Origin of the sequence: Janthinobacterium sp. HH104, from assembly GCF_001758715.1 — a bacterium.
In the GTDB taxonomy this organism is placed as follows: domain Bacteria; phylum Pseudomonadota; class Gammaproteobacteria; order Burkholderiales; family Burkholderiaceae_D; genus Janthinobacterium; species Janthinobacterium aestuarii.
Window position 1 is genome coordinate 1 of record NZ_LRIB01000058.1, and the last position, 57,026, is coordinate 57,026.

Genomic DNA, 57,026 nt, shown 5'->3' on the forward strand with positions numbered 1-57,026 from the left:
ACAAAGCGTTGTGTTTGTCAGCTGCGAAGAAGGAAGAGTATGAAGCATTTCGCTAAATCCGTCAACTCCTTCTTTTTTCTCACCGCACTCGGCATTTGCATGCGTCGTTCAGCGAGGGGGAGAATTATAGCCCTGGCCCGGACTCCCCGCAAGCGCTAATTTGCATCTGGGCAAATATTGCTGTGTGATATCGTAGCACCGACAATTCCCTGCCTCATCCACCCTGATTCCCATGCCTATCCCACATATTTCACCAACCGCTAATGCAACACTGGCCAGCGCCCTCGAACACGCCATCAATAGCAAGACCAAACCGCTGGGCAGTCTCGGCATGCTGGAAACCCTGGCCCGCCAGATCGGCCTGATCCAGCAAAGCACGCAACTGGCATTGCGCCAGCCCGCCATCATCGTTTTCGCGGCGGACCATGGCGTCGTCGCCGAAGGCATTTCCGCCTACCCGCAAAGTGTGACCTGGCAAATGGTGGAGAACTTCCTCGGCAACGGTGCCGCCATCAACGTCTTCGCCCGCCAGGCAGATTGCGCTCTCTATATAGTAGACGCCGGCGTGAACCATGATTTCGGCCCACGCGACGGCTTGCTAGACCGCAAGCAAGGCCCCGGCACCCGCAACTTTGCCAAAGAGTCCGCCATGAGCCAGGAACAATGTCTGGCCGCCATGCAGGCGGGGATGGACCTGGTCGCCACCCTGGACGGCAATGTGCTGGGCTTTGGCGAAATGGGCATCGGCAACACCACGGCCGCCGCCGCACTGATGCACAAACTGACGCGAACACCGGTCGCCGACTGCGTGGGCGCCGGCACCGGCCTGTCGAAGGAAGGGATACTGCACAAACAGCAGGTGATCGAAGCGGCCGTCGCCCATCATGCGGCAGTCAACGAGCCACTCGACGTGCTTGCCACCTTTGGCGGCTTCGAAATCGCCATGATGGCGGGCGCTATGCTCAAAGCGGCCGAACGGCGCATGATCTTGCTGATCGACGGCTTTATCGTCAGCAGCGCCCTGCTGGTGGCGGCCCGTTTGCAGCCGGCCATTCTTGATTACTGCGTGTTTTCGCACTGCTCCGATGAAAACGGCCACCGCCAGCTGCTGGAAAGCCTGGGAGCGCGTCCGTTGCTGCAGCTCGATTTGCGCCTCGGCGAAGGCACGGGTTCGGCGCTGGCCTTGCCGCTGCTGCACGCGGCCGTCAACTTCATGCGCGAGATGGCGACGTTTGCCTCGGCCCAGGTCAGCGAAAAGTCCACGCCAGACTAAGACGATGACTAATCCCGTTTCCGCCGCCATCCACCAGTGCCGCCTGTTCTTTATCGCGCTACAGTTCTTCACGCGCCTGCCGATACCGCGCTGGGTGGGTTTCGAGCCGGCCTGGCTGCAGCACGCCTCGCGCTACTTTCCGCTGGTCGGTGTGGTGGTGGCGGCCATCAGTAGCGCCGTGTATCTGCTGGCCGGCTGGCTTCTGCCTTCGGCCGTGGCCGTGCTGCTGGCCGTCGCCGCTGGCATCTACCTGACGGGCGCCTTCCATGAAGACGGCTTTGTCGACATGTGCGACGGCTTTGGCGGCGGCATGACGCGCGAGCGGGTACTGGAAATCATGAAGGATTCGCGCATCGGCGCGTATGGCGCCATTGGCATCCTGTGCCTGCTGGCCATCAAATGCGCGGCGCTCGCATCGCTGCCGCCTGCCATTGTGGTGGCAACCTTACTCATCGCCCATCCGCTTTCGCGCCTGGCTGCCGTCTCGCTGATCTGGGCCATGGATTATGCGCGCGATGAAGGCAAGGCCAAGCCGATGGCGCAGGAGATGACTACGGGAGAATTCATCATCGCCGCCGTCTGCGGTCTGCTGCCCGGCATCGCCTGCGGCCTGCTGGGAATATTTGACTGGGCCACGCTGGTCTTTGCCATCGTGGCGGCGGCAGCGGCCGCATTCTGGCTGGGCCGCAAATGCCAGCGCCGCCTGCAAGGCTATACGGGCGACTGCTTGGGCGCCGTGCAGCAGGTGGCGGAAGTGGCGATTTATCTTGCCATCCTGTCGAGTTTTCAACCTCCATTGCGCTTCTACTGAACAAGCATGCGCCTGATCCTAGTCCGCCACCCCACGCCGCAGGTGACCAGCGGCACCTGCTATGGCCGCAGCGACGTGGCGGTGGCGCCACATGAAATGGCCACGGTGCGCGCCCATTTGCAAGCAACGCTGCCAGCCGGTGTGCCGCTCTACGCGAGTCCACTGCGCCGCTGCGCCGGCCTGGCATCAGCATTGGCGCAAGACTTGCCGTCCAGCGCTCTGCACCTTGACGCGCGGCTGGCCGAAATGGATTTTGGCGCCTGGGAAATGCAGCCCTGGCACGCGATTGCGCGCGCGGAAATCGATGCCTGGGCTGCCGACCTGGCCTGGTACCGCCCCGGCGGGGGTGAGAATGTGCTGGCGATGGCCGCCCGCGTCGATGCGTTTTTAGGCGATCTGTTGCGCGAACAACACGAAACGGCCATCATCATCTGCCATGCGGGCACCATCCGCCTGCTGTCGGCATTCCAAGCCCGGCTGCCATTGGAGGAAACGGCCCTGCTGGCCGCCCGTTCCGCCCATAAAATCGCCTACGGTGCGACGGTCGTCGTCGATTTCTGATATCGAAGCGTCCAGCCAGCCATTTCAGTCCACGCCCACTGCACGTATAATGGCGGGGTTTTGGTGCCCGCGTTCATGTCCATGAGCGCAGTTAAACGGGAAACACGATGCCGCGCTCGCGGCGAACGTGTGCTGCCCCCGCAACGGTAAGCAAGTGTCGCCCCTCCCAACAGGACGCGGGCGACAAGCTATCTCTGACAACCACTGTGCTTGCAATCATCGAGCATGGGAAGGTGGGATAGCCGCACTTGCCAGCCCGGATACCGGCCAGGACAGGTGGAAGTGTGCGAACGGGGATGTTCGCGATCCGAATGGCCCCTGTGGCCATCTTCGATCGTCATCTTCAGTTCCCACTTCTGTTCAATCTGGCCTACGGGGACGTCGGCTGGTTGCATATTACTTACTGAAAATTATCATGACCCATGCTGTTTCCCGCCACGCGGCGCTCACGTCGCTCGCGCTAGCCATTGCCGCGCCTGCCGCTTTCGCCCAAGCCACGCCAGACACCTTCGATCCTGTCGTCGTCACCGCCAACCGCTACCCGCAGCACCTGAGCGAAGTGTTGAGCGATACGCAGACCATCAGCTCGGAAGACATCGCGCGTTCGGGCGCCGGTACGCTGATCGACCTGCTGCAAAAACAGCGCGGCATTGAAGTCAATCGCAGTGGCGGCCCAGGCACCAATTCGAGCGTTTTCATTCGCGGCGCGAACGCCAACCAGAATATCGTACTGGTCGACGGCGTGCGCATCGGTTCCGCCACATCGGGCACTGCCAACTGGAGCGCCCTGCCTTTGTCGAGCATCGATCACGTTGAAATCGTCTACGGTCCACTGAGCACCATGTATGGTGCCGATGCTGTCGGCGGCGTGATCCAGATCTTTACCAAGAAAGGCGACGGCGCGGCGCGCTTTTCCGCCTTCGCTGGCTATGGCCGCTACAACACGCGTCAGGCGGAAGCCAGCGTTGCTGGCTCTACTGGTGGCAACAACAACAACTTCAGCTATGCGCTGACTGCGGGCAAGGAAAAATCGGATGGCTTTTCCGCCTCCAAGCTGGGCGCCTCGACGTACACCTACAATCCGGACAAAGACGGCTACGACAAGGAAAGCGTCAGTGGCCAGTTTGGCTACCAGATGGCCAAAGGCCATGATGTCGGCCTGACTTTCCTGAAAAGCAAACTGGATGCGCAGTACGATTCGGGCTTGGGCTTCGACGCACGCAACTACAATAAGCTGGAAAACATCTCGGTCTTCACGAAGAACCAGTTCTTGCCGAACTGGAGCAGTGAGCTGCGCTACGCACAGGCGAAGGACAAACAAACCTCGGTTTCCGCCACCGGCGCCTTCGGCAGAAGCCAGTTCGACACCAAGCAAAGCGACATCAGCTGGCAAAACGATATTCTCATCGGCCGTGACACCCTGCAACTGCTGGGTGAATACCGTGACGAAGACGTCGTGAGCTCCGCAAAAGGCCTGTCCGGCGGACGCAATACCAAATCGTTCGCAGCATCGTATAACCTGGTGCGCGGCGCTCACCTGGCCAGCATCAGCGGCCGTCGCGACGACAGCTCGGCGTACGGCACGCACAACACGGGCAGCGTTGCCTATGGCTATCGTTTCAGCAATGCCTTGCGCGCCAGCGCCAGTTATGGCACAAGCTTCCGCGCACCTACTTTCAACGATCTGTACTACCCTGATTCCGGCATCCCGACGAACAAGCCGGAAAAAGGCCGCAATGCTGAAATCGGCTTGCATTACAACGATGGCCAATCGCAACTGAGCGCGACCTATTACCATAACAAGATTACCGACATGCTCACCTATGTGTCGGCTTGCCCGGTAATCGGCTGGAAACCAGGCTATGGCTGCAGCATGAATGTCGACAAAGCCCTGCTCGAAGGCTTGACATTGGCTGGCGCGCGCAAATTCGGCGCCTTCAACGTCAGTGGCAATATCGATCTGCAAGATCCTCGCAATGAGACCACAGACAAACAACTGGCACGCCGCGCGAAAAAGCATGCCAATTTCGCCGTCGATTACACGACCGGTCCTTTGACCGCCGGTACGGAATGGCAGTTGTCAGGCAAGCGTTTTGAAGATCCCGCCAACAAAACCACCCTCGGTGGCTATGGCTTGCTGAACCTGTACACCACCTACCAGTTCGCGCGCGACTGGTCGGTGCTGGCACGCTGGAACAACATCACCAACAAGGACTATGAACTGGGCCGCTTTTACGCGACGCCAGGTTCGAACCTCTTCGTTGGCGTACGCTACGGCATGAAATAAACATGATGTAATGATGTAAGCTGCGGGCGGTGGCGCTATCCGTCATCGCCCGCAGTGCAGTTCTGCGGTCCCCGTTTTAAAGGTATGCATGCACCCATTTTTCCGCAATATGCGCCACCGCGCCACCGTGATCCTCACGGTGCTGATCGTGTGCGCGATTGCCAGCCTGATTTTCTCCGGCATGATCGGTTCGATCGCCATTCCGCTCGCCGACCTGCCTTCCGCCCTGTTCCATGTCGTGCAGGGCAAGACCGACACACTCGCCACCACCCTGCTCGACCTGCGCCTGGGCCGCGCGCTAACCGCCTTTGTCACCGGCGCGGCGCTGTCGCTGGCGGGCCTGATGATGCAGGCTCTCCTGCGCAATCCCCTGGCGGACCCGTATGTGCTGGGCATTTCCGCCGGCGCTTCCGTCGGCGCGCTGGCCGCGCTGCTGTTCATGTGCGCGCTGTGGGTGGTCGATGCTGCCGCCTTTGCCGGCGCCGTCGGCGTATCGATGCTGCTGTACTTCTTTGCCCGGCGCGACCTGCGCGGCGGCACGGCGGCCGAAGGCGGCGCTTCGCTCTTGCTGCTGACGGGCGTGATCCTCGCCTCGGCCTGCATGGCCATCGTCACCCTGATGCTGTCCATCGCCCCGGAAAGCCGCTTGCGCAGCATGGTATTCTGGATGATCGGCGACCTGTCCGGCGCACCGGCGCGGCTGATGCCGTGGCTGGTCCTGGCCGGCGCCCTAGTCTTCGCCTTGCGCTGCGCGCGCTCGCTGAACGTCATGGCGCTGCACGCGGAAGCGGCCAGCACCCTGGGCGTGCGCGTGGGCGCGCTGCGCAAGGGACTGTTCTTCTGTTCCGGCCTGCTTACGGCCAGCGCCGTCACCAGCGCCGGCAGCGTGGGCTTCGTCGGTCTGATCGTGCCGCATGCGCTGCGCTTTGCCTGCGGCCCCGATCACCGCCTGCTGATCCCCGCCGCCGCGCTGGCTGGCGGCACTTTCCTCGTACTGGCCGATACCTTGGCGCGCACCGTGCTGGCACCCTTGCAGCTGCCAGTCGGCGTCGTCACGGCCATGATCGGCGCGCCCGTCTTCCTGTACCAATTGCACCGTTTGCGCAGGGGATGAAACAAGCATGATACGCACCTACCAACTCGGCCTGAAAGCGGGCACACGCTCCCTCGTGGAAAACCTCATCTGGCAAATCAGGGATGGCGAATGCTGGAGCGTGATCGGCCGCAACGGCGCTGGCAAAAGCACCTTGCTGCGCACCCTGGCCGGCTTGCGCGAACCGGATGCCGGCCACGTGACGATACAGGGCCGCGCCCTGATCGACTGGCCATTGGAAGAGCTGGCGCGCGAACGGGCTTTCCTGGCGCAGGCGCGCCACGATGCGTTCTCGTACCGCGTCATTGAAACGGTGCTGTCGGCGCGCCACCCGTATCACGACAATCACTATTGGGAAGGCAGCGACGACCAGCGCATCGCCCTGGCGGCGCTGGCCTCGATGGAAGTCGAGCACCTGGCCGAGCGCGACGTACGCAGCCTGTCCGGCGGCGAACGCCAGCGCGTGGCGATCGCCGCCATGCTGGCGCAAGATACGCCCTTGCTGCTGCTCGATGAACCGGCCAATGCGCTGGACCTGGCACACCAGGTCAGCGTCATGGGCCTGCTGGCCAGACTGTGCCGCGAACAGAACAAAACCGTGATCATGGTGGGGCATGACCTGAACCTGGCGCACAGCGTCTCGACCCATGCGCTGCTGCTGATGGGCGATGGCGGCTGGCTGGCAGGTCCCGTGGCCGACGTGATGCAGGCGTCCATCCTGGGCGACTACCTGGGCCACCCGATCGAGATCATCGAGCACGGCAAACGCAAGATATTCATACCAAAAGAGGACTGACATGAGCGAAAACAAAACCATCGATGCGGACACCGCCGCCATCAACGAGCGCCACCGCATGCGCATGGAACGCAAGAAGGCCATCATCGACGCGGCCATCGCCAAGGCCGACAAGGAAATCGGCATCATCATCGTCAACACGGGCAATGGCAAGGGCAAGAGTTCGAGCGGCTTCGGCATGGCCATCCGCGCCATGGGCCACGGCATGAAAGTGGGCGTGGTGCAGTTCATCAAGGGCGCCATGTCGACGGGCGAAGAAAAATTCCTGCGCCGCTTCCCCGACGAAATCAGTTTTCATGCGATGGGCGAAGGCTATACATGGGAAACGCAGAACCGCGAGCGCGACATCGAAAAGGCTGAACTGGCATGGGAACAGGCGAAGACCTTCCTGGCCGACCCAAGCTATGGCCTGGTGCTGTTTGACGAACTCAATATCGCCCTCAAGTACAACTACCTCGACGTGCACAAGGTCATCACCGACCTGCTGGAACGCCCGGCCATGCAGCACGTGGTCATCACGGGCCGCGGCGCACCGGACGAACTGATCGCGATCGCCGACACCGTCACCGAAATGGCCGTCGTCAAGCATGCGTATGCGGCCGGCATCGGCGCACAAATCGGCACCGAGTGGTAACAGCGCCATGACGCGCACCCTGGTCTTCGGCGGCGCCCGTTCCGGCAAGAGCGCCCATGCAGAAAAGCTGGCCCGCGAGTCCGGCAGGGAAGTACTCTACATCGCCACCGCGCAGGCGGGCGATGGCGAAATGGCCACGCGCATCGCGCATCACCGTGCGCAGCGCCCGGCCGAGTGGGCCACCTTGGAAGAACCGCTGCGCCTGGGCGACGCCATCCTGCGGGAAGCACGGCCCGGCCGCCTGCTGCTGGTCGACTGCCTGACCCTGTGGCTGACGAACCTGATGTTTTCCACTGGCGAGACGTACCCGGACGTGGGCGACATCGCCCTGCCAGAACTATTCCACAGCGAGCGCGCCCACCTGCTGTACGCGCTGGCCGAAGTCGAAGACACCGGCTGTGATCTTGTACTGGTCTCGAACGAAGTAGGCATGGGCATCGTGCCCTACGGCGCCATCTCGCGCTGCTTCACCGATGAAGCGGGCCGCTTGAACCAGGCCGTGGCGGCCGTGTGCGACAAGGCTGTCTTTGTCGCCGCCGGCCTGCCGCTGTACCTGAAAGGCGGCCCATGCTGAGCGGCCTGTCGCTACCCATGCTGGCCGCCTTGATGACGGCCGGCGTGCTGCTCGACATGCTGCTGGGAGAAACGCGCCGCTGGCATCCGCTGGTCGGATTTGGGCGCATCGCCAACGTACTGGAACGCCTGCTGAACCGGGGCCGCGGGCGTTTGCTGCGCGGCGCGCTGGCGTGGTCGCTGGCCGTGCTGCCCATCAGCTATGCGGCCTACTGGCTGTGCGGCCTGGCGGGCGCAGCGCTCCACGTCTTCCTGCTCTATCTTTGCCTGGGCCTGCGCAGCCTGCGCGACCACAATCAACCGATCGCCGATGCCCTGGCCATCGATGACCTGGACAACGCGCGCCTGCTGACGGCGCGCATCGTCAGCCGCGACACGGCCAATGCCGACGCGGCCAGCCTGGCCAAGGCCAGCACAGAATCCTTGCTGGAAAACGGCAACGACGCCGTCTTCGGCACCCTGTTCTGGTTTGCCGTGGCGGGCGGCCCCGGCGCCGTGCTATTCAGGCTGGCCAATACGCTCGACGCCATGTGGGGCTATCGGAACGAGCGCTACGACTGGTTCGGCTGCTGCGCCGCGCGCATCGACGATGTTCTGAACTATCTTCCGGCGCGCCTGACGGCCCTGTCGTATGTCCTGCTGGGTAAAACCATGGCCGACAAACAGCGCGCCTGGCACTGCTGGCGTAGCCAGGCCCCCAACTGGGGCAGCCCGAATGCGGGTCCCGTGATGGCCAGCGGCGCCGGCGCTCTGGGCCTGGCCTTGGGCGGCGACGCCATTTACGACGGTGAACTGGAACGCCGTCCGCCGCTGGGTGCCGGCCGCCCGGCCGAAGCGCGCGACATCGACCGCGCCTGGCGCCTGGTGGCGGAAACGGCCGTCCTGTGGCTGATCTGGGTGGCGCTGCTGGCGGGCCTGTTCTACCTGAAGGGGAAATACCTTGCTTGAACATGGCGGCAACCTGCGCGACGCCGCGCGCGAATATGGCAGACCGCTGGCCGACTGGATCGACCTGTCGACCGGCATCAACCCGCACTGGTATGCGGCGCCAGCACCCGACGCCAACGCCTGGCACCGGCTGCCGGAGTCCGATCCTGCGCTGGCCGCAGCCGCCTGCAGCTACTATGACGCGCCAGCCATGCTGCCCGTGGCGGGCACGCAGGCCGCCATCCAGGCCCTGCCCCGGCTGCGCGCGCCGTCGCGCGTGGTGGTGGCCGCGCCCTCGTACGCGGAACACGCGCACCACTGGGGCCAGCAAGGCCACCAATTGCGCCAAGTGCCGTATGCGCAACTGGCCGATGCGGTGGACAGCTGCGACGTGCTGGTCGTCTGCAATCCGAACAATCCCACGGGCGAACGCATCTCCCCCGCACTGCTGCTGGCATGGGCCACCCGGCTGGCCGCGCGCGGCGGCTGGCTGGTGGTCGATGAAGCGTTTGGCGACACGGAAGCCCACGCCAGTCTCGGTCCGCACTCGGGCCAGCCTGGCCTGATCGTGCTGCGCTCCATCGGCAAATTCTTTGGCCTGGCGGGACTGCGCCTGGGCTTTGTCGCCGCTCATCCCGCGCTGCTGGGACAGCTGGCCGACATGCTGGGCCCGTGGGCCGTCAGCGGTCCGGCGCAGCAGGTGGCACTGGCGGCGCTTACCGATACGCACTGGCAAAACGCGATGCGCGAACGCCTGCGCGGCGAAGGCGACCGCTTGCATCAGCTGTTGGCCACGCACGGCATCGCCAGCAGCGGCACGGCGCTGTTTCAGTGGTGGCCCGAAGATCGCGCCGAAGCGTTCTGGCGCCACATGGCGGAATCGGGTATCTGGGTGCGCCTGTTCCTCCACGCCGCCCACGGCATCCGCCTGGGCCTGCCCCCCGACGAACACGCCTGGCTGCGCCTGCAGCAGGCCCTCACCGCATGGAAGCACACATGAAAACCCTGAACATATCACTACTGCTGGCCGGACTGGTCTCGTTGCAAACGCATGCCGCCATCACCGTGCGCGACGACGACGGCAATACCGTCACCGTGGCCAAGCCGGCGCAGCGCATCCTGGCGCTGGCGCCGCATGTGACGGAACTGCTGTTCGCCGCCGGTGGCGGCGAGAAGATCGCTGGTGTCGTCAGCTATAGCGACTACCCGGAAGCGGCCAAGAAGATTCCGCAGGTGGGCGACAACCGCCAGTACGACATGGAACGCATCATCGCCATGAAGCCGGACCTGATCGTCGTCTGGATGCATGGCAGCGCCGAGCGCCAGATCGCCATGCTGCGCCAGTTGAAGGTGCCGATCTATCACAGCGAACCGCGCAAGCTGGCCGATATCCCCGACAGCATGGAGCGCCTGGGGCAGCTGATGGGCACGGAAAAGACCGCCAAGCCGGCCGCCGCCCAGCTGCGCGCCAAACTGGCCAGCTTGACGGCGCAATATGCGCAGCGCCCGCCCGTGCGCGTGTTTTACCAGGTGTGGGATAAGCCCTTGTACACCTTGAGCGGCGCGAGCATCATCAGCGATTCGATGCGCGTATGCGGCGGCCAGAATGTGTTCGCCGCGATGAAGGTGGTGGCGCCCGTCGTCACGCCTGAAGGCGTGCTGCAGGAAGACCCGGAAGTCATTTTTGGCACCAGCGAAAAAAGCGATCCGCGCAGCGAAGGCGGTCTGGCCATGTGGCGCGCCTTCCCCTCGATGACGGCCGTGCGCAAAAATAATCTGTTCCGCCTGAATGGCGACCTGCTGAACCGCGCCGGCCCGCGCATGATCGAAGGCACGGCCGCCATGTGCGAACAGCTGGAAATGGCCCGCCAGCGCCGCACCAAGGCTGCTCAATGAGTCACTACCAGCGCATCGCCTGTTTGTCGACGGAAGCCGTGGAGACGCTGTACGCGCTGGGCGCCGAAGACGTCATCGCCGGGATCTCCGGCTTTACCGTGCGCCCTCCCCGCGCGCGTGAAGAAAAGACCAAAATCAGCGGCTTTTCGTCCACGAACCTGGAACGCATCCTGGCAGTGAAACCGGACCTCGTGATCGGCTTTTGCGACATGCAGGCCGATATTTGCCGCGACCTCGTCAAGGCAGGCATCGAAGTGCACCAGTTCAACCAGCGCACGGTGGACGGCATCCTGCGCATGATCGCCGTGCTGGCCGCGCTGGTGCGGCGCGAGGCAGCGGGCAACGCATTGATCGCCAGCCTGCGCGCGGACATCGCCACTGCCCGGGCCCGCGCCGCCGCCTGGACGCGCAAGCCCGTGATTTACTTTGAAGAGTGGAACGATCCCCTGATGAGCGGCATCGGCTGGGCGGCGGAATTGATCGGGATCGCCGGCGGCACGGACGCCTTCCCGGAACTGTCCGCGCATCCCGGCGCGAAAGAACGCATCATCGCCGATTCCCATGACGTGGTCGCACGCGCGCCCGACATCATCCTCGCCAGCTGGTGCGGCAAGAAATTCCAGCCGGCACAACTGGCGGCACGCCCGGGCTGGGATGCGATTCCCGCCGTACGCAATGACATGCTGTTCGAGATCAAGTCGCCCGACATCCTGTCGCCAGGCCCTGCGGCGATCACCGAAGGGCTGCGCCAGATCAGCGACATCATCGCGCAGTGGCAGGAGCGGCAGGCATGAAGAGCCCCTTCCCCGCCCTGATGGTGCAAGGCACGACATCCGACGCGGGCAAGAGCACCGTCGTCGCGGCCCTGTGCCGATTGTTAAAGCGCCAAGGCGTGACAGTAGTGCCGTTCAAGCCGCAGAACATGGCCTTGAATAGCGCCGTGACGAGCGACGGCGGCGAAATCGGCCGCGCGCAAGCCCTGCAGGCGCTGGCCTGCGGTATCGCGCCGCATACGGACATGAATCCGGTGCTCTTGAAACCGTCGTCGAACACGGGCGCGCAAGTGATCATCCACGGCAAGGTGCGCGCCGAGATGGATGCGCGCGACTACCAGCAATATAAAACCATCGCCATGGGCGCCGTGCTGGAATCGTACGTGCGCTTGCGCCAGCAATACGATGCCGTCGTCGTCGAAGGCGCGGGCAGCCCGGCCGAAGTCAACCTGCGCGCGCGCGACATCGCCAACATGGGCTTTGCCGAAGCCGTCGACTGCCCCGTGATCCTGGTGGCCGACATCGACCGGGGTGGCGTCTTCGCGCACATCATCGGCACCCTGGCATGCCTGTCCGACAGCGAGCGGATGCGCATCGTCGGTTTCGTCATCAACCGCTTCCGCGGCGACATCTCGCTGCTGCAACCGGGCATCGAGTGGCTCGAACAGCAAACGGGCAAACCCGTGCTGGCCGTGCTGCCCTATCTGCAAGGCCTGTTCCTCGACGCGGAGGACGCCGTCGAAGCAATGCAGGCCGAACGGGGCGCCTTCAAGGTGGTGGTGCCGCAACTGCCGCGCATCAGCAACCACACGGACTTCGATGCGCTGCGCGCCCACCCCGAGGTCGACCTGCAATTCATCCAGCAGGGGCAGCCGATTCCGGCGGCCGACCTGGTGATCCTGCCTGGCAGTAAAAACACGCGCGGCGACCTGGCCTGGCTGCAACAGCAAGGCTGGCCCGCCTACATGGCAAAACACCTGCGCTACGGCGGCAAGGTGCTGGGCATCTGCGGCGGCTTCCAGATGCTGGGGCAAAGCGTGCGCGATCCGCTGGGCGTGGAAGGCGCGGCGGGCGAGTCAAAGGCACTGGGACTGCTCGACATGGTGACGGAACTGACAAGCGAAAAACGGCTGGAACAGGTGAGCGGCCACTGTGCGTTTGCCGGCGCGGCCGGTGCACGCGTGGCAGGCTATGAAATCCACATGGGACTCTCGCATGGCGCGGCGCTGGCGCAGCCGGCCTTTCTCATCGATGGACGGCCGGAAGGCGCCGTGTCGGGCGACGGGCAAATCCTCGGCAGCTATTTGCACGGCATGTTCGATACGCCAGCCGCGTGTTCGGCGCTGCTGCGCTGGGCCGGGCTGGACTCCGGCCACACAGTGGATACCGCAGCCCTGCGCGAGGCGAGCCTGGATCGCATCGCCGACGCGGCGATGCCGTTGATGGATGCGCTGGAACGACTGCCACGCTGATGGTAATGTCGGGTTACGCCGTACCAGCCAACCCGACCTACTCAAACAGGCACGTGGCGGCACCTCTTAATTTTTCAGGCACGTGCCCATATACGAGCGGTCGGTCGAAAATTCGACCGCCATGCTCGACGACACCGGCATGAACATCGAGTAATCCGCCGGCACGTCGGCCGGGTCTTTGAACACGGCGATGCCATCGAAATCGACGGCTTGCGCACCCAGGCCCAGCTTGTTGACGGTGATGGTTTCCGCGTGCGTCTTGCCGGCGGTATTGTTGGTGATGGTGGCGGTGCTGCCGGCCACCACGATCTTCGCGCTGATGCCCGGCGCCGCGCAGGCGTAGCTGCCGGCGATTTCCGTGCCGATCTTTTGCTGTTTGGCGGCCACGATGGTGCCCACGCGCAGCACGTTCTGCTGGTTGCGGCTGTAGCGGTCGATGAACAGCGCCAGCCCCCGGTCCCCCGCGTGCACGTGCACGATGCCGAAGTCCTGGTCACCCTGGCGGGCAATGATCAGGCCACGCGCGGCGTCACGGACCAAAGTCAGGCTGGCGTTTTCCGCTTCCAGCTGTGGCGATACCGCGGAGCACGCGCCTTGCGCATTGAACACGCCGCCATTGCACAGTTGCGCGCTGCCATCGGCCACCACCTTGAGGCTGCCTTTCGGATTGAAACGGTCGCCGCCATTCGAAGCATTGCGCATGGCACCGAGGAAGATATAGTTGCCGGCCAGCTTGGCCACGTCCGTGACGGCATAGCCGCTGCCGCTGACGTTGGAATGCATGTTGCCCAGTTTCACGGTCCCCGTCAGCAGGCGCGTGCGCGCGTCGACGCTCAGGCTCAAATCGGTGCCGGTATATGTCGTGATATTGCCGGTGGTGACAACGCTGAACGTGCCGCTGCGGTCGCTCAAGCCGAACTGCGTCGACAGCACGCGGATGGCGTAGGTTTTCTTTGCGCTGTCGAACGTGATGCGCCACGTATCGCCGATATCGGCGGCCACGTCATACGCCGTCTCGTCCGCGTTGGCGCCGGCGATCACGGCCAGGCCAGCCTCCTTGGCCACGGCGGCTGACGCCACGGCCACGCTGTCGGCGGAAACGACGGGCGGCGTCACCACGACAGGCGGCGTGACCGGTGCTGCCGGCGTGCCGCCGTCGCTGCCGCCACCGCATGCGGACAGGGCTGCGCCCAGGACAAGGAAGGTAAGTGCATTTTTCATGTGGTGTGACTTTCGGGGAAAGAAGAGGCCGGAAAACACATGCTAGCCGTGCCCGCAATCTATTGCCATGGAACAAATGTTCCATGGACGATGTCCCCGGTTCGCTGCCAAAATGGATGGCGCGGGCGGCACGCCTGCCTCATTTATGTGACAATTCGTCGTACTGTCGGCTCCGTTTTTCCTCCTCAGGCTCGCATCCATGACCAGTTCCCCGATTAAAAGCTACCTTCCCTGGGTGGTCGCCACCGCCCTGTTCATGGAGCAACTCGACTCCACCATCGTCAACACCGCCATCCCCGCCATGGCCGCCAGCCTGAACGTGACGCCGCTGAGCCTGAAGGCCGTCGTCACCAGCTACATCCTGAGCCTGGCCGTGTGCATTCCCATCAGCGGCTGGATGGCCGACCGCTTCGGCACGCGGCGCGTGTTTTCCGCCGCCGTTGCCATCTTTACCATCGCCTCCATCCTGTGCGGCCTGTCCGTGAACGCCCCCATGCTGGTGGCCGCGCGCCTGCTGCAAGGGGTGGGCGCGGCCATGATGATGCCGGTGGGCAGGCTCACCATCATCCGCACCTTTCCCAAGTCGCAATTGCTGGCGGCCATGAATTTCGTCATCATCCCCGCCCTGATCGGCCCCTTGCTGGGCCCCACGGTGGGCGGGCTGATCGTGCACTGGCTGTCGTGGCGCGAGATTTTCTTCGTCAACGTGCCTGTCGGCCTGGTGGCCTTGTACCTGGCGCACCGCTACATGCCCGATTATTACGGCGACAAGCCTCGTCCGCTGGACCTGATCGGCCTGGTGCTGTTCGGCACGGGTATCGCGCTGCTGTCGTGGCTGCTGGAAATCTTCGGCGAACACCGCATCGATGGCACCTCGTTTGCCGTGCTGCTGTTTATTTCCATCAGCCTGCTGGCCGCGTATGCCTGGCATTCGAGCGAAGTGCTGCACCCGCTGCTGCGCCTGACCCTGTTCAAGATCCGCACCTTCCGCGTCTCCGTGGTGGGCGGCTTCGTCACGCGCCTGGGCGTGGGCGGCCTGCCCTTCCTGTTGCCGCTGCTGTACCAGCTGGGCCTGGGCTTGCCCGCGTGGCAATCGGGCTTGCTGATGATGCCGTCGGCGGCCGCCGCCATGGGCATGAAATTCATTTCCGCGCGCGTGCTGGCCCGCTTCGGCTACCGCCAGGTGCTGATCGTCAACACCGTACTGATCGGCGTCACCATCGCCATGTTTTCGCAGGTAAGCGTGGGCACGCCCCTGTACGTGATCGTCGCCATCAGCCTGTGCATGGGCTTTTTCAATTCGCTGCAGTTTTCCAGCATGAACACCATCGCGTATGCCGACGTCGACAAGGCTGATTCCAGCATGGCCAGCACCATCGCCAGCTCGATGCAGCAATTGTCGATGAGCTTTGGCCTCGCCTTCGGTTCGCTGATCACAGGCTGGTACCTGGGCGACATGCCGCAGTCGGACCGCGCCATGCTCAGCACGGCGCTGCACCACGCCTTCCTGACCCTGGCCGCCCTGACGGTGCTGTCCTCGCTGACGTTCTGGACCTTGCGCCGCGACGATGGCGAAAGCATCAGCAAGGGCGCGGACAGCGACGAGGAAGATGCGGCCGACGTGAAAGCCCAGGCCGTTGTGCAGACGGAAGTGCAAACCAAGAAAGGCTGAGCCACATCAAGCTTGCCGCCAGCGCCGCTGGTGCTTTTGCCCGGTGCTGCTACCGTGACGGCAGGAGGTGCACATGGCGGCCGAACGGCGCTTTGCGTGGAAGGGCACGGACCGCCATGGCAAGGCGGCCGAGGGCATCTTGCGGGCGGCCGACGCCACCACTGCCAAGGCCGCTCTCAGACGCCAGGGCATCCTTGCCAGCAAGGTAAAAGCCCCGCGCGCCGCACCCGGCAAAGCCATCACACACAAGGATATCGCCCTGTTCACACGCCAGCTGTCGACCATGATGGCGGCCGGCGTGCCGCTGCTGCACGCCTTCGACATCGCCGGCAAGGGCCATGCCAAACCGGCCGTCACGGAGCTGATGCGCGACTTGCGCCACGACATCGAAGCGGGCAGCAGCCTGCAGCAGGCCTTCCGCCAGTTCCCCCTGCTGTTTGACGAGCTGTATTGCAACCTGCTGGCGGCGGGCGAACAGGCGGGCATCGTGCAGGAATTGCTGGCGCGCCTGGCCACGCACCAGGAAAAGGCCATCGCCCTGCGGCGGCAGGTGCGCGGTGCGCTGATGTATCCGCTGGTCATCGTGCTCGTCGCCATCGTCGTCACGGCCATCATCATGAGCGTCGTCGTGCCCGCCTTCCGCCAGGTCTTCGACAGCTTCGGCGCGCCATTGCCGCTGCCCACCCTCGTTGTCATGGGCGTGTCCGCCTTCCTCGTCCATTACTGGCTGGCCTTGCTGGCGGCGCTCGTGTCCGCTTGCGTGCTGCTGCGCCTGGCCTGGCGCCGCTGGCCCGCCCTGCGGCGCAACACGCAACTGCGGGCGCTGCGCCTGCCCGTGTTCGGCCCGCTTTTGCGCAAGGCGGCGATCGCCCGCTGGACGCGCACCCTGGCCGCCATGTTCGCCGCCGGCGTGCCGCTGCTCGACTCGCTCGGCCTGGTGGGCGCCGCCTCCGGCCACGCGCTGTACCAGGAGGCAACGGTCCGCATCGAGCGCGAAATCCGCGCCGGCGGCAGCCTGGCCCTGGCCATGGAACACAGCGCCGTGTTTCCCCCGCTGCTCACGCAACTGGCCCTGATCGGCGAGGAGTCGGGCGCCCTCGACGCCATGCTGTCGCGCGCGGCCGACATCGTCGAGGCCGACATCGACGCCACGGTGGCCACCCTCTCGGCCCTGCTGGAACCGGCGCTCATGGTCGTGCTGGGCGTGCTGGTCGGCTCCCTCGTGATCGCCCTGTATTTGCCGATTTTCAAGCTGGGGGCCGTGATTTGACCGTTCGTCCTGCGCAAAACGTCCCCATGCACCGGCAGATGTTTTACACTGCGGCAGTGCCAGGCAATGTTTGCGCGGCAACATCATCACCTCAGACCACTCCACCATGCTGCAAGATACCCTGCTGTTCGCCGCGCCCGGCAACCTGCCCGTCGCCCTCGTCGCCGCCCTGTTCGGCCTGATCGTCGGCAGCTTTCTCAACGTGGTGATCCACCGCGTGCCGAAAATGATGCAGCGCGAATCCGACAATTACGTGGCGGAAGAAAGCGGCTTGCCCTTGCCACACACGGACCGCTACAACCTGATGCTGCCACACTCGAACTGCACCGCCTGCGGCCACCGCATCACGGCCATGGAAAACATTCCCGTCCTCAGCTACCTGCTGCTGCGTGGCAAGTGCAGCGCCTGCAAGGCGCCCATCTCCGTGCGCTACCCGCTCGTCGAGCTGCTGACGGGCGCGCTGTCGGCCCTGTTAATCTGGCACTTCGGCAGCGGCTGGACGGGCTTGGCCACGCTCCTGTTTGCGTATTTGCTGATCGCCATGACCTTCATCGATGCCGATACGCAAATGCTGCCAGACGACCTCACCTTCCCCCTGCTGTGGGCAGGACTGCTGGTCAATATCAACGGTACTTTCGTGCCCCTGCAAGAGGCCGTCATCGGCGCGGCCGCCGGCTACCTGGCCTTGTGGGCCGTGTACTGGGCCTTCAAGCTGGCGACAGGCAAGGAGGGAATGGGCTATGGTGACTTCAAATTGCTGGCTGCGCTCGGTGCGTGGCTGGGCTGGACCATGCTGCCGACGATCATCCTGTTGTCATCGCTGGTGGGTGCCGTGGTCGGCATCGGCCTGATCGTGTTTGCCAAGCGCGGGCGCGACAAGCCGATTCCGTTCGGCCCCTACCTGGCGGCGGCGGGCCTGATCGCGCTGCTGTACGGCACGCCCCTGTCGCGCCTCACGCTAGGCCTGACTGGCTGACCGGCGCTGCACTGCGCCCCTATGGATAAATACATGCAACGACACAACGCCCCTTATTTCAGCGTCGGCCTCACCGGCGGCATCGGTTGCGGCAAGAGCACGGTGGCCGACATGTTCGCCGCGCGCGGCGCCTCCATCGTCGACACCGACCAGATCGCCCACAGCCTGACGGCGCCCAATGGCGCGGCCATGCCGGCGCTGGTGGCGGAATTTGGCGCCGACTACGCCGATGCGCGCGGCGCCCTCGACCGCACAAAAATGCGCAACCTCGTGTTTTCCGACGCTGTGGCCAAGGCGAAACTGGAAGCCATCCTGCACCCGCGCATCCGCCAGGCCACCCTGGCGGCGGCCGGAGCAGCGACGGGCAGCTACGTGATCTTTGCCGTGCCCCTGCTCGTCGAGTCCGGCGGCTGGGTGGAGCGGGTCAACCGGGTACTGGTCATCGATTGCCTGGAAAGCCTGCAAGTGTCGCGCGTGATGGCGCGCAATGGCTTATCTGAAGAACAAGTCAAAGCCATCATGGCCACGCAGGCCACGCGCGCCATGCGCCTGGCGGCGGCGGACGATGTGATCGACAACAACGGCGATTTGGCGTCCTTGGCACCGCAGATTGCCCAGTTGCACGATTTATATCTGGCATTTTCAAAAAGAATGGCTGGAATGGCCCCGCAACGTTTGTAATTTGTCGACGCTTGGTTCAAAATCACGGGATTGTTTGCAGGTCCTTACTTAAGGGAATTATTTTGATTGTCTACGAATACCCTTTCAACGAACGCATACGTACCTTGTTGCGGCTGGAAGACCTGTACGACAAATTCAAGTTCTTCATCCAGCAAGAGCATGCAATGCAGCACCATGTTGCCTTGGCAACTATTTTCGATATGCTCGAAGTGGCCGGCCGCGCCGACCTGAAGTCCGACCTGCTGCAGGAACTCGAGCGCCAGCGCCAAAGCCTGCTCGGTTACCGCAGCAATCCGAATGTGGAGCCGGAAACCCTCGATGCCATCCTCGGTGAACTCGACAGTGTCAGCGGCGCCCTTGTGGCGGCGCAAGGCAAGACAGGCCAGAATATCCGCGACAATGAATGGCTGATGAGCATCCGCGGCCGCACCATCATCCCGGGCGGCGCCTGCGAATTCGACTTGCCGTCGTATTTTGCCTGGCAAAAACGCAGCTCCGAACAGCGCCTGACCGACATTCACGCGTGGTTCGCCCCGCTGGCGCCGCTGTTCGATGCGCTGGCCCTCGTCTTGCGCCTGCTGCGCGATTCCGGCGGACCCGTTAAACTGATCGCCAATGGCGGCAGCTACCAGCAAATGCTGCAAGGCAAGGTGTACCAGATGCTGCGCCTGAGCCTCGATGAAAACAGCGGCGCCATCCCGGAAATTTCCGCCAACAAATACATGCTGTGGGTACGCTTCACTACCCAAGGCGGCGACTTGAAACCCAAGCCGCTGGAAGAAGATGTCCCGTTCGAGCTCACGCTCTGTAATTTTTAACTGTTACTTATTTGCCCCATCATGACCGTCGTTAACTGCCCTACCTGTGCCGCCAAAGTCGAATGGACTGAAGCCAACAAATTCCGCCCCTTCTGCTCGGAACGCTGCAAGCAGATCGACCTGGGTGCCTGGGCCGAAGAGAAATACACGATCCCCGCCGCCGACCCGTTTGAAGATCCCCTTGCGGATGAAGACAACAAGCCACAGTAAGCCGCAATGAGCCTCAACTAAACGGATTTTCCAGGCGCAGCCCCTGCGCCACGAAACTGTCGAGCCTGCCACTGACCACCGTCAAGCCATAGGCGATGCCCATCGCCGCGATCTGCCCATCGACGCCATGTGCGTGGCCGCGGCCATGCAGACGCGCGCATACGAGCGCACAATCGAGGTCGAATTCCAGCAGCCGCGGCGCATATTCCGCCAGCACGGCTTCCAGCCAGCCTTCCAGCGCCAGTGCTTCCAGCGCCGCTTCGCGCCGCCAGCAGCACTGTATGCCTGCACGCAATTGGGCGATCACCTGCACCGGCACATAACGCGCCTCGGGCGCCACCCGCTCGAAAAAATCGGCCACTCCCGCCGGCGCGGCGCTGCCCTTGCGCGCCGCAACGATTACATCCGTATCGACCAGGTAAGCCGGCATGGCTCAGGGGCGGCGCTCGAAATCCGCATCGAAGCCCACGTCGGGCATGCCGCGCAAAATATCGTCGAGCGGACGCTTCGGCAGCGGCCGCAAGGCGCTGCGCAAGATGTCGCGGTGCTCGTCTTCGATGCTGCGCCCATGCGCGCGGGCACGCTTGTGCAAGGCGGCAATCAGCAATTCATCGGTATCGGTAAAGGTCAGTGTCAGCGGCATGCGAAACTCCCGGTGCTTGATGAAAGCACTGTAGCGCAAAGCGCCGACTATACAAGGAGAGTCACAGCAAAGCTTGCGCCAGCACGCAGCATGCTGCTGCCCGCTGGCACAAGTAAGGATTAAGCAGGTGCCAGCGATTCCCGGCGTACCTCATTTAACCATTCCAGCAGGGGAATGGTGGCCGGCAGCAAGGGTTCCACGCCGACCGTGCCCTGCCAGGCGAACGCCTGTCCTTCCAGGCTTTGCGGCTCGCCCCGCCATTCGCGGCTGATATAGAAATGCAGGCGCACATGGGCGTGCGGATACACATATTCGACGCCGCACCAGGCTTCGGCACTGTCGATATGCAAGCCCAGTTCCTCGACAAACTCACGTTTCAAGGCATCAAAAATGGCTTCGCCAGGCTCGACTTTACCGCCAGGAAATTCCCAATAGCCGTCATACGGCTTACCGGCCGGACGCTGGCCCAGCAGCACGTCGCCATTCGGCTTCATCAGGATGCCGACGGCGACGTCGACCGGTTTGATTTTCACTTCGCTCATTGCGGCAACTTTCCCGCAGGAAGTTTCCCCGCATAATCGCGCGCAAATTGCCACGCCACCCGGCCCGACCGGGAACCGCGCTGCAAGGCCCAGCGCAAGGCGTCGCCGCGCGCTGCCGCGATCTGCTCCGGCGTGCAACCGAACGAGGCGAGCCAGTGCGCCGCGATATCGAGGTAATCATCCTGCTTGAACGGATAGAACGACAGCCACAGGCCGAAGCGTTCGGACAGCGAGATTTTCTCTTCCACCGTCTCGCCCGGATGCAGATCGCCATCGTCGTCCGTCTTGTAGCTCGTGTTGTCCGACATCCGTTCCGGCATCAGGTGACGGCGGTTCGAGGTGGCGTAGATCAGCACATTGTCCGATTGCGCGGCGATGCTGCCGTCGAGCGCCACTTTCAGCGCCTTGTAGCCGCTCTCGCCCTCTTCGAACGACAGGTCGTCGCAAAAGATGATAAAGCGCTCGGGGCGTGCCGCCACCAAGTCGACGATGTCGGGCAAGTCGGCCAGGTCCGCCTTGTCGACTTCGATCAGGCGCAAGCCCTGGTCGGCGAACTGGTTCAAACAAGCCTTGATCAGCGACGACTTGCCCGTGCCCCGTGCGCCCGTCAGCAGCACGTTGTTGGCCGGACGCTTAGCGACGAACTGGCGCGTGTTCTGCTCGATCTGCGCTTTTTGCGTGCCGATATTGTGCAAGTCGTCCAACGCGATGTTCGACACGTGGGCCACGGCCTGCAAATAAGGCAGCGCGCCCTGGCGCCGGCGCCAGCGGAACGCAAAGCTGTTCCAGTCGGTTGCCGGCAAGGCCGGCGGCAAGATCGACTCGAGGCGCGCCAGCACCCGCTCGGCGCGGATCAGGAATTGATCGAGGCCGGTCATGAGCGGTAGTCGGCGTTGATCGACACGTAGTCATGCGACAGGTCGCACGTCCACAGGGTGGCCGTGGCATCGCCGCGCGCCAGCTTGACGCGAATGGTGATTTCGCTTTGCTGCATCACGCGCTGGCCATCCTGTTCCTGGTAGTCAGGGTTGCGGCCGCCATTCTTGGCCACCCATACATCGTCCAGGTACAGGTTCAGCTGGCCCACGTCCAGATCGTCCACGCCCGCATAGCCGATGGCGGCCAGGATGCGGCCCAGGTTCGGGTCGGACGCGAAGAAGGCCGTTTTCACCAGCGGCGAATGGGCGATGGAATAGGCGATCTTGCGGCACTCTTCCACGTTGCGGCCGTCTTCCACGGTCACGGTCATGAACTTGGTCGCGCCTTCGCCATCGCGCACGATGGCTTGTGCCAGAAAGGTCGACAGCTCGGTGACGGCGGCGGCCAGTTCCGCATAGTGCGGCGAGTCGATGGAATCGATGACCAGGCTGCCGGCGCCCGTGGCGACCAGCATGAACGAGTCATTGGTGGACGTGTCGCCGTCGATGGTGATGCAGTTGAACGATTTATCGGCCGCCTGTTTCACCAGCTGGTCCAGCACCGGTTGCGCCACGGTGGCGTCGAACGCGAGGAAACCGAGCATGGTGGCCATGTTCGGCTTGATCATGCCGGCGCCCTTGCTGATGCCCGTCAGGGTCACCGCGTGGCCACCGATGGTGACCGTGCGCGAACCGGCTTTCGGCTGCGTGTCGGTGGTCATGATGGCTTCGGCGGCCGAGAACCAGTTGTCCGAGGTCAGCGCGGCCACGGCTTGCGGCAAGCCGGCGACGAGGCGCTGCACGGGCAAGGGTTCCAGGATCACGCCGGTGGAAAACGGCAAAATCTGCTGCGGCGTGCAGCCCAGCAGCTCGGCCAGCGCGGCGCAGCTGGCCTGCGCGTCGGCCAGGCCCGATTCGCCCGTGCCCGCATTCGCGTTGCCCGTATTGACCAGCAGCGCGCGGATCGGCGCGGCGCCGGCCGTCACTGCGGCCAGGTTGGCTTTCGAAATTTGCACGGGCGCGGCGCAGAAGCGGTTCAATGTGAACACGCCGGCCACGGTGGCCGTCGGCGCCAGTTTCAATACCAGCAAATCCTTGCGGTTGGGTTTCTTGATGCCGGCTTCGGCAACACCGATTTCAATGCCGGCGACGGCTTTCAAGTCGGCGGCGACGGGCTTGGGAGAATTGACGGCCATGGTGAGTTCTTCTGCAAGGGAAAATGGAAGCGCTATTGTAGCGCCTTCGCGGCGCCGGTGAGCATGCGCGCCCACACATGCACGCCTGCAAATTGAAAAGGCATAAAAAAACGGAGACCGCGGTCTCCGTTTTTGTTCAGGCTGTGAAACCGCCTTATGCCAGCTTGCCGTGGCAAGCTTTGTATTTTTTACCGCTGCCGCAAGGGCATGGGTCGTTACGGCCCACTTTGACGCCCATGCTCACGCTCATGTCGTCAACGTTGTCCATGTTGCCGCCGGCCGCAGGCGCCAGCAGTTCTTCCGGCGCCGCATTCGGGTCGAATTCGGCGTGCTGGTAGTGCACGTTTTCCACGTGCGACTGCTGCATCGCCTGTTCGGCCGCATCGACTTCTTCGCGCGACTGGATGCGTACCGTCATCACGTGTTTCGTGACGTCGTTCTTGATCATGTCGAGCATCTGGCCAAACAGTTCAAACGCTTCGCGCTTGTATTCCTGTTTCGGGTTCTTCTGCGCATAGCCGCGCAGGTGAATACCCTGGCGCAGGTGATCGAGTGCCGCCAAGTGTTCGCGCCAGTGGCTGTCCACGCTTTGCAGCATGACATTGCGCTCGAAGCCGCCAAACGATTCCTTGCCGACGATATCGATCTTCGACTGGTACACGGCATCGGCCGCGGCCAGCACTTTTTCCAGGATCTCTTCGTCCGTCAGGGTCGAATCGGCTTCCAGCAATTGCTGCAGCGGCAAGTCGAGCTGCCATTCGCTGGCCAGGGTGTTTTCCAGGCCCTTGATATCCCACTGCTCTTCCACCGATTCGTGCGGCACGTACTCGTGCACCAGGTCGGTGAACACGCCGTGGCGCAGCGAGCCGATCATCTCGGAAATATCGGTCGTTTCCAGCAGCTCGTTACGCTGCTGGTAGATGACTTTACGCTGGTCGTTGGCGACGTCATCGTATTCCAGCAATTGCTTGCGGATGTCGAAGTTGCGCGCTTCGACCTTGCGCTGGGCAGATTCGATCGAACGCGAGACGATGCCTGCCTCGATCGGTTCGCCTTCCGGCATTTTCAGACGGTCCATCACGGCGCGCACGCGGTCGCCGGCGAAGATGCGCAGCAACGCGTCGTCGAGCGACAAATAGAAGCGCGACGAACCGGGATCGCCCTGGCGGCCGGCACGGCCACGCAGCTGATTGTCGACGCGGCGCGATTCGTGGCGTTCGGTGCCGATGATGTGCAAGCCGCCCGCATTGACCACGTGGTCGTGCAGGGATTGCCATTCATCGCGCAAGGTCTGCGACTGGGCTGCCTTGTCGGCGTCGCTCAGTTCAGCATTGGCTTCGATGAACTTGATCTGGTTCTCGACGTTGCCGCCCAACACGATGTCCGTACCGCGACCGGCCATGTTGGTGGCGATGGTGATGGCTTTCGGACGGCCTGCCTGGGCGATGATTTCCGCTTCGCGCGCATGCTGCTTCGCGTTCAGCACGTTGTGCGGCAAACCGGCCTTGGTCAGGATGCCCGACAGCAGTTCCGAGTTTTCGATCGAGGTCGTACCGACCAGCACGGGCTGGCCGCGCTCGTAGCAGTCGCGGATGTCGTTCAACATCGCGTTGTATTTTTCCGCCGACGATTTGTAGACCTGATCCTGGCGGTCCTTGCGCTGCAGCGGACGGTTTTGCGGGATCACGACCGTTTCCAGGCCGTAGATTTCCTGGAATTCGTACGCTTCGGTATCGGCCGTACCGGTCATGCCGGCCAGCTTGGCGTACATGCGGAAGTAGTTCTGGAAGGTGATCGAGGCCAGGGTCTGGTTCTCGTTCTGGATCTTGACGCCTTCTTTCGCTTCGACGGCCTGGTGCAAGCCATCGGACCAGCGGCGGCCCGTCATCAGACGGCCCGTGAATTCATCGACGATCACCACTTCATTGTTCTGCACCACATAGTGCTGATCCTTGAAGTACAGCGCATGCGCGCGCAGGGCCGCATACAGGTGGTGCACGAGGGTGATGTTGGCCGAATCGTACAGCGACGCGCCTTCCGGCAGCAGGCCCATTTCCATCAGGATGCCTTCGGCCTTTTCGTGGCCGGCTTCCGTCAGCAGCACCTGGTGCGCTTTTTCATCCTTGGTGTAGTCGCCCGGTACTTCAACCTTGCCCTTGCCGTCCGGCGTTTCTTCGCCGATCTGCAGGGTCAGGCGCGCAGGCACTTCATTGATCTTGTGATACAGGTCCGTATGGTTCTCGGCCTGGCCCGAAATGATCAGCGGCGTACGCGCCTCATCGATCAGGATCGAGTCGACTTCATCGACGATGCCGAAGTTCAGGCTGCGCTGCACGCGTTCGCGCGCTTCGTAGACCATATTGTCGCGCAAGAAGTCGAAACCGAATTCATTGTTGGTGCCATACGTGATGTCGGAGTTGTACGCCTGCTGCTTGGCGCTGTGCTCCATCTGCGACATGTTCACGCCAGTCGACAGGCCCAGCCATGCATACAGGCGGCCCATGGTCTCGGCATCGCGCTGCGCCAGGTAATCATTGACGGTGACGATATGCACGCCCTTGCCCGACAGGGCATTCAGGTAGGCTGGCAAGGTTGCCATCAGGGTCTTGCCCTCGCCCGTGCCCATCTCCGCGATCTTACCGAAATGCAAGACCATGCCGCCGATCATCTGCACGTCGAAATGGCGCATGCGCAGGACGCGCTTGCTGGCCTCGCGGCAGACGGCAAATGCTTCCGGCAACAAGGCATCGAGCGATTCGCCAGCGGCGATACGTTCCTTGAAGGCAGGCGTCTTCGCTTGCAGCTCGGCATCCGACAGCTTTTCGATGGCCGGCTCGAGCGCATTGATCTCGCGTACCGTTTTTTGGTATTGCTTGAGCAGCCGCTGGTTGCGGCTACCGAAAATCTGGGTCAGTAATGACATGCTTGAATTCTTGAAAAAACGCCGTTAAAAAAAGCTCGGTAGGGAACAACGAGGTAGGTATCGCGTCACCGCACGGAGTTCGACTATGGCAAAAGACGATGATTTTATCATGCGTTCCCGACATGGTTGGGGTAATGCGCCATATAACAATAGCTTAATGACAAACAAATGGCAGAAATTGCGGACATTTTCCATACTGTAAGGCAATACGGCCAGCCCGCCTGCGCCGCACCCGCGGCAGCACTCGTCATGCGCGGGCGAGTGTGCTATGTTTCGGCCATGCGAACTCCCACTTATTCTCCGGCGCCGCGCCGCGGCTACGGCTTTGCCCGTTCAGGCCCGGCCGTCACGGGCGCAACCGATTTTCTGCGCGGCAACGCGACGATGGCCTCATTGATGCCCACCGTCACGCGCCTGGCCGCCTTGCAAAAAGATTGCGCCAAGGCCTTGCCGGCCATGTTCGAACACTGCGACATCCTGCAATTCGAGGGCGGCCAACTGGTGCTGGCCACGCCAAACGCGGCGCTGGCGGCCAAGCTCAAGCAGCAATTGCCGAAGTTGCAAGGGGAACTGGAAAGAAAGGGCTGGCAGATTTCAGGCATCAAGCTGAAAGTGCAAGTCATCAAGAGCATCGCGCCCATCGTGCATACGCGGGCGCTGGTCTTGCCGGAAAAAGCCATGTCGGCCCTGGAAGAGCTGAGCACGGCCCTGCCCGCGTCGAAACAGAACGAGCAATTGATCGCGGCGCTGCGCAACATGGTGCGCCACCACCGGGAACCGAAGGACTGAGAATAACGGCGCTAAATTAACGCATATCGCGTAGGTCGGATTAGGCCCTTCGGGCCGTAATCCGACAACACCACGATCAGTGCCAACATGGTTGTCGGATTACGCGGGACGTCGCCCCGCTAATCCGACCTACGTCAGCGACCACTCGCGCTCCATCTGGCGCAGGTAGGATTGCGGCGCCGCCTCGTTCGTGTCGAACGACACGATTTCATACGCATCGGGCTGCTCCAGCAGCGCCAGCAGCAGCTGGTTGTTCAGCGCGTGGCCGGACTTGTGCGCCGTGTAGTAGGCGAGCAAGGGGTGGCCCACCAGGTACAGGTCGCCGATGGCGTCGAGGATCTTGTGGCGCACGAACTCGTCTTCATAGCGCAAGCCATCCGCGTTGAGGATGCGGTACTCGTCCATGACGATGGCGTTTTCCAGCGAACCGCCACGGGCCAGGCCCATGCCGCGCAAGCTTTCCACGTCCTGCATGAAACCGAAGGTGCGCGCGCGCGCCACGTCGTGCACGTAGGACACGTCGCCAAAGTCGACCGAGGCGCGCTGCATCGTGCCATCGACGGCCGGATGGTTGAATTCGATGAAGAAATCAAGCTTGAAGCCGTCATACGGCGACAAGCGCGCCCATTTCTCCGCGTCACCCTTGCCGTGACGCACTTCCACGGGCTTGACGACCTTGATGAATTTCTTCGCCGCCTGCTGCTCTTCCACGCCAGCCTGCTGCAGCAGGTAGACGAAGGACGAGGCGGAACCGTCCATGATGGGAATTTCTTCCGCATTCACGTCGATATACATATTGTCGATCCCCAGGCCCGCCGCCGCCGACATCAGATGTTCCACGGTGGACACCCTGGCGCCGTCCTTGATCAGCACGGAAGCCATGCGCGTGTCGCCCACGGCCATGGCGCTGGCGGGGAACTCGACGATGGGGTCGAGGTCGATGCGGCGAAACACGATGCCCGTGTCGATCGCGGCAGGACGCAGGATCAGCTCGACCTTGGTGCCGGAATGCAAACCGACACCGATGGTGCGGACCTGTTGTTTGATAGTGCGTTGTTTTAACATGGCACGATTATATCCAGTTGCGGCGTGGAATGCTGACCGGCAAAGAAATGCTAGGGATGCTCACTTTCCACATGCACGGCTTCGCGCCGCACCAGGTAGATGCCGCTGGCGATAATGATCGCCGCGCCAAACAAGGTATAGCGATCCGGCAGCGCCTGCCACAGCAGCCAGTCTATCGCCACGCCCCAGGCCAGCGCCGTGTACTCGAACGGCGCCACGATTGACGCCTTGCCGGTGCTGAAGGCCTTGGTGATCGCCAACTGCCCGAAGAAGCCTGACAGCGCCAGCACCATCAAGATCGAGCCGTGTTCGGCACGCACAGGCACCCAGATATTCCACGCCAGCGTTACTGCGCCAATCGACATCAGCGTCAGCAGCCAGAACATCATCGCCTCGGTGCTGTCGGTGCGCGCCAGCACGCGCGCGCTGATGGCCGACACGGCGTAGCAGGCAGCTGCCACCAGAATCGCCAGCCCGCCCAGCGACAGGAAGCCGGTGCCTTCGGGGCGCAGCACCACCAGCACGCCCAGCAGGCCGACGCCAATCGCCACCCACTGCCCGCGGCCCACGTGCTCCTTCAGCACCCACACCGACAGCGCCGTGATCAAAGCCGGCGCGATGAAGAAGATCGAATATGCCTCGGCCAGCGACAGCGACTTCAGCCCGAAGGCAAAGGTGGTCAGCATGGCGATGCCGAGTGCGGCGCGCAACAGGTGCATTGGCCAGCGTATGCGGAAGATGCCCTTGAACGCACCGCGGTACAGCATGTAGCCGCACAGCAGTGGCAACGAACTGAGCGAGCGCATCGCCGTGACCTGCGTGGCGGGATAATGGGCAGACAGCAGCTTCATGGCGGTATCCATGCACGAGAACATGGCGACCGCAATCAGCATCGCATAGATGCTGTGCAGATTTTCTTGACGAGAAGACAGGGAAAGCTCCTTGACGACCGGTCCGAGGCGGACCACTGGGAACGTCATTATGGCGACGTCCGGAGCCAGCACAGCGGAGGCGCTGCCGGGATTGATTATAGCAAGCCGGCCGGCTCATCAGGGGCGACGACGAAAACAGTGCCTGGATCAAGTACTGCCGCAATCGCGGCGGCGGTGCCTGAAATGCTTGATCCACGTCATCGTTTTTTTAAAAGATGCATGTAAAATGCTTGTTTATAATTTTGCAACGATGGAGAACGAGAGATGGACAGCAAGAAGATAGATACCACCAACGACACGCCGTCGAGCCGCCGCGGCTTTCTCGGCAAGAGCGCCGCACTGGGCCTGGCAGGCGTCACGCTGGGCCTGGCCGGCTGCAAGGAGGAAGCTGCCGCCGGCGGCAAGAGCGCTGCCGCACCGGCCGCACACCACGGCACCGAGATCGCGCCAGGCCAGCTGGACGACTACTATGCTTTCATCAGTTCCGGCCATTCGGGCGAAGCGCGGGTGCTCGGCCTGCCTTCTGGGCGCACGCTCAAGCGCATCCCGGTGTTCAACGTCGATTGCATGGTCGGCTGGGGTATTACCAATGAATCGAAAGCCATCATCGGCACCAAGCCCGACGGCACGCTGAAATACATCACTGGCGACACCCACCACGTCCACGGCAGCTACAAGAACGGCACGTATGACGGCCGCTGGCTGTTCATCAACGACAAGCTGCATTCACGCGTGGCGCGCATCCGCATGGACACCATGGAATGCGACAAGATCACCGAACTGCCGAATGTGGCCGGCTTCCACGGCCTGTTCCCTGACAAGCGCGATCCGGTCGACCAGAAGATTGACTACACCACCCGCGTGTTCTGCGGCGCCGAATTCCATATCCCGCTGCCGAACGACGGCCGCGACCTGGACAATCCGGACAAGTGGGGTGCGTTGTTCAGCTGCGTCAGCGCAGAGACCATGGAAGTGATGTGGCAGGTGCGCGTTGACGGCAATATGGATCTGTGCGCCACCTCGTACGACGGCAAGCTGGCCGCCTGCAACCAGTACAACGTGGAAAACGCCGCCGACCTGAACGGCATGATGGCGGCCGAGCGCGATGCCTGCGTGTTCCTGCATATCGAACGCGTCGAGGCCCTGGTCAAGGCAGGCAAGTTCACCACCATCGGCAGTTCCAAGGTCCCCGTGGTCGATGGCCGCAAGGCTGCCAACGCCGATCCGAAAAGCGCGATCTCGCTGTACGTCCCGGTCAGCAAGAACCCGCATGGCGTCAACGCCAGCCCGGACGGAAAATACTTCGTCTGCTCCGGCAAGCTGTCGCCGACCGCCACCGTGATTGAATTGAGCAAGGTGCTGCAGTGGTTCGACGGTAACGTCAAGGATCCGCGCGACACCGTGGTGGCCGAACCGGAAATCGGCCTCGGCCCGCTGCACACCGCCTTCGACGGCAGGGGCAACGCCTATACCTCGCTGTTCCTCGACAGCCAAGCCGTCAAATGGAATGTGGATGCAGCCATTGCCCAGTTCAAGGGCGACAAAAACGCCAAGGTCATCATCGAGAAGCTGGACGTGCACTACCAGCCGGGCCATAACTACTCATCGATGGGTGAGACCAGGGAAGCTGACGGCAAATACCTCAACTCCGGCAACAAGTTCTCCAAGGACCGCTTCCTGCCAGTCGGCCCGCTGCATCCTGAAACCGAACAGTTGGTGGACATCAGCGGCGCCAGCATGAAGCTGATAGCCGATCACACTGCCTACCCGGAACCGCACGATGGCATTATCGTGCGCCGCGACGTGGTCAAGACGCGCCAGATCCACACCATGACCGACTTCCCGAATGCCGTCACGCCGGAAAACGCCGGCATCGAGCGCAAGGGCAACAAGGTGCATGTGCGTCTGATGTCGCAAGCGCCGGCGTTCAGCATGCCGGTCATCAAGGTCAAAAAAGGCGATGAAGTCACGCTCACCCTGACCAACTACGACAAGGTCGAAGATTTGACCCACGGTTGCGCCATCCCGACCTACAACATCAACTTTATCGTCAATCCGCAGGAAACCAAGTCGGTCACTTTCAAGGCCGATCACGCCGGTGCGTTCTGGTTGTATTGCACGCACTTCTGCCACGCCCTGCATCTGGAAATGCGTAGCCGTTTCCTGGTTGAAGCCTGAGTTGTCCCGCAAGTCCATGCCGGCTGATGCGTCAGCCGGCATGGCATATTCTCATGACGACTACTTTAAAAACCTTGTTCAATTCGCTGGCGTCGTGCTTGATGTTACTGGCTATGCTGGCGCCGCCCATCGCCGCCGCCAACATCTACGACGCTGAACTTTCCTCCGAACTGTTGCACGGCGCCGACCTGTGCGCGCATGCCGCCTGCCGCGACGTGATGCCGCAAGCGCAGCGCTTCTCGCAGCGCATGGGTTCTCCACGCTATGTGCAAGCGCTGGACGCCGGCGGCAAGCTCGTTGGCTACGTTTTCCTGTCAACCGACGTGGTGGACATTCCCGCCTATTCCGGCAAGCCGGTCATTACACTGATCGGCATGGACACCGCAGGCATCATTACCGGCGTGCGCGTGATCAAGCATTCCGAACCGATCCTGCTGGCCGGCATACCGGAATCGGCGCTGCTCAAGTTCATCGGACAATATGTCGGCCTGCGCGGTGACGCCAGGCTGGAAATTGGCCGTGGCGGCGATGGCAGCGTGGGATTGGACGCGATCAGCGGCGCCACCGTGACGGCCATCGCCGAGAACCAGGTAATTTCCCGCAGCGCCTATGAGATCGGCCGCCAGGTCGGCATCTTCACTGCGGCGGCGCGGCCGCCAGCCCGCTTCACGCCGCTCGACGAGCGCCTCAACTGGGGCAAGCTGGCCGACGAGGGCTCGGTCGGCCGCCTGACGATCACCGCGCGCGAAGTCGGCGCCGACAGCGCACGCGGCGACTACATCGATCTCTACTTCGGCTACCTCAACACGCCGACGCTGGGCAACAGCCTGCTGGGCGAGGACAACTACCAGCGCCTGATGCGCGACCTCAAGCCGGACGAGCATGCGATCTTCGTCATCGCCAGCGGCCAGACCTCGTTCAAGGGCTCGGGCTTTGTGCGCGGCGGCATCTACGACCGCATCCAGGTGCGGCAAGATCCTGAAACCTACACCTTCCGCGATACCGACTATCTCAATCTGTATCACCTGCAGCCCGGCGATGTGCCCCAATACCGCGAATCGGGCATCTTCATCGTCCGCTCGAAACACTTCAATCCGGCGTGGCCTTGGACGCTGACGCTGCTGGTCAATCAGTTGGACGCCAAGGGCGCCAAGACCTTCACCCACTACGACCAGACATACTGGCTGCCGGCCCGCTATCTGGAAGGCGGCCATCCGAAAGTGGTGACGGCGCGCCCGGCGTGGCAAAACATCTGGCTGGACCGGATTGCGCAAATCGGCTTCTTCGTCGCCACCCTGTTGTTTACCGCCATCTGGTACGCACGACGCGACCGGCTGGTGCGTGCATCGACGCGCAAGCACAAGCCTTTGATCAGCTGGCCGCGGCTGGTGCTGTGGATCATCAGCGCCGGCTTCATCGGTTTCTACCTGAAGGCGCAGCCCAGCATCACGCAGATCATGACCTGGCTCCATTCGCTGATCCATCAATGGCGCTGGGAGCTGTTCCTGTCCGATCCCTTCATCTTCCTGTTCTGGTGGTTCATCATCATCACGGTGCTGATCTGGGGACGCGGCCTGTTCTGCGGCTGGTTATGTCCATTCGGCTCGCTGCAGCACCTGATGCTGAAACTCGGTTCCGCCATCGGCCTGAAACGCTGGCAGAAACTGCTGCCAAAACCACTGCACGACAAGCTGCGCTGGCTGAAGTACGTCATCTTCTTCGGCCTGATCGGCGTATCCCTGTTCTCAATGGAGACGGCCGAACATCTGGCCGAAATCGAACCCTTCAAGACCACTTTCCTGGTCGGCGTATGGAACCGCAGCTGGCCATTCTGGCTCTTTATCGGCGCCATTCTGGGCCTGTCGCTGTTCAGCGAGCGCCCCTACTGCAAATACCTGTGCCCGATGGGCGCGGGCCTGGCGCTGCCCAGCAAGTTCCGTCTGTTCGGTCTGAAGCGCAAGGCAGAATGCACCAGCTGCCACGCCTGCGCCGCCGGTTGCGGCTCGCACGCCATCGACAGCCAAGGCAAAATCGATCAGATGGAATGCATGCTGTGCCTGGACTGCATGGTGATGTACTACGACGATCACGCCTGTCCACCCCTGGTGAAAGAGCGCAAGCGGCGAGCTGCCAAGGGCGAAGCGCTGACGCGTATCGGCGCCGACGGCTACTTCCTTACGCTCGACAGCTTGCGCTCAACGCTGCCGTCGCAAGGCAAGGAAGACGCATGAGACTGGCGCCTTCCGCCCTGCTGGCGCTGATGCGCGCGCTGGTGCTGGCAGTCATACTGGCCGGCTATGGGCCGGGCCTGGCCGCCGCCGTGCTGGAAGTGGCGCCGGGCACGTCGATCAATGCGGCCATCGCCAGTGCGCAGAAAGGCGACACACTGCTGATCGCACCCGGCAGGTATAACGAACACGTGCTGGTCGACAAGGCGCTGACGCTGCAAGGGCGCAGCCATCCCACCATCAGCGGCCGGGGGCACGGCGACACCATCCGCATCACCGCCCCCGACGTCACCCTGATCGGCCTGATCGTGATCGACAGCGGCGCGGACCTCACTGCGCAGAACGCCGGCATTTATATCGTGCCTGGCGCGCATCGCGTACAGATCAACAACTGTCGACTGGTCGCCAACCTGTTCGGCATCTGGCTGCAAGGCGTTGACGATGCGCGCTTGCTGAACAACACCATCACCGGCCGGCGCGACCTGCAATCGGCGCAGCGCGGCAATGGCATCCAGGTGTACGACACGCGCGGAGCGCGCGTCACCGGCAACGAAATCAGCGGCACGCGCGACGGCATCTATGTCGACGTCTCGCGCGACGCGCAATTTCGCCACAACCGCATCCACCATGTCCGCTACGGCACGCACTACATGAACACCCACCACAGTACCTGGGAAGACAACGAGGTATATCTGAGCCGGGCCGGGCTGGCGCTGATGGAGGTGCGCAGCCTGACCGTGCGCCGCAATATCGCGTGGGGCAATACCGATCACGGCATCATGCTGCGCACCATCCAGGACTCGCTGATCGAAGACAACGTGGTGGCCGGCAACGACCGTGGTTTTTTCATCTATGACGCCGAGTACAACACGCTGCGCCACAACCTGATCATCAATAACCGCACCGGCGTGCACCTGTCGGCCGGCTCGTCGAACAACCAAGTCGATGGCAACGACTTCATCGGCAACCAGGAGCAGGTGCGCTTTGTTGCCGCGCGCGATGTCGAATGGGGCAAACAGGAAGGCAACTACTGGAGCAATTACAACGGCTGGGACCAGAACGGCGACGGCCAGGGTGACGTGGCGTATGAAGCGAACGACCTGGTTGACCGTCTGAACTGGCAATACCCGCTGCTCAAGCTGCTCGGCGCCAGCCCCGCGCTGCAGACGCTGCGCTTTGCCGCGCGTCAGTTTCCGCTGCTGCGCGCGCCAAGCGTAGTCGACCGCCATCCGCGCATGCGCCCGCTCTCACAGAATTGGAAGAAATGGAATGACATCGCTCCCCGCATCGAATACAACTGAAGCCGCCGTCAGCCTGCGCGGCATCCGGCATCGCTACGGCGCGCTCACAGTGCTGCAGGACGTCAGCTTTGACATCGCCCATGGCGCCATGTTCGGCCTGATCGGCCACAATGGCGCCGGCAAGAGCACGCTATTCAAGCTGATGCTCGGTCTGATCACGCCCTGCGCCGGCACGCTGCACGTACTGGGCCAGAACGCGGCCGAACCTGCCTTTCGCCAGACGCGCCGGCGCGTCGGCTATCTGCCGGAAAGTTTTCTCACCTACGATAACCTGAGTGGCCAGGAAGTACTGCACTTTTTTGCGGACTTGAAGCACATTGCGCGCGCTGCTTGCGCACCGTTGCTCGACCTGGTGGGCCTGACGCATGCCGCCGCGCGGCCGGTACAGGGGTACTCCAAGGGCATGCGCCAGCGGCTCGGCCTGGCGCAGGCTCTGCTGGGCGAGCCGGACCTGATCTTCCTCGATGAGCCGACCAACGGATTGGACCCGCAAGGCATCGCCGACTTTTACGCCATCTTGCGCACCGCGCAGGACCGCGGCGCCACCATCGTCATCACCTCACACATCCTGGCAGAGATCGAGCACAGGGTCGACCAGCTGCTCATCATGCAGAGCGGCACGGTGGCCGCGCAAGGCACGCTGAGGCAGTTGCGGACGGGTACCCATGCGCCCCGGATGCTGACCATTACCGCCACGATTGCGCCTGCGCTGCAGGCGGGCGTGCGCGCGGCGCTGGCCGCGTTGCCGCTGGAGCTGGCGCTGGAGGTGCATGGCGAACAGCTGCACGTGCGCTGCGCCAGGGCCGACAAGATGGCGGTGCTGCGCCAGCTGGCCGCTTGCGCCGACGACATCGCGATTCAGGAATCGACATTGGAACAAGTATTTCTCGGCTACGGAGGCACCCATGCGCGCACGCATTGAATGGCGCCAGGTCGGCGTGCTGGCCGCAAAAGAATGGCGTGAGCGGCTGCGCAACCGCTGGGTGCTGGCCGTGGCGCTGGTGTTTGCCTTCTTCGCGCTGGCCATCGCCTACTTCGGCGCAGCCCAGCAGGGACAGGTTGGTTTCCACGGCATCGACGCCACTATCGCCAGCCTGTCCAGCCTGGTGATCTATCTGGTGCCGCTGATCGCCCTGATACTCGGCTATGACGCGATTGTCGGCGAGCGTGAGCGCGGCGCGCTGGAACTGCTGCTGTCGATGCCGGTGACGCCGCTGGAAGTGCTGCTCGGTAAGTATCTCGGCCTGGCGGCGGCGCTCACCAGCGCCACCGCGATCGGCTTTGGCGCCGGCCTGCTGCCGCTGTTCTCGCAACTGACTGTGGCCGAGGGCTGGCGCTACGCCCAATTCGTCGCCAGCGCCGTGCTGATGGGACTGGCCTTCCTCAGCATTGCCATGCTGGTATCGGTCAGCACCCGCGACCGCGTCCGCGCCAGCGGCATTGCACTGGCGCTGTGGTTCCTGTTTGTGCTGGTGTTCGACCTGCTGCTGATGGGGGTGATGGTGCTCAGCCAGGGCCAACTCGGTAGCGGCCTGTTCGCCGCCATGCTGATGCTGAACCCGGCCGACGTATTTCGCCTGCTGAACGTGTTCAGCTCGGACCAGGCGCAAGCCATGTATGGCCTGGCCACCGTGATGCCGCAAGGCTGGACCCACCCGGCGCTGCTGTCGGGCGTGATGTTAGCCTGGATTTTTTTACCGTTTTCTATCGCACTCAGGAGATTTTCATGACTATTTTCCACCTGCGCAGGAGCGCGCTGGCCGCACTGGCCACCCTTGCGCTGGCCGCCTGCACGTACAGCGCCACCAACCTGCCAGCCATTGATCCGTCCGACGAAGCCGCGTGTGCGCTGGACGGCATGCTGCTGCGCGACTTCCCTGGGCCGAAAGCGCAGGTTCGCTTCGCCGACGGCAAGACCAGCTACTTCTGTGACGTAAAAGAACTGCTCGGTGAAATGCTGGCGCCGGAACAGCGTCGCGCCACCAGCGCCTTCTACGTGCAGGACATGGGCAGCGCCAACTGGCAACAGCCGCAAGGCCACTGGATCGGGGCACACGACGCGCTCTATGTATTAGGCAGCAAGGCGCAGGGCTCGATGGGCCCGGCCATCGCCTCGTTCAGCCGGCAGGTGGACGCGGAAGCGTTTGTTCGCAAGGAAGGCGGCCGCGTGCTGCGCTTCAAGCAGATCACGCCGGCCCTGCTGAACGAAGCCAGCGGCGCCATGCCGACGCACGCCATGGCGCATTGAAACACCAACGCCTGGGCCGGCATTGCCGTTCGGCGGAAAGCGCCGGTCCGTTTTTACCCCGGCATTTGCCGACTTACTTTTGAAAAGAGACAGACCATGAAGAAACTACTTGCACTGGCAGCAATGCTGGCAGCCATCACCTCTGCCACCAGCGCCGCCGCCGCGCCGGACGCCGCCAAGGTTGAGAAAACCTACTCCACCACCTGCCTGGCCTGCCACGGCAGCGGCATCATGGGCGCGCCCAAGGTTGGCGACAAGGCGGGATGGAAACCGCGTATCGCCAAAGGCAAGCCGGCGCTGTACCTGAGCGCCATCAACGGCGTGAAAATGATGCCGCCACGCGGCGGCAATCCAGGCCTGAAGGATGATGAAGTGAAAGCACTGGTCGACTACATGGTCGCCAAGAGCAATTAAGACTGCTGGCCGCCGCCTGCGCGCGGCGGCCACACCCGGAGACATTCCATGTTTACCCGCACGCTGCTGGCGCTACTGCTGTTCCTGACTGCTTGTTCCGGCGAGGAACGCCTCTACAAAACCCGGGGCCACGTGTTCGGCACCACGGTCGACATCACCATCTACGGTAGTTCGCAGCAGCGCGCCGATCTGCTTGGCGCCGAGGTATTGAGAGAATTCGATCGCCTGCACCGTAAATTCCACGCGTGGGAGCCAAGCATGCTCACCGCCCTCAACGACAGCATCGCCAAAGGCGAGCCAATGCGCGCCGACGCTGAAATGGTCGGCCTGCTAAAATCGGCCGAGAAGCTGTCAGTGCGTTCCGGCCTGCTGTTCAACCCCACCATTGGGCATCTGATCAGGCTGTGGGGCTTCCAGAAAAACGACATCGGCGCGCAGGGACCGCCGGCCGCCGAGATCAAGCGCTGGGTCGACGCGCGGCCATCGCTGTCCGACCTGCGCTACAACGGCAACATCATCAGCAGCGTCAACCCTGCCGTCATGATCGACCTCGGCGGCTACGCCAAAGGTTACGCGCTCGACCGCGCCGCCGCGCTGCTGCGCGAAGCGCACGTCAAGGCGGCGCTGGTCAACGTCGGTGGCAACGTCATCGCCATCGGCCAGCCCGGTGAACGACCGTGGCAGGTCGGCATCCGTGATCCGCGTGGCGCCGGGACAGTTGCGCAGATCGCTTTGCGCGACAACGAAGCGATCGGCACCAGCGGTGACTATGAACGCTACTTCATGAAGGACGGCAAGCGCCGCCCGCACATTATCGACCCGCGCAGCGGCTACCCGATCGATCTGGTCGCTTCGGTCACCATCATCGCCAGCGGCGGGCGCGACCCTGGCCTGCGCTCGGACGGCCACTCCAAACCGCTGTTCATCACCGGCCCCCGAGACTGGCAAGCGATGGCGGAAAAACTCGACCTGAAAGAAGTGCTGATGGTTGACGCCCAGCGTAATGTCCACATGACAGCAGCCATGCAAGCGCGCATTGCAGGTGCAGAGCGGCACGAGCACGCCGGGACCTGGCAAGCACGCGAGTGACGTCTACGACACAGGCAACAGCATCACCAGCTTCAGTTCATGCTGGCGCGCCAGGTGCAAGGTCACCTGGTTGAATGCCAGCAGCCCCTGTTGCGCATGCTGAAACTGGCGCAAGCCGCCATCGCGGCCCTGCACCTGCTGCGCGCCCCACCACTGGCGAAAATCCGCACTGGCTGCGGCCAGTTCCGCGATCAGGCCGGCCAGCGGCGCCTGGTCTGCGTGGCGACCGATATCGGCGCGGAACTCCGCCACCAGCCGCTGTGCCCGCTCGGGCCAGCCGACGACCAGGTCGCGCGCTCCAGGCTCCAGGAACATGAAGCGCAGCTGGTTCGGTGCGCCGTCCCCGGCCTGCAGCCAGCCCGCAAACAAGGTGGACGCCGCGCCGTTCCACGCCACGGCGTTCCATGCGCGGTCGAGGATGTAGGCGGGCGCGTCAATGGCGGACACGATGGCGGCCAGTTCGGCGCTGGCAGGCCCACCGCCCTCGCCTGTCGCGTGGCTGGGGTCATGCTTGTCGGCCACCTCGAACAGATAGGCGCGCTCGGCCGCGCTCAGCAGCAGCACCTGCGCCAGGCGGGCCAGCATCTTGGCCGACGCCGACACGGGCCGCCCCTGCTCCAGCCACGTCAGCCACGTGGGACTGACGTCGCACAGCTGCGCCAACTCTTCGCGCCGCAAGCCCGGCGTGCGCCGCCGCCCGCCGCCGGGCAAGCCAGCCATGACGGGGGTGACGGCTTCGCGCCTGGCGCGGATGAATTCAGCAAGTTTATTCGACATGACATGGATGCATGGTAGTGAATATACCAGTATAAGTTATGGTCTTGTTACAGGATAATTTTATCCTTATTCTGCAGGAACTCACCCATCAACAGGAGAAAACCATGCAGCAGCACGATGTCGTTACCGAACAGTTTGGCAAAACGGCCAACGCCTACCTGAGCAGCGCTGTCCACGCGCAAGGCGCCGACCTGGTGCTGATGCAGGAATGCGCGCGCCGCCACGGCAAGCCCGTCGTCCTGGACCTGGGCTGCGGCGCCGGCCACGCCAGCTTTGCCGTCGCCCCCGTGGCGCAATCGGTGGTCGCCTACGACCTGGCGCAGCCAATGCTCGACGTCGTCGACCACGCGAAGGTGCAGCGCGGCTTGCACAACATCAGCACGCAACAGGGCGACGTGGCGCGCCTGCCGTTTGCCGACGCCAGCTTCGACATGGTCGTCACGCGCTTTTCCGCGCACCACTGGAACGACGTGGCTGCGGCCCTCGCGGAAGCGTGGCGCGTGCTGCGTCCGAACGGCACCTTGCTGATGGTCGACATCGTCGCGCCAAAGACAGCCCTGTACGACAGCACCTTGCAGGCGGTGGAAATGCTGCGCGATGCTTCCCACGTGCGCGACTACCGCACCTGCGAATGGGGCGCCAAATTCAACAACGCGGGATTCACGCACAGCTTGCGCAGCGTGTGGAAACTGACGATGCAGTTCGACGAATGGGTGGCGCGCATGCGCACACCAAGCGAAAGAGTGGCAGCCATCCGCAACCTGTTCGATGGCGCGCCCGAGGAAGCGAGAAGATATTTCGCGCTGCAGGACGATTATTCCTTCGATATCGACGCGGCCATGTTCGAGGCGACAAAACCGGTGGTGCAATAAAAAAACGGCGCCAACATGGCGCCGTTTTTTTACATCGTAGGTCGGATTAGCGCGTAGCGCGTAATCCGACAACACCACGAAGGCGTCAACAATATTGTCGGATTACGGCGCTTTGCGCCTAATCCGACCTACGCCACGATTATTTCAGCTGGCCCAGCAGCGTCTCGGCATTCGACACTTCAAACTTGCCGCCCTGCTCGACGTTCAATTGCGTCACGACACCATTGTCGACCAGCATCGAGTAGCGCTGCGAGCGCGTGCCCATGCCGTGCTTGGAGAAATCGGCGTCCAGGCCCAGTGCCTTGCTGTAGGCAGCATTGCCGTCAGCCATCATGCGCACGACGCCGGTGGCTTTCTGGTCGCGGCCCCAGGCGCCCATCACGAACGCATCGTTGACGGAGATGCACCAGATTTCATCGACGCCCTTGGCTTTCAGGTCGGCAGCGTGCTGCACGTAGCCTGGCACGTGCTGTGCGGAGCAGGTCGGGGTGTAGGCGCCTGGCAGGCCGAAGATGGCGATCTTCTTGCCCTTGACCAGGTCTTGCACATTGAACGTGTTCGGGCCCAGTGCGCAACCTTCGGTTTCGCTTTCGATGAATTCGGCCAGGGTGCCTTCTGGCAGGGTGTCGCCGATCTTGATGGTCATGTTGACTCCTTGTGTACTGTCGGTTGAGGGTTCTGCCGGCATGATGCCGACACTGCGCGATAGTATGCCTGACTTGCCGTATTTGTGCAGAAAATGGCCGGAAAGGCAAAGTCAAAAGTCAAAAGCCGGCAAAAAAAAACGGCGGCCCTCAGGCCGCCGTCATCTTTACTGACATCAGATCACCTTAATCCGCTTGCTTACGCAGGAAAGCAGGAATGTCGTACGTCTCCATGCCATTCTTTTCCATCGCGCGCACTTGCTCGGAAGCCGATTCACGGCGCCATACCGCCGGCGCCTTCATGCCGTCGAAACCGGCCGCCGGCGTGGCCACGCCAACCGTCGCCGTCGCCGCTTGCGCGCTACCCATGGCAGCCGACGGGGTCAGCGGGCTGTTGTGGGTGCCGGTGCGCAGCACTTGCTGCGGTACCAGCTGGATGTTCTTCTTGGCGCGGCCCAGGCCCGTGGCCACCACGGTCACGCGGATGTCGTCGCCCATGGCGTCGTCGTAGGCGATACCTTGCGCGATCGACGCGTCCGGCGCGGCAAACGCGCGCACGGCAGCCATGACTTCCTTGATCTCTTTACCTTTCAAGCCACGGCTGGCCGTGACGTTGACCAGCACGCCGCGCGCGCCGGACAGATCGATGCCATCGAGCAGCGGCGAAGCGACAGCCTGTTCGGCGGCGATACGCGCGCGGTCGACGCCGGACGCCGTCGCCGTACCCATCATGGCCTTGCCCTGCTCGCCCATGATGGTTTTCACGTCGTTGAAGTCGACGTTGATATGGCCAGGCACGTTGATGATCTCGGCAATGCCGGCCACCGCGTTGTTGAGCACATCATCGGCGTGCTGCATCCATTCCAGCATGCTTTCGTCTTCGTAGATCTCTTCCAGTTTTTCATTGAGGATGATGATCAGCGAATCGACGTGCAGGGACAGCTGCTCCAGGCCTTCGTCGGCGATGTCCATGCACTTCTGGCCTTCGTACGAGAATGGCTTGGAAACCACGGCCACCGTCAGCGCGCCCAGTTCCTTGGCCACTTCGGCCACGATGGGGGCGGCGCCCGTACCGGTGCCGCCGCCCATGCCGGCGGCGATGAAGACCATGTGCGCGCCACGCAGCGAATCGGCGATGCGCGTGCGCGACTCTTCGGCCAGCTGGCGGCCGACGGCAGGCTTCATGCCTGCGCCCAGACCGGTATCGCCGATCTGGATGATGTTGTGGGCCTTCGATGTCGACAGGGCCTGTGCGTCGGTGTTGGCGGCAATGAACTCCACGCCCGACATGCCTTTGTTGATCATGTGTTGGACTGCATTGCCACCCGCACCGCCGACGCCGACGACCTTGATGACGGTACCTAAAGCTGTGTTATCGACCATATCGAACTCCATGATGTGCTCCTATCAGATGCGGTTTCCAAGCGCCAGGCCTCATATTGGTAGGAGAACTGGAGATTGAAAACTGCGGTTAAATATAAAATTAAGTTATGTGTGTGTACCTGCGATGCTGCTAAAAAACCTGTACTGCCGGGCGTAAATCATGCCCTTAAAAATTCCCTAAAAACCATTCCTTCATGCGCTGCCAGACTGCCTTCACCGAGCCGTCCTGACGCGTCACGATGTGGCCGCGCAGGTATTGCTTCTTCGCTTCCAGCAGCAGGCCCAATACCGTGGCATAGCGCGGACTGCGCACCACGTCGGCCAGCTGGCCCCGATACTCGGGCGTGCCAAGGCGCGCCGGTTTCAGGAAAATGTCTTCCGCCATTTCCACCATGCCGGGCATGATGGACGTGCCGCCCGTGAGCACGATGCCCGACGACAGCACGCCTTCGTAACCGGATTCGCGCACCACCTGGTGCACCATGGCGAACAGCTCCTCGACACGCGGTTCGATCACTGCCGCCAGCGCCTGGCGCGACAGGTTGCGCGGGCCGCGGTCGCCCAGGCCAGGCACTTCCAGCGATTCGCCGGGGTCGGCCAGGACCTGCTTGGCTACGCCATAGCGGATCTTGATTTCTTCCGCTTCCGCGGTCGGGGTACGCAAGGCCATGGCGATGTCGTTGGTGATCTGGTCGCCGGCGATGGGAATGACTGCCGTATGGCGGATCGCGCCATCGGAGAATACCGCCACATCGGTCGTGCCGCCGCCGATGTCGATCAGCACCACGCCCAGTTCCTTCTCGTCGGGCGTGAGCACGGCATCGGCGGACGCCATCGGCTGCAGAATCAGGTCCGACACTTCCAGGCCGCAGCGGCGCACGCACTTGACGATGTTCTGCACCGCCGACACGGCGCCGGTGACGATATGCACCTTCACCTCCAGGCGGATGCCGCTCATGCCGATAGGCTCGCGCACATCTTCCTGGCTGTCGACGATGAACTCTTGCGGCACCGTGTGCAGCAATTGCTGATCGGTCGGAATGTTAACCGCTTTTGCCGTCTCGATGACGCGCGCCACGTCGGTCGCCGTCACTTCCTTGTCCTTGATGGCCACCATGCCGCTGGAATTGAAGCTGCGGATATGGCTGCCCGCAATGCCCGCGTACACATTGCGGATCTTGCAGTCGGCCATCAGCTCGGCCTCTTCAAGCGCGCGCTGGATGGACTCCACCGTGGCCTCGATATTGACCACCACGCCCTTTTTCAGGCCCTTCGATTCGTGCTGGCCCAGCCCGATCACTTCGTGGCGCCCGTCGGACATCACTTCGGCTACCACCGCCACCACTTTCGAGGTGCCGATGTCGAGGCCGACGATCAGGTTTTTCGCGTCTTTTGTCATTTCTTTCGCCTAGTTTTTTGGGCTATTAATTAATTGGGTATTCGGTTAAGCCGGTTTTTTAATCGGACTGCTGTTTTTCTTCTTGATCACTGGCTTGCCATCCTTGCCTTCGGCCGGTATCACCAGGCCGGCGGAACTGAGCGCCAGGCCATTCTGGTAGCGCATATCGATCGTGTCGATATTTTCCAGCCGGCTCGCCAGCTGCGGGTAGATGCCCACCAGCCGGTCGACCCGCGCCTTCAGGGTCGTATGATTCTGCTCGCGTCCCAGCGCCACGCTCATGCCGTTATTCAGTTTCACGGTCCACGCATAGCGGCTCGACAGCGACAGGGTTTCCGGCACCATCTTCAGCGGCGCAAACCACTTTGCCAGCTGCACATAGGTGGCCAATACTTCTTTTTCGCTGCCATCGGGACCGGCAAACGCAGGCAATTCATGGTCGTCTTCCGCTTCGGCCACATTCGCCGTAAACACGTCGCCCTTGACCGACAGCAGGCGTCCATCCTCGCCCCAGGTGCCCAGCGCTTCGTGTTCTTCCAGCGCCACGATCAGCTGGTTCGGCCACTCGCGCCGCACGCTGGCACGGCGTACCCAGGGCACCGATTCGAACACGCCGCGCACGCTATCGAGGTTGGTCGTGAAAAAATTGCCCTTGATGCGGCCCAAAGTGCCGCTGCGCAGGGTCAGGTAATTCACGTGGCGCAAGCCCTTGTCGTCCGCGCTTTCCACCTTGATCGTGCGCAGGTCGAACATGGGACGCTGCGACACCCACCAGACGCCGGCGGCCACGCACACGACCAGAACCGCGGCCAGCAAGCCGTTGGCAGTCGTATTGAGGCTTTTAGCGTCATGCCACATATCAGTGCTGTCCCTTGTGCATTTTCAGACGCGCGCCAGCGACGATTTCCAGGCACAGGTCTTCATAGCTGATGCCCACCGCGCGCGCCGCCATCGGCACGAGCGAGTGCCCCGTCATGCCGGGCGAGGTATTGACTTCCAGCAGGAACAGCTTGCTGTCGGCCGCGCGCATCAGCACGTCCACCCGTCCCCAGCCTTCGCAACCGAGGGCGCGGTAGGCTGCCACGGCGATGCGTTCCATCTCCGCCACGATCGCCGGGTCCAGCTGCGGCGGGCAGAAATACTGCGTGTCGTCCGTGAAGTACTTGTTCTGGTAATCGTAATTGCCTTGCGGCGCGACGATCTCGATCGGCGGCAGCGCGCGCGCCGTGGCGCCCTTGCCCAGGATCGCGACGGTGAATTCGCGGCCCTTGACGAATTCCTCGGCCAGCACCGAATCATCGAGACCGGCGGCGATGTCGTAGGCTGCCTGGAAGGCCGATGCCTCGTTGACCGTGGTGATACCGATGCTCGAGCCTTCATGCGGCGGCTTGACGATCAGCGGCAAGCCCAGTTCTGCGGCGACCTTGGCCAGGTCGGAGCTGTCATCGAGCACCGCGTACTTTGGCGTCGGCAGTTGATGCATCAGCCAGATCATCTTGGTGTAAATCTTGTCCATGCCCACCGCGCAAGCCATCACGCCACTGCCCGTGTAGGGAATGCCCAGCTGTTCCAGCGCGCCCTGCAGGCTGCCGTCTTCGCCGAAGCGGCCGTGCAGCGCGATGAAGACGCGGTCGAATTTTTCAGCGGCCAGTTCGGCCAGGCTGCGTTCGCCCGTGTCGAACGCGTGCGCGTCCACGCCGCGGCTTGTCAACGCGGCCAGCACGCCCGTGCCGGACATCAGCGACACTTCGCGCTCGGCCGAGCTGCCGCCGAACAGGACGCCAACCTTGCCCAATTGTTTTACATCGATAGCTGAAGCTTGGTTCACATCAGGCCTTTACAGTGTTGGATGGATACGTAGTCAGTTGTTGCGGGATACCGCTGATGGAGCCCGCGCCCATGGTCAGCACGACGTCGCCGTCGCGCGCCACGCTCATGATGGTGTCGGCCATGTCCTTCATGGACTCGACGAAAATCGGTTCGATCTTGCCGCGCGCGCGCAGCGCATGCGCCAGGGCGCGGCCGTCGGCGGCGACGATAGGCGCTTCGCCCGCCGCATACACCTCCGACAAGAGCAGCACGTCGGGCGCGCCCAGCACTTTGACGAAGTCCTCGAACAGGTCGCGCGTGCGGCTGTAGCGGTGCGGCTGGAACGCCAGCACGAGGCGGCGGCCAGGATAGGCGGCGCGCGCGGCGGCCAAGGTCACTTCCGTTTCCACAGGATGATGGCCGAAATCGTCGACCAGCGCGAAGCTGCCGCCGTTCGGCAGCGCCACGTCGCCATAGCGCGTGAAGCGGCGGCCCACGCCGGAAAACTCGGCCAGGCCCTGCTGCGTGGCGCTGTCGGCGATGCCGATTTCGCGCGCGATGGCGATCGCCGAGCAGGCATTCTGCACATTGTGCATGCCGGGCTGGTTCAGCACCACGTCCAGGTCCGGATAGCCTTCCTGCAGCACGGTGAAGTGCATTTCCAGGCCCACGGCGCGCGCATTGATGGCGCGCACTTGCGCGTCTTCCGCGAAACCATAAGTGGTGACGGGCTTGGTGACGAACGGGATGATGGCGCGCACGTGCGGATCGTCGATGCACAGCATGGCGCGGCCATAGAATGGCAGGCGGTGCGTGAACTGCACGAAAGCCTGTTTGAGCTTTTCGAAATCGTGTTCGTAGGTGTCCATGTGATCGGCGTCGATATTCGTGATCACTTCGATCATCGGCGTCAGGTTCAGGAACGAGGCGTCCGATTCATCGGCTTCGGCCACCAGGTAGTCGCCCGAGCCCAGCTTGGCATTCGCGCCAGCACTGGTCAAACGGCCGCCGATGACGAAAGTCGGGTCGAGACCACCTTGCGCCAGTACGGAGGCGACCAGGCTGGTGGTCGTCGTCTTGCCGTGCGTGCCGGCAATCGCGATACCGCGCTTCAGGCGCATCAACTCGCCCAGCATCACGGCGCGCGGCACCAGCGGAATCTTGCGCGCGCGCGCGGCCGCCACTTCCGGATTGTCTTGCGGGACGGCGCCCGACGTCACCACCGCATCGGCGTCGCCGATATTTTCCGCTGCGTGGCCGAGCATGACGGTCGCGCCCAGGCTCGCCAGGCGCTGCGTCGCCGCATTGCTGCCCAGGTCGGAACCCGACACCTTGTAGCCGAGGTTGACCAGCACTTCGGCGATGCCGCTCATGCCGCTGCCGCCAATGCCGACAAAGTGGATATTGTTTACTTTATGCTTCACAGAGCTAACCTCATGCCAGTTTTTCCAATACGTGTGCGATCGCCTCATTGGCGTCGCGCTTGCCTGCTGCCAGTGCCGCTTGCGCCATGTGCTGGCAGGTATCCCGCGTCAAGGACGCCAGCAATGTGCTCAGCGACGCCGCACTCATTTCCGTTTGCGGCAGATGAATCGCCGCGCCTTGTTTTGCCATCCATTGCGCGTTGTCGCGCTGGTGGCTGGTGGTCGACGCCACCAGCGGCACGAGCACGCTGGCCACGCCGGCCGCCGTCAATTCCGACAGGGTGATGGCGCCTGCGCGGCAAATCACCAGGTCGGCCTCGGTATATGCCTTGGCCATGTCGTCGATGAAGTCGACCACATTGGCTTGCACGCCCGCCTGCGCATACGCGGCATGCAGGGCGTCGATATTCTTCTTGCCCGACTGGTGCGTCACCAGCGGGCGTTCGCCCTCCGGCATCAGCGCCAGCGCGGCGGGCAGATTGTCGTTCAGCGCTTTCGCGCCCAGGCTGCCGCCCACCACGAGGATGCGCAGCGGTCCGCTGCGGCCCGCGAAGCGAAGCGCCGGCGGCGCCATCGCGAGGATCTCGGCGCGCACGGGATTGCCCGTCACGACGGCCTTGCCGGCGGCGCTGCCGAAATCGGCAGGGAAACCAAAGCACACCTGCTGCGCCAGCGGCACCAGGGTCTTGTTCGACAGCAGCAGCGCCGCGTCGGCATTGACCAGCACCAGCGGCACGCCCTTGAGGCGCGCCATCAGGCCGCCCGGCACGGTGACGTAGCCGCCCATGCCCATCACCACGTCCGGCTTGCGGCGCGCGATGAAGCGGCGGATGGCAAAGAAGCTGGCCAGCATCTTGAAGCCGCCCTTGACCGTGTGCGCCAGGCCCTTGCCGCGCATGCCCGAGAACGCAATGGCGTCCATGGGAATGCCGCTTTTCGGCACCAGGTCCTGCTCCATGCCGTGGGTCGTGCCCAGCCAGCTCACTTCCCAGCCGCGCGCGCGCATCGTCTGCGCAATCGCCAGGCCCGGGAAGATATGGCCGCCGGTGCCGGCCGCCATGATCATCAGTCTTTTCGTCGTTTTCAAGTTTGTCACGTTGTTCATAGCCGGCCTCCGCGCATCAGGATCCGGTTTTCGTAATCGATGCGCAGCAAAATCGCCAGGCCAATACAGTTAATCAGTACGCCCGTACCGCCATAACTCATCAGGGGCAAGGTCAGGCCCTTGGTCGGCAGCAGGCCCAGGTTCACGCCCATGTTGATGAAGGTCTGCACGCCGATCCAGATGGCGATGCCCTTCGCCGTCAGGCCCGCAAAGGTCTGGTCGATGGCGATCGCCTGGCGGCCGATGTCGAACGCCCGCTTGATAATCCAGTAGAACATGCCGATCACGATCAGTACGCCCACCAGGCCCAGTTCCTCACCGATCACGGCCAGCAAGAAGTCCGTATGCGCTTCGGGCAGGTAGTGCAGTTTTTCCACACTGCCGCCCAGGCCCACGCCAAACAGTTCGCCGCGTCCGAAGGCGATCAAGGAGTGCGTCAGCTGGTAAGCCTTGTTCAGCGCATTGTCTTCCTGCCACGGGTCGAGATACGCAAAAAACCGCTCGCGGCGGAATTTCGACAAGGCGATGATGGTGACGAAGATCGCCGTCAGCATGGCGCCGATGCCGCCGAACCAGATGGCGTTGACGCCGCCCAAAAACAGAATGCCCATGGCGATGCAGACGATCACGCCGAAAGCACCCAAGTCGGGCTCCATCAGCAGCAGCAAGCCGACGAAGCTCACAGCCAGCGCCATCGGCATGAAGCCCTTGGTCAGCTTGTGCATGTATTCCTGCTTGCGCACCGTGTAGTCGGCCGCGTACAGCACCATCACCACCTTCATCAGCTCGGACGGCTGCGGCCGCAGGCCCGGCAGGTTCAGCCAGCGGCGACCGCCGTTGACCGACACGCCCAGGCCCGGTATCAGCACCATTACCAGCAGCACCAGGGTGCCGATGAACAGCCACGGCGCGATCTTTTGCCAGGTGGCGACGGGGATGCGGAACACCAGCGCGCCAACGATGATCGAAATACCGATGAACAGCGCCTGGCGCACGACAAAGTAATTGTTCGTGTAGGCGGCAAACTTGCGCGCATCCGACAGCGAGATCGACGCCGAATACACCATCACCATGCCCAGCAACATGAGCAGCAGGACCACCCACACCAGCGGCTTGTCGTAGTCCATCATCTTCGACTGCCGCGCGCGGCTATCCAGCGGCTTGGCAGCCGAGCCGGAACCAAAGCTGAAGGGCAGTTGGAAGGCCATCAGATATCCTGTCCGTTTTCCAGGGCGATGTCGCGCACGGCGTCGACAAACACCTGCGCGCGGTGCGCATAGTTCTTGAACATGTCCAGGCTGGCGCACGCGGGCGACAGCAGCACGGCATCGCCGGCCAGCGCCAGGCTGCTGGCGCGCTTGACGGCTTCCGGCAAGGTGGCGCAGTCGACGATGTCCACGCCGGCCGGCTCGAGGGCCACGCGCAGCGCAGGCGCATCGCGCCCGATCAGCACCACGGCGCGCACGTAGCGCGACACGGGTTCGGCCAGCGGCGAGAAATCCTGTCCCTTGCCGTCGCCGCCGGCGATCAGCACCAGGCGCTGTTCCGCGCCGCCAAACGCCTTGCCCAGGCCGAACAGGGCCGCCGCCGTCGCGCCCACGTTCGTGCCCTTGCTGTCGTCGTAGTATTCGACTTCATTGACTGCCGTGATCAGCTCCACGCGGTGCGGCTCGCCCTGGTATTCGCGCAAACCGTGCAGCAGCGGCGCGAATGGCAGGCCGATGGCGCGGCACAGGGCCAGCGCCGCCAGCGCATTCGAGGCATTGTGCTGGCCGCGGATTTTCAGCGCGTCGGCCGGCATCAGTTTCTTGGCCATCGTCGGCACCGGTTCCGGCGCCGGATCGTTCTTCTTGCGCTTTTTCTCGATCACTTCTTCGCTGGGCACGGCTTGCGCCAGCCAGAAGATGCCGCGTTCATTGACAAGGCCAAAGCTGTCCACTTCCACCGGTTCGCCCGTGCCGAAGGTGATCGTCTCGGTCAGCGGATCGGCCATGTGCATGACGGCCGCATCGTCGCGGTTCAATATGCGCACGGTCTGCTCGCCGAAGATGCGCGCCTTGTCGGCAGCATAGGCGGCCATGTCGCCATGCCAGTCCAGGTGGTCCTGCGACAGGTTCAAGACCGTGGCCGCATCGGCCTGCAGGCTGAACGTCGTGTGCAGCTGGAAGCTGGACAATTCCAGGATCCACGCTTGCGGCAAGCTGCTGGCGACGGGTTCTGCCGCTTCTTCTCCTTCAGCCACAGGCTGCGGCGCCGGTTCGGCGTCAAGCACTTCGCGCAACACGTCGAGCGCGGCCGGGCTGATATTGCCGGCCACGCGCGTGGCCAGGCCCGCGCGCTCGCACAGCAGCCCTACCAGGCTGGTGACCGTCGTCTTGCCATTCGTGCCCGTGATGGCGATGACTTTCGGCGCATAGCCGCGTTCCGCCTTCAGTGCAGCCAGCGCCTGCGCGAACAGTTCGATCTCGCCCCACACGGGAATATTTTTTTCAACAGCGGCCGGCGCAATGTGCGCCAGTTCGCGGCCCGGCGCCAGGCCAGGGCTGACGGCGACGAAGTCGACGCCATCGAGCAGGTCGGCCGTGAAGGCGCCTGCGATGAATTGCGCCTGCGGCACGGCAGCCTGCAGCGCGGCCAGGCGCTCAGGGGTTTCCCTTGTATCTGCCACGCGGACTAGCGCACCGCTGCGGGCCAGCCACAGGGCCATGGCCAGCCCCGATTCGCCGAGGCCCAGTACCAGTGCGGTTTTAGCGTCGTACGTCATCAGCGCAGCTTCAAGGTGGTCAGGCCGAGCAGCACCAGCATCATGGTGATGATCCAGAAACGCACGACAACCTGCGTCTCCTTCCAGCCTTTTTGTTCAAAATGGTGATGCAATGGCGCCATCAGGAAGACGCGGCGGCCGGCGCCATAGCGCTTCTTCGTGTACTTGAACCAGACGACCTGGATGATCACGGACAGCGTTTCGACGACGAAGATGCCGCCCATGATGAACAGGACGATTTCCTGGCGCACGATGACGGCGATGGTGCCCAGTGCACCGCCCAGTGCCAGCGCGCCCACGTCGCCCATGAACACTTTCGCGGGGTGCGTGTTATACCAGAGGAAGGCCAGGCCGGAACCGGCCAGCGCGCCGCAGAAGATCACCAGTTCGCCGGCGCCCGGGATGTGCGGGATGAACAGGTAGCGCGCATACGTGGCGTTACCCGTCAGGTAGGCGAACAGGCCCAGGGCCGTGCCGACCATTACAGTCGGCATGATGGCCAGGCCATCGAGACCATCGGTAAAATTGACGGCGTTGCTGGTGCCGACGATGACGCAATAGGTCAGCGCGATGAAGCCCCACACGCCCAGCGGATAGCTGATGGTCTTGAAGAACGGGACGATCAGGTCGGCCTTCGGCGGCAGGTCCATGGCGAAGCCCGACTGCACCCAGGCGTAGATCAGATTCCACACGTGGCCCGCGTCGGGTTCCGACACGGAGACGGAAAACGCCAGGTAAAACGCGGCGACGATGCCGATCAGCGACTGCCAGAAGTATTTTTCGCGCGAGCGCATGCCTTCCGGATCCTGGTGCACCACCTTGCGGTAGTCGTCGGCCCAGCCGACGGCGCCAAAGCCCAGGGTGACGATCAAGACCGGCCAGATGAAGCGGTTCGACAGGTCGGCCCACAGCAGGGTGGAAATGCCGATGGCGATGAGAATCAGTACACCGCCCATGGTGGGCGTGCCGTGTTTTTTCAGATGCGTTTGCGGGCCGTCCGTACGCACGGCCTGGCCAACCTTCATACGCGTGAGCATGCGGATCACGGCCGGACCGGCGCACAGGCCGATCAAAATCGCCGTCAAGGTGGCGAAGACGGCGCGGAACGTGATGAAGTTAAAGACCCGCAATGGGCCAATGTCGTCCTGGAAATAATGAGCGAGCCAGAGCAGCATGATTAGTGAGCTTCCTTGTTATTGTTGTTTGAACCAATCAAATGCTGCACGGCCCGTTCCATCTTCATGAAACGGGAGCCCTTGATTAATACTGTTGCATCCGAACGGCCGGACAAATGCGCATCGAGCGCCGCCAGCAAACCGTCGAACTGTTCGAAATACTCCACGACCGTGCCCGATTCCTGGCTCGCGGCAGCTTGCGCCGGATTGACCAGATGGCGCGCCAGGCCGCCCGTCGCCAGCACGTGTTCGATGCCTTTGGCGGCGGCGTAGGCGCCGATCTCTTCGTGGAACTGCTGCCCCTGCGTGCCGACTTCGCCCATCTCGCCCAGCACCAGGATGCGCGGTGCCGCGGCCTGCGCCAGTACATCGATGGCCGCGCGCGCCGAATCCGGATTGGCGTTATACGTGTCGTCGATGATGGTGGCGCCGTTGGCGGCACGTTTTTTCTGCAGGCGGCCATTCACGGGAGAAAACGCCTCCAGGCCCTGCTTGATATGTTCCGGCGCGATGCCGGCGCCAACGGCGCATGCCACGGCGGCCAGCGCATTGCGCACATTATGTTCACCGGCCGCCTGCAAGCCGACAAAAAACTGGCGCAGACTGCCGTCCCGTGCGCGCACGCTGACGAACAGGTCGCTGCCAAAATCCTCGGCCGCGCGGTGCGTGCAGCTGACGTCGGCCTCTTTCGACAGACCGAAGGTGATGGCGGCGCGTGCACCGGCCAGTTCGCGCCACAGTGGCGTGAATTCGTCGCCATGCGGGAAGACGGCCACGCCGTCGTCTGCCAGGGCCGCCAGCGCGGCGCCGTTCTCGCGCGCCACGGCTTCCACCGTATGCATGAATTCCTGGTGTTCGCGCTGCGCGTTGTTGACCATCGCCAGGGTCGGTGCGGCAATCGCGGCCAGGCGGGCAATTTCTCCCGGATGGTTCATGCCCATCTCGATGACGGCCGCCTTGTGTTCTTCATTCAGACGGAACAGGGTCAATGGCACGCCGATCTCGTTATTCAGGTTGCCGCGCGTGGCCAGCCGCCCCTCTTCGCCGAAGGCCGCCGCCAGGATGGCTGAAATCATTTCCTTGACGGTGGTCTTGCCATTGCTGCCGGTGACGCCGATGACGGGTACATTGAAGCGGCCGCGCCAGTGGTTGGCGATGCGGCCCAGCGCGATCAGGGTATCGGCCACCACGATGGCCGGCACCTTGCCGCTGTCCCAGCCTTCGGGCAGGCGCTCGACCACCACGGCGGCGACGCCGCGCGCGGCCACCTGGTCGAGGAAGTCGTGGGCGTCGAAACTCTCGCCGCGCAGGGCGACGAACAGCGAGCCGGCCGGGGCGCTGCGGCTGTCGGTGGACACGCCGTCAAAAACGGCGTCGCCCGTCAGCTGCGCGCCTTGCAGCGATGGCATCAGTTCCGCCAGGCTTGCGTGCATCAGGCGATCCATCAGTTCGTCCTCATCATCGTCAGGCGCGCGGACAGGGCCAGCTGCGCATGGTCGGCGTCGGAGAACGGCAGTTTTTTGCCCTTGATTTCCTGGTAAGGCTCATGGCCCTTGCCCGCCAACAGGATCACGTCCGGCTTGGCCGCGTGCTTGATGGCCGACAGGATGGCGGCGGCGCGGTCTTCGATGGCTTGCGGCTGCGGGCCGTCTGCGCGCATGCCGGCGACGATCTGCGCGATGATCGCGTGCGGATCTTCACTGCGCGGATTGTCGCTGGTGACCAGCACGTGATCTGCCAGTTGCGCGATGGCGCCCATCTGCGGACGCTTGCCCGGATCGCGGTCGCCGCCGCAGCCGAACACGCACCACAGCTGGCCGCCACGCTCCTGCGCCACCTGGCGCAAGGCAGCAAGGGTTTTTTCCAGCGCGTCCGGCGTATGCGCGTAATCGATGACGACCATCGGCGCTTCCTGGCCGCCCACCTGCTGCATGCGACCCGGGGCCGGCTGCAGCGATTCGATGCCGTCGATGGCCGCGCGCAGGCCGGTGCCGTGCGCCAGCAAGGCGCCCAGCACGGCCAGCGCGTTGCTGATATTAAAGTGGCCCACGAGTTGCGTCTTGACCAGCGCCACACCCAGCGCGCATTCCAGATGGAAGTCGGTGCCGGCATTGCGGCTGCGGAACTGGCTGGCGCGCAGCATCAATACGCCCGGCAAGTCGGGCAAGGCTGCCGCATCCTGCAAGGTGTAGCCGATGACCGGATATTCGCCGGACAGCTTGCCATCCACGTGGCGCACCAGGCGCAGGCCCATGGGGTCGTCCAGGTTGATGACGGCCGTTTTCAGGCCGGGCCAGTCGAACAGTTTGACTTTGGCCGCCTCGTAAGCCGCCATGTCGCCATGGTAGTCGAGGTGGTCGCGCGTCAGATTGGTAAACATGGCCACGTCGAAATGCATGCCGGCCGCGCGGTCCTGGTCCAGGCCGATCGACGACACTTCGATGGCAACGGCCTTGGCGCCGGCGTCGCGCATCGCGGCCAGTTTGCGCGCCAGCAGCACGGCGTCCGGCGTCGTGTAGCCGGTGACGTCGAATTCGATGGCGCCGCGCGGCTTGCACAGGCCGACGCCCAACGTCCCGATGACGGACGATGTTTCACCCAGGCGCGCCAGCGCTTGCGCCAGCCACAGCGCGCACGAGGTCTTGCCATTCGTGCCCGTCACGCCGGCGCTGAACATGGCGCTGTCGGGCATGCCGTAAAAAGCATGCGCCACGGGGCCGGCCAGGCGTTTCAGGTCGCTGACCAGCAGGTGCGGCACTTGGCTCCATGCGGCGTTCCATTCCACGGCGTCATGCACGATGGCGGCGGCGCCCTGCTCGATGGCGGCGGCGATGAAATCGGTGGCGCCCGCATAGGCGAAAAACACGTCGCCGCGCTGCACGCGGCGCGAATCGGACGTCAGCTGCCCGGACGGGGCAGCCGTTTTGATCCACAAACTGATGTCTTGTATGGTCATGAGTGACTTCACATGGCCTCCGGGCCGGCATTGGCCGGGACCACGATTTCAGTAACGGAGGAATCGGGCGGTACGTTCATCGCGCGCAGCGCGTTGGTCGCAATCGCCGCGAAAGCGGGAGCGGCAACCTGGCCGCCATAGTGGGCTGGGCCGGTCGGTTCATCGATCATCACGGCAATGATGAAGCGCGGCGCCGACATCGGCACCATGCCCACGAAAGAGCCGATGTATTTGCGCGGCATCGCATAGCGGCCGTTTTCCACTTTATAGGCGGTACCCGTCTTGCCGCCGACTCTGTAGCCGGCGACCTGGGCGCGCTTGGCCGAGCCGTGCGCGCCGGAGACGACGAGTTCGAGCATGGCGCGCATTTCGGCGGCCGTCTTCGGCTTGATCACCTGCTGGCCCACAGGCAGTTCATTGACCTTCTGGAACGACAGGGGAATCGTGTCGCCATCGCGCGCGAACATCATGTAAGAGCGCGCCAACTGGATCAGCGAGACGGAAATGCCGTTACCGTAGCTCATGGTGGCCTGTTCCACCGGGCGCCACGATTTGTATGGACGCACACGGCCGGCCACGGCACCGGGGAAGCCCCATTTCGGCTGCTGGCCGAAGCCCACCTTGGTAAACATTTCCCACATTTCCTGCGACGGCATGCCCAGTGCGATTTTCGAGGTACCGATGTTCGACGACATCTCGATGATTTCCGAGACATTGATCACGCCGTGCGGCTTGGTGTCGGTGATCGTGCGGTCGGCGATGGTGTAGCGGCCCGGGCCCGTGTCGATCAGGGTGCCCGGCTTGACCCGGCCCGTGTCGAGCGCCAGCGAGACCGTGATCGGCTTCAGGGTCGAACCGGGTTCGAAGGTATCGGTCATGACGCGGTTGCGCAGCTGCTGGCCCGTGAGCTTGCGGCGGTCGTTCGGGTCGTAGCTCGGGTAATTGGCCAGGGCCAGCACTTCTCCCGTATGCACGTCGAGCACCACGGCGCCGCCGGCCTTGGCATTGAATTTCTCCACCGCTTCCTTCAACTGCGTGAAGGCGATGTACTGGATCTTGCTGTCGACGGACAGGGTCAGGTCCTTGCCGTCATGCGGTTCGTGGATGAAACCGATGTCTTCGACGATGTGGCCCAGGCGGTCCTTGATCACGCGGCGGCTGCCGGTGGTGCCGACGAGGGTCTTCTGCTGCGCCAGTTCCATGCTTTCCTGGCCCACGTCTTCCACGTTGGTAAAGCCGACCACGTGGGTCATCACTTCGCCCTGCGGATAGAAGCGCTTGTATTCCTTGCGCTCGTCGATGCCGTCGATGCCCAGCTTGGAGATCTTGTCCGCCACGTCCATCTCGACCTGGCGTTTCAGGTAAACGAAGCTGCGGTCCGAATCGAGCTTCTTGCGCAATTCGTTGACGTTCATTTCCAGCAGGCCGGCCAGCGCATTGATTTTTTCGGGCGATGCCTGCAGCACGTCGTCGGGAATGGCCCAGATGGCTTTCACGGGCACGGACGAAGCGAGCACCTGGCCATTGCGGTCGGTGATCTTGCCGCGCGTGGCCGGCAATTCCAGCGTGCGCTCATAGCGCGCCTTGCCCTGCTTTTGCAGGAACTGCGTCGACACGCCCTGCAGCCACAGCGCGCGCGCGCCCAGGCCGGCGAAAGCAAAGAACAGCAGGAACAGCACGACGCGCGAACGCCAGACGGGCAGACGCACCGCCAGTACGGGGTTCTTCGAGAATGGCACGCCTTTCGATGCCGCCACCCGGCCGTTGCTATTACCGCCCAACTTCATTATTCGCCCTCCGTCAGGTATTGCGTACGCGCCGCCGTCAGCGGCGTCATGCTCAGGTCGCGCCGTGCGATCGATTCAATGCGTTCATGCTTGCCTAAAGTAGACTGGTCCAGCTGCAGTTGCGCCCAGTCGATGTCGAGCTGGCGCGACAGCGCTTGCGCGCGTTCCAGGTCGATCAGCAGGTGGCGCGACTGATACTGCGCGTTCACCAGCGACAGGCCGCAGCACACCAGCAGGGCCGACAGCACGACACACAGCTTGCCAGTCATCGGGCGCCGCCATTTGCAGGGGCGGCCAGCGGCAAACGCTGCGCCACGCGCATCACGGCCGAACGCGAGCGCGGATTGCCCTCGATCTCGGCGTCGGATGGCTTCATCTTCGAAATCAGCTTCATTTCCGGCTGCGGCAAGTCGACCGCGCGGATCGGCAGGCGGCGGTCAGGCTGCTCCACGTTCGCCTTCGAGGCGAAGAAGCGCTTGACCATGCGGTCTTCCAGCGAGTGAAAGCTGATCACGGCCATGC

The 57,026-nt window shown here is 63.2% G+C and carries 54 protein-coding genes and 1 riboswitch (1 of these 55 running past the window's edge); of the genes, 29 read left to right on the top strand and 25 right to left on the bottom strand.

All coding sequences use genetic code 11. The features are described 5' to 3' along the window. The first annotated feature begins 232 nt into the window (after positions 1-232). The 13 genes from cobT (at position 233) to JAB6_RS26155 (ending at position 13,096) form a co-directional block, all read left to right on the top strand. Positions 233-1,273 carry a nicotinate-nucleotide--dimethylbenzimidazole phosphoribosyltransferase gene (cobT, locus tag JAB6_RS26095; protein ID WP_070305610.1) on the top strand — a complete coding sequence of 347 codons (1,041 nt, stop codon included), beginning with the start codon at positions 233-235 and terminating at the stop codon, positions 1,271-1,273. A gap of 4 nt (positions 1,274-1,277) precedes the next feature. Beyond that, on the top strand, positions 1,278-2,084 hold the full coding sequence (locus JAB6_RS26100) for an adenosylcobinamide-GDP ribazoletransferase (protein ID WP_070305612.1): 807 nt from the start codon (positions 1,278-1,280) through the stop codon (positions 2,082-2,084). 6 nt (positions 2,085-2,090) lie between these two features. After that, complete coding sequence (locus JAB6_RS26105; RefSeq protein WP_070305614.1) at positions 2,091-2,645, top strand: histidine phosphatase family protein; 555 nt, start codon at positions 2,091-2,093, stop codon at positions 2,643-2,645. A gap of 44 nt (positions 2,646-2,689) precedes the next feature. Continuing rightward, positions 2,690-2,932, top strand: a riboswitch (cobalamin riboswitch). Between the two features lie 128 nt (positions 2,933-3,060). Continuing rightward, positions 3,061-4,932: a TonB-dependent receptor gene (locus JAB6_RS26110; protein ID WP_070305616.1), complete on the top strand. Its 1,872-nt coding sequence runs from the start codon at positions 3,061-3,063 to the stop codon at positions 4,930-4,932. Between the two features lie 88 nt (positions 4,933-5,020). Next, the gene (locus JAB6_RS26115) at positions 5,021-6,046 is read left to right on the top strand and encodes an iron ABC transporter permease (protein ID WP_070305617.1); all 1,026 of its coding nucleotides are present in this window, start codon (positions 5,021-5,023) and stop codon (positions 6,044-6,046) included. Positions 6,047-6,053: 7 nt separating this feature from the next. Beyond that, entirely contained in the window at positions 6,054-6,821 is a 768-nt protein-coding gene (locus JAB6_RS26120) for an ABC transporter ATP-binding protein (RefSeq protein WP_070305619.1), read from the top strand. A gap of 1 nt (position 6,822) precedes the next feature. Further along, positions 6,823-7,455 carry a cob(I)yrinic acid a,c-diamide adenosyltransferase gene (cobO, locus tag JAB6_RS26125; RefSeq protein ID WP_070305621.1) on the top strand — a complete coding sequence of 211 codons (633 nt, stop codon included), beginning with the start codon at positions 6,823-6,825 and terminating at the stop codon, positions 7,453-7,455. 7 nt (positions 7,456-7,462) lie between these two features. After that, positions 7,463-8,029: a bifunctional adenosylcobinamide kinase/adenosylcobinamide-phosphate guanylyltransferase gene (gene cobU, locus JAB6_RS26130; protein ID WP_034748782.1), complete on the top strand. Its 567-nt coding sequence runs from the start codon at positions 7,463-7,465 to the stop codon at positions 8,027-8,029. After that, positions 8,023-8,976: an adenosylcobinamide-phosphate synthase CbiB gene (cbiB, locus tag JAB6_RS26135; RefSeq protein WP_034748785.1), complete on the top strand. Its 954-nt coding sequence runs from the start codon at positions 8,023-8,025 to the stop codon at positions 8,974-8,976. The genes cobU and cbiB overlap by 7 nt, the downstream gene beginning before the upstream one ends. After that, entirely contained in the window at positions 8,969-9,955 is a 987-nt protein-coding gene (cobD, locus tag JAB6_RS26140; protein WP_070305623.1) for a threonine-phosphate decarboxylase CobD, read from the top strand. The genes cbiB and cobD overlap by 8 nt, the downstream gene beginning before the upstream one ends. Next, a complete protein-coding gene (locus JAB6_RS26145; protein WP_070305625.1) occupies positions 9,952-10,851 on the top strand; it encodes a cobalamin-binding protein in 900 nt (299 codons plus the stop codon). The genes cobD and JAB6_RS26145 overlap by 4 nt, the downstream gene beginning before the upstream one ends. Beyond that, positions 10,848-11,645 (top strand): ABC transporter substrate-binding protein, encoded by a 798-nt coding sequence (locus JAB6_RS26150; protein ID WP_070305627.1) that lies wholly within the window; start codon positions 10,848-10,850, stop codon positions 11,643-11,645. Before JAB6_RS26145 ends, JAB6_RS26150 begins: the two co-directional genes overlap by 4 nt. Beyond that, on the top strand, positions 11,642-13,096 hold the full coding sequence (locus JAB6_RS26155) for a cobyric acid synthase (protein ID WP_070305629.1): 1,455 nt from the start codon (positions 11,642-11,644) through the stop codon (positions 13,094-13,096). The genes JAB6_RS26150 and JAB6_RS26155 overlap by 4 nt, the downstream gene beginning before the upstream one ends. 66 nt (positions 13,097-13,162) lie before the next feature. Here the strand turns inward: JAB6_RS26155 and JAB6_RS26160 are convergent, their stop codons facing one another. Next, a complete protein-coding gene (locus JAB6_RS26160; RefSeq protein ID WP_070305631.1) occupies positions 13,163-14,317 on the bottom strand; it encodes a hypothetical protein in 1,155 nt (384 codons plus the stop codon). Between the two features lie 199 nt (positions 14,318-14,516). Between JAB6_RS26160 and JAB6_RS26165 the strand changes: the two genes are divergently transcribed. The 6 genes from JAB6_RS26165 to yacG all read left to right on the top strand — a co-directional run bounded on the left by JAB6_RS26165 (position 14,517) and on the right by yacG (position 19,944). Further along, on the top strand, positions 14,517-15,989 hold the full coding sequence (locus tag JAB6_RS26165; protein ID WP_254671809.1) for a DHA2 family efflux MFS transporter permease subunit: 1,473 nt from the start codon (positions 14,517-14,519) through the stop codon (positions 15,987-15,989). Between the two features lie 73 nt (positions 15,990-16,062). Beyond that, a complete protein-coding gene (locus JAB6_RS26170) occupies positions 16,063-17,259 on the top strand; it encodes a type II secretion system F family protein (protein WP_070305635.1) in 1,197 nt (398 codons plus the stop codon). A gap of 106 nt (positions 17,260-17,365) precedes the next feature. Next, a complete protein-coding gene (locus tag JAB6_RS26175; protein WP_070305820.1) occupies positions 17,366-18,235 on the top strand; it encodes an A24 family peptidase in 870 nt (289 codons plus the stop codon). Between the two features lie 33 nt (positions 18,236-18,268). Continuing rightward, complete coding sequence (gene coaE, locus JAB6_RS26180) at positions 18,269-18,916, top strand: dephospho-CoA kinase (RefSeq protein ID WP_070305638.1); 648 nt, start codon at positions 18,269-18,271, stop codon at positions 18,914-18,916. A 62-nt stretch (positions 18,917-18,978) separates the two neighbouring features. Next, complete coding sequence (zapD, locus tag JAB6_RS26185; protein ID WP_034748811.1) at positions 18,979-19,734, top strand: cell division protein ZapD; 756 nt, start codon at positions 18,979-18,981, stop codon at positions 19,732-19,734. Between the two features lie 18 nt (positions 19,735-19,752). After that, complete coding sequence (gene yacG / locus JAB6_RS26190; protein ID WP_034748814.1) at positions 19,753-19,944, top strand: DNA gyrase inhibitor YacG; 192 nt, start codon at positions 19,753-19,755, stop codon at positions 19,942-19,944. 13 nt (positions 19,945-19,957) lie between these two features. On the opposite strand, the gene JAB6_RS26195 is transcribed toward yacG, so the two are convergent. From JAB6_RS26195 to secA, 6 genes are all read right to left on the bottom strand, one after another. Continuing rightward, positions 19,958-20,374, bottom strand: a complete 417-nt coding sequence (locus JAB6_RS26195) for a hypothetical protein (protein WP_070305640.1) — start codon at positions 20,372-20,374, stop codon at positions 19,958-19,960. Positions 20,375-20,377: 3 nt separating this feature from the next. Beyond that, complete coding sequence (locus tag JAB6_RS26200) at positions 20,378-20,587, bottom strand: hypothetical protein (protein ID WP_070305643.1); 210 nt, start codon at positions 20,585-20,587, stop codon at positions 20,378-20,380. Between the two features lie 119 nt (positions 20,588-20,706). Beyond that, entirely contained in the window at positions 20,707-21,129 is a 423-nt protein-coding gene (locus JAB6_RS26205) for an NUDIX domain-containing protein (protein ID WP_070305645.1), read from the bottom strand. After that, entirely contained in the window at positions 21,126-22,007 is an 882-nt protein-coding gene (locus tag JAB6_RS26210; protein ID WP_070305647.1) for an ATP-binding protein, read from the bottom strand. Before JAB6_RS26210 ends, JAB6_RS26205 begins: the two co-directional genes overlap by 4 nt. After that, positions 22,004-23,242, bottom strand: a complete 1,239-nt coding sequence (gene argJ, locus JAB6_RS26215) for a bifunctional glutamate N-acetyltransferase/amino-acid acetyltransferase ArgJ (RefSeq protein WP_034784989.1) — start codon at positions 23,240-23,242, stop codon at positions 22,004-22,006. The genes JAB6_RS26210 and argJ overlap by 4 nt, the downstream gene beginning before the upstream one ends. A gap of 154 nt (positions 23,243-23,396) precedes the next feature. Continuing rightward, a complete protein-coding gene (gene secA, locus JAB6_RS26220; RefSeq protein WP_070305649.1) occupies positions 23,397-26,165 on the bottom strand; it encodes a preprotein translocase subunit SecA in 2,769 nt (922 codons plus the stop codon). A 279-nt stretch (positions 26,166-26,444) separates the two neighbouring features. Between secA and JAB6_RS26225 the strand changes: the two genes are divergently transcribed. Further along, positions 26,445-26,954, top strand: a complete 510-nt coding sequence (locus tag JAB6_RS26225; protein WP_034748833.1) for a DciA family protein — start codon at positions 26,445-26,447, stop codon at positions 26,952-26,954. 129 nt (positions 26,955-27,083) lie between these two features. Here the strand turns inward: JAB6_RS26225 and lpxC are convergent, their stop codons facing one another. Together lpxC and JAB6_RS26235 are read right to left on the bottom strand one after the other, a co-directional pair. Further along, positions 27,084-28,019, bottom strand: a complete 936-nt coding sequence (lpxC, locus tag JAB6_RS26230) for a UDP-3-O-acyl-N-acetylglucosamine deacetylase (RefSeq protein WP_034748834.1) — start codon at positions 28,017-28,019, stop codon at positions 27,084-27,086. A 50-nt stretch (positions 28,020-28,069) separates the two neighbouring features. Then, on the bottom strand, positions 28,070-28,912 hold the full coding sequence (locus JAB6_RS26235; protein ID WP_070305651.1) for a DMT family transporter: 843 nt from the start codon (positions 28,910-28,912) through the stop codon (positions 28,070-28,072). 303 nt (positions 28,913-29,215) lie between these two features. Between JAB6_RS26235 and nosZ the strand changes: the two genes are divergently transcribed. The 8 genes from nosZ (at position 29,216) to JAB6_RS26275 (ending at position 38,409) form a co-directional block, all read left to right on the top strand. Further along, entirely contained in the window at positions 29,216-31,129 is a 1,914-nt protein-coding gene (nosZ, locus tag JAB6_RS26240) for a TAT-dependent nitrous-oxide reductase (RefSeq protein WP_034748840.1), read from the top strand. A gap of 53 nt (positions 31,130-31,182) precedes the next feature. Then, positions 31,183-33,360: a NosR/NirI family protein gene (locus JAB6_RS26245; RefSeq protein ID WP_070305653.1), complete on the top strand. Its 2,178-nt coding sequence runs from the start codon at positions 31,183-31,185 to the stop codon at positions 33,358-33,360. A 29-nt stretch (positions 33,361-33,389) separates the two neighbouring features. Next, entirely contained in the window at positions 33,390-34,658 is a 1,269-nt protein-coding gene (locus tag JAB6_RS26250) for a nitrous oxide reductase family maturation protein NosD (protein ID WP_070305822.1), read from the top strand. Beyond that, positions 34,627-35,580 carry an ABC transporter ATP-binding protein gene (locus JAB6_RS26255; RefSeq protein ID WP_034748846.1) on the top strand — a complete coding sequence of 318 codons (954 nt, stop codon included), beginning with the start codon at positions 34,627-34,629 and terminating at the stop codon, positions 35,578-35,580. Before JAB6_RS26250 ends, JAB6_RS26255 begins: the two co-directional genes overlap by 32 nt. After that, complete coding sequence (locus tag JAB6_RS26260; RefSeq protein WP_200872998.1) at positions 35,564-36,388, top strand: ABC transporter permease; 825 nt, start codon at positions 35,564-35,566, stop codon at positions 36,386-36,388. The genes JAB6_RS26255 and JAB6_RS26260 overlap by 17 nt, the downstream gene beginning before the upstream one ends. Next, the gene (locus JAB6_RS26265) at positions 36,385-36,906 is read left to right on the top strand and encodes a nitrous oxide reductase accessory protein NosL (RefSeq protein WP_070305655.1); all 522 of its coding nucleotides are present in this window, start codon (positions 36,385-36,387) and stop codon (positions 36,904-36,906) included. The genes JAB6_RS26260 and JAB6_RS26265 overlap by 4 nt, the downstream gene beginning before the upstream one ends. Before the next feature lie 96 nt (positions 36,907-37,002). Beyond that, positions 37,003-37,320 (top strand): cytochrome c5 family protein, encoded by a 318-nt coding sequence (locus tag JAB6_RS26270; RefSeq protein WP_034748852.1) that lies wholly within the window; start codon positions 37,003-37,005, stop codon positions 37,318-37,320. Positions 37,321-37,368: 48 nt separating this feature from the next. Continuing rightward, complete coding sequence (locus JAB6_RS26275; protein ID WP_070305657.1) at positions 37,369-38,409, top strand: FAD:protein FMN transferase; 1,041 nt, start codon at positions 37,369-37,371, stop codon at positions 38,407-38,409. 3 nt (positions 38,410-38,412) lie between these two features. Here the strand turns inward: JAB6_RS26275 and JAB6_RS26280 are convergent, their stop codons facing one another. Next, complete coding sequence (locus JAB6_RS26280) at positions 38,413-39,186, bottom strand: helix-turn-helix transcriptional regulator (RefSeq protein WP_070305659.1); 774 nt, start codon at positions 39,184-39,186, stop codon at positions 38,413-38,415. 104 nt (positions 39,187-39,290) lie between these two features. On the opposite strand from JAB6_RS26280, the gene JAB6_RS26285 reads away from it, so the two are divergent. Continuing rightward, positions 39,291-40,058, top strand: coding sequence for a class I SAM-dependent methyltransferase (locus JAB6_RS26285; protein ID WP_070305661.1), 768 nt, complete (start codon positions 39,291-39,293; stop codon positions 40,056-40,058). A gap of 139 nt (positions 40,059-40,197) precedes the next feature. Here the strand turns inward: JAB6_RS26285 and JAB6_RS26290 are convergent, their stop codons facing one another. The 15 genes from JAB6_RS26290 to rsmH form a co-directional block, all read right to left on the bottom strand. Continuing rightward, positions 40,198-40,704, bottom strand: coding sequence for a peroxiredoxin (locus JAB6_RS26290; RefSeq protein ID WP_070305663.1), 507 nt, complete (start codon positions 40,702-40,704; stop codon positions 40,198-40,200). Between the two features lie 184 nt (positions 40,705-40,888). Further along, positions 40,889-42,097 (bottom strand): cell division protein FtsZ, encoded by a 1,209-nt coding sequence (ftsZ, locus tag JAB6_RS26295; protein ID WP_070305665.1) that lies wholly within the window; start codon positions 42,095-42,097, stop codon positions 40,889-40,891. A gap of 154 nt (positions 42,098-42,251) precedes the next feature. After that, a complete protein-coding gene (gene ftsA / locus JAB6_RS26300; protein ID WP_010394955.1) occupies positions 42,252-43,484 on the bottom strand; it encodes a cell division protein FtsA in 1,233 nt (410 codons plus the stop codon). 45 nt (positions 43,485-43,529) lie between these two features. Then, positions 43,530-44,342: a cell division protein FtsQ/DivIB gene (locus JAB6_RS26305; protein ID WP_034748869.1), complete on the bottom strand. Its 813-nt coding sequence runs from the start codon at positions 44,340-44,342 to the stop codon at positions 43,530-43,532. A 1-nt stretch (position 44,343) separates the two neighbouring features. Continuing rightward, positions 44,344-45,312: a D-alanine--D-alanine ligase gene (locus JAB6_RS26310; protein WP_051990971.1), complete on the bottom strand. Its 969-nt coding sequence runs from the start codon at positions 45,310-45,312 to the stop codon at positions 44,344-44,346. A gap of 1 nt (position 45,313) precedes the next feature. After that, the gene (gene murC / locus JAB6_RS26315) at positions 45,314-46,717 is read right to left on the bottom strand and encodes a UDP-N-acetylmuramate--L-alanine ligase (protein ID WP_058050719.1); all 1,404 of its coding nucleotides are present in this window, start codon (positions 46,715-46,717) and stop codon (positions 45,314-45,316) included. Between the two features lie 10 nt (positions 46,718-46,727). Next, entirely contained in the window at positions 46,728-47,822 is a 1,095-nt protein-coding gene (murG, locus tag JAB6_RS26320; RefSeq protein WP_083293042.1) for an undecaprenyldiphospho-muramoylpentapeptide beta-N-acetylglucosaminyltransferase, read from the bottom strand. Further along, positions 47,819-49,030 carry a putative lipid II flippase FtsW gene (ftsW, locus tag JAB6_RS26325; protein ID WP_034748882.1) on the bottom strand — a complete coding sequence of 404 codons (1,212 nt, stop codon included), beginning with the start codon at positions 49,028-49,030 and terminating at the stop codon, positions 47,819-47,821. The genes murG and ftsW overlap by 4 nt, the downstream gene beginning before the upstream one ends. Continuing rightward, the gene (murD, locus tag JAB6_RS26330) at positions 49,030-50,586 is read right to left on the bottom strand and encodes a UDP-N-acetylmuramoyl-L-alanine--D-glutamate ligase (protein ID WP_070305667.1); all 1,557 of its coding nucleotides are present in this window, start codon (positions 50,584-50,586) and stop codon (positions 49,030-49,032) included. The genes ftsW and murD overlap by 1 nt, the downstream gene beginning before the upstream one ends. Beyond that, positions 50,586-51,761 carry a phospho-N-acetylmuramoyl-pentapeptide-transferase gene (gene mraY / locus JAB6_RS26335; RefSeq protein ID WP_034748886.1) on the bottom strand — a complete coding sequence of 392 codons (1,176 nt, stop codon included), beginning with the start codon at positions 51,759-51,761 and terminating at the stop codon, positions 50,586-50,588. Before mraY ends, murD begins: the two co-directional genes overlap by 1 nt. Before the next feature lie 2 nt (positions 51,762-51,763). Next, entirely contained in the window at positions 51,764-53,194 is a 1,431-nt protein-coding gene (murF, locus tag JAB6_RS26340; protein WP_070305826.1) for a UDP-N-acetylmuramoyl-tripeptide--D-alanyl-D-alanine ligase, read from the bottom strand. 11 nt (positions 53,195-53,205) lie between these two features. Then, a complete protein-coding gene (locus JAB6_RS26345) occupies positions 53,206-54,717 on the bottom strand; it encodes a UDP-N-acetylmuramoyl-L-alanyl-D-glutamate--2,6-diaminopimelate ligase (RefSeq protein WP_070305669.1) in 1,512 nt (503 codons plus the stop codon). A gap of 8 nt (positions 54,718-54,725) precedes the next feature. After that, on the bottom strand, positions 54,726-56,504 hold the full coding sequence (locus tag JAB6_RS26350) for a penicillin-binding protein 2 (RefSeq protein WP_034748891.1): 1,779 nt from the start codon (positions 56,502-56,504) through the stop codon (positions 54,726-54,728). Beyond that, on the bottom strand, positions 56,504-56,773 hold the full coding sequence (gene ftsL / locus JAB6_RS26355) for a cell division protein FtsL (RefSeq protein WP_034748894.1): 270 nt from the start codon (positions 56,771-56,773) through the stop codon (positions 56,504-56,506). The genes JAB6_RS26350 and ftsL overlap by 1 nt, the downstream gene beginning before the upstream one ends. After that, positions 56,770-57,026: the 3' end of a 16S rRNA (cytosine(1402)-N(4))-methyltransferase RsmH gene (gene rsmH, locus JAB6_RS26360; protein WP_070305671.1), read on the bottom strand. 721 nt of this gene lie beyond the right edge of the window; 257 of the gene's 978 nt are visible here — the last part of the coding sequence; its start codon lies beyond the right edge, outside the window; its stop codon occupies positions 56,770-56,772. The genes ftsL and rsmH overlap by 4 nt, the downstream gene beginning before the upstream one ends.

What these genes read in the sequence shown, in the direction of transcription:
- cobT (WP_070305610.1), top strand. Translation starts at nt 233, where the DNA reads ATGCCTATCCCACATATTTCACCAACCGCTAATGCAACACTGGCCAGC.
- JAB6_RS26100 (WP_070305612.1), top strand. Translation starts at nt 1,278, where the DNA reads ATGACTAATCCCGTTTCCGCCGCCATCCACCAGTGCCGCCTGTTCTTT.
- JAB6_RS26105 (WP_070305614.1), top strand. Translation starts at nt 2,091, where the DNA reads ATGCGCCTGATCCTAGTCCGCCACCCCACGCCGCAGGTGACCAGCGGC.
- JAB6_RS26110 (WP_070305616.1), top strand. Translation starts at nt 3,061, where the DNA reads ATGACCCATGCTGTTTCCCGCCACGCGGCGCTCACGTCGCTCGCGCTA.
- JAB6_RS26115 (WP_070305617.1), top strand. Translation starts at nt 5,021, where the DNA reads ATGCACCCATTTTTCCGCAATATGCGCCACCGCGCCACCGTGATCCTC.
- JAB6_RS26120 (WP_070305619.1), top strand. Translation starts at nt 6,054, where the DNA reads ATGATACGCACCTACCAACTCGGCCTGAAAGCGGGCACACGCTCCCTC.
- cobO (WP_070305621.1), top strand. Translation starts at nt 6,823, where the DNA reads ATGAGCGAAAACAAAACCATCGATGCGGACACCGCCGCCATCAACGAG.
- cobU (WP_034748782.1), top strand. Translation starts at nt 7,463, where the DNA reads ATGACGCGCACCCTGGTCTTCGGCGGCGCCCGTTCCGGCAAGAGCGCC.
- cbiB (WP_034748785.1), top strand. Translation starts at nt 8,023, where the DNA reads ATGCTGAGCGGCCTGTCGCTACCCATGCTGGCCGCCTTGATGACGGCC.
- JAB6_RS26145 (WP_070305625.1), top strand. Translation starts at nt 9,952, where the DNA reads ATGAAAACCCTGAACATATCACTACTGCTGGCCGGACTGGTCTCGTTG.
- JAB6_RS26150 (WP_070305627.1), top strand. Translation starts at nt 10,848, where the DNA reads ATGAGTCACTACCAGCGCATCGCCTGTTTGTCGACGGAAGCCGTGGAG.
- JAB6_RS26155 (WP_070305629.1), top strand. Translation starts at nt 11,642, where the DNA reads ATGAAGAGCCCCTTCCCCGCCCTGATGGTGCAAGGCACGACATCCGAC.
- JAB6_RS26160 (WP_070305631.1), bottom strand. Translation starts at nt 14,317, where the DNA reads ATGAAAAATGCACTTACCTTCCTTGTCCTGGGCGCAGCCCTGTCCGCA.
- JAB6_RS26165 (WP_254671809.1), top strand. Translation starts at nt 14,517, where the DNA reads ATGACCAGTTCCCCGATTAAAAGCTACCTTCCCTGGGTGGTCGCCACC.
- JAB6_RS26170 (WP_070305635.1), top strand. Translation starts at nt 16,063, where the DNA reads ATGGCGGCCGAACGGCGCTTTGCGTGGAAGGGCACGGACCGCCATGGC.
- JAB6_RS26175 (WP_070305820.1), top strand. Translation starts at nt 17,366, where the DNA reads ATGCTGCAAGATACCCTGCTGTTCGCCGCGCCCGGCAACCTGCCCGTC.
- coaE (WP_070305638.1), top strand. Translation starts at nt 18,269, where the DNA reads ATGCAACGACACAACGCCCCTTATTTCAGCGTCGGCCTCACCGGCGGC.
- JAB6_RS26195 (WP_070305640.1), bottom strand. Translation starts at nt 20,374, where the DNA reads ATGCCGGCTTACCTGGTCGATACGGATGTAATCGTTGCGGCGCGCAAG.
- JAB6_RS26200 (WP_070305643.1), bottom strand. Translation starts at nt 20,587, where the DNA reads ATGCCGCTGACACTGACCTTTACCGATACCGATGAATTGCTGATTGCC.
- JAB6_RS26205 (WP_070305645.1), bottom strand. Translation starts at nt 21,129, where the DNA reads ATGAGCGAAGTGAAAATCAAACCGGTCGACGTCGCCGTCGGCATCCTG.
- JAB6_RS26210 (WP_070305647.1), bottom strand. Translation starts at nt 22,007, where the DNA reads ATGACCGGCCTCGATCAATTCCTGATCCGCGCCGAGCGGGTGCTGGCG.
- argJ (WP_034784989.1), bottom strand. Translation starts at nt 23,242, where the DNA reads ATGGCCGTCAATTCTCCCAAGCCCGTCGCCGCCGACTTGAAAGCCGTC.
- secA (WP_070305649.1), bottom strand. Translation starts at nt 26,165, where the DNA reads ATGTCATTACTGACCCAGATTTTCGGTAGCCGCAACCAGCGGCTGCTC.
- JAB6_RS26225 (WP_034748833.1), top strand. Translation starts at nt 26,445, where the DNA reads ATGCGAACTCCCACTTATTCTCCGGCGCCGCGCCGCGGCTACGGCTTT.
- lpxC (WP_034748834.1), bottom strand. Translation starts at nt 28,019, where the DNA reads ATGTTAAAACAACGCACTATCAAACAACAGGTCCGCACCATCGGTGTC.
- JAB6_RS26235 (WP_070305651.1), bottom strand. Translation starts at nt 28,912, where the DNA reads ATGCTGATTGCGGTCGCCATGTTCTCGTGCATGGATACCGCCATGAAG.
- nosZ (WP_034748840.1), top strand. Translation starts at nt 29,216, where the DNA reads ATGGACAGCAAGAAGATAGATACCACCAACGACACGCCGTCGAGCCGC.
- JAB6_RS26245 (WP_070305653.1), top strand. Translation starts at nt 31,183, where the DNA reads ATGACGACTACTTTAAAAACCTTGTTCAATTCGCTGGCGTCGTGCTTG.
- JAB6_RS26250 (WP_070305822.1), top strand. Translation starts at nt 33,390, where the DNA reads ATGCGCGCGCTGGTGCTGGCAGTCATACTGGCCGGCTATGGGCCGGGC.
- JAB6_RS26255 (WP_034748846.1), top strand. Translation starts at nt 34,627, where the DNA reads ATGACATCGCTCCCCGCATCGAATACAACTGAAGCCGCCGTCAGCCTG.
- JAB6_RS26260 (WP_200872998.1), top strand. Translation starts at nt 35,564, where the DNA reads ATGCGCGCACGCATTGAATGGCGCCAGGTCGGCGTGCTGGCCGCAAAA.
- JAB6_RS26265 (WP_070305655.1), top strand. Translation starts at nt 36,385, where the DNA reads ATGACTATTTTCCACCTGCGCAGGAGCGCGCTGGCCGCACTGGCCACC.
- JAB6_RS26270 (WP_034748852.1), top strand. Translation starts at nt 37,003, where the DNA reads ATGAAGAAACTACTTGCACTGGCAGCAATGCTGGCAGCCATCACCTCT.
- JAB6_RS26275 (WP_070305657.1), top strand. Translation starts at nt 37,369, where the DNA reads ATGTTTACCCGCACGCTGCTGGCGCTACTGCTGTTCCTGACTGCTTGT.
- JAB6_RS26280 (WP_070305659.1), bottom strand. Translation starts at nt 39,186, where the DNA reads ATGTCGAATAAACTTGCTGAATTCATCCGCGCCAGGCGCGAAGCCGTC.
- JAB6_RS26285 (WP_070305661.1), top strand. Translation starts at nt 39,291, where the DNA reads ATGCAGCAGCACGATGTCGTTACCGAACAGTTTGGCAAAACGGCCAAC.
- JAB6_RS26290 (WP_070305663.1), bottom strand. Translation starts at nt 40,704, where the DNA reads ATGACCATCAAGATCGGCGACACCCTGCCAGAAGGCACCCTGGCCGAA.
- ftsZ (WP_070305665.1), bottom strand. Translation starts at nt 42,097, where the DNA reads ATGGAGTTCGATATGGTCGATAACACAGCTTTAGGTACCGTCATCAAG.
- ftsA (WP_010394955.1), bottom strand. Translation starts at nt 43,484, where the DNA reads ATGACAAAAGACGCGAAAAACCTGATCGTCGGCCTCGACATCGGCACC.
- JAB6_RS26305 (WP_034748869.1), bottom strand. Translation starts at nt 44,342, where the DNA reads ATGTGGCATGACGCTAAAAGCCTCAATACGACTGCCAACGGCTTGCTG.
- murG (WP_083293042.1), bottom strand. Translation starts at nt 47,822, where the DNA reads ATGAACAACGTGACAAACTTGAAAACGACGAAAAGACTGATGATCATG.
- ftsW (WP_034748882.1), bottom strand. Translation starts at nt 49,030, where the DNA reads ATGGCCTTCCAACTGCCCTTCAGCTTTGGTTCCGGCTCGGCTGCCAAG.
- murD (WP_070305667.1), bottom strand. Translation starts at nt 50,586, where the DNA reads ATGACGTACGACGCTAAAACCGCACTGGTACTGGGCCTCGGCGAATCG.
- mraY (WP_034748886.1), bottom strand. Translation starts at nt 51,761, where the DNA reads ATGCTGCTCTGGCTCGCTCATTATTTCCAGGACGACATTGGCCCATTG.
- murF (WP_070305826.1), bottom strand. Translation starts at nt 53,194, where the DNA reads ATGCACGCAAGCCTGGCGGAACTGATGCCATCGCTGCAAGGCGCGCAG.
- JAB6_RS26345 (WP_070305669.1), bottom strand. Translation starts at nt 54,717, where the DNA reads ATGACCATACAAGACATCAGTTTGTGGATCAAAACGGCTGCCCCGTCC.
- JAB6_RS26350 (WP_034748891.1), bottom strand. Translation starts at nt 56,504, where the DNA reads ATGAAGTTGGGCGGTAATAGCAACGGCCGGGTGGCGGCATCGAAAGGC.
- ftsL (WP_034748894.1), bottom strand. Translation starts at nt 56,773, where the DNA reads ATGACTGGCAAGCTGTGTGTCGTGCTGTCGGCCCTGCTGGTGTGCTGC.